The organism is Pseudoclavibacter sp. 8L (assembly GCF_902506465.1).
GTDB lineage: Bacteria > Actinomycetota > Actinomycetes > Actinomycetales > Microbacteriaceae > Pseudoclavibacter.
In genome coordinates, this window is the sequence record NZ_LR733185.1 from 57,672 (window position 1) to 115,342 (window position 57,671).

A 57,671-nucleotide genomic window follows, 5' to 3' on the forward strand; every position below is an offset into this window, starting at 1 on the left:
TCTCGGGCCTCGGCAAGAGCTACGGCGACCGGACCCTGTTCGACGACGTGACCTTCGAGGTGCACCGCGGCGACCGCATCGCCGTCATCGGACCCAACGGCAGCGGCAAGTCGACGCTCCTGCGCGTCCTCACGGGCGAGGAGTCCGGCGACGTCGGCCGGGTCGACTGGCCGAACGGCGTGAAGGTCGTCTCGTACAACCAGGTGCTCGCCGAGCTCGACGAGTCCGACACCGTGTCGCACTCGGTGAACGCAATGCCGGACAGCATCGCGCTGCGTGCGACGAAGAAGTCCGTCGCCCGATTCCTCAGCATGTTCCGCTTCAGCGAGGCCGAGCTGAAGTCCCGCATCGGCACCCTCTCGGGTGGACAGCGGGCGCGAGTCGCGATGGCGCAGTGCCTGCTGTCGGGCGCATCCGTGCTGGTGCTCGACGAGCCGACGAACCACCTCGACCTGCCGAGCACGCAGGTCATGGAGCGCGCGCTCGTGCACTTCCCCGGCGCCGTCATCGTCGTCAGCCACGATCGTTTCTTCATCGACAAGGTCGCCACTGGGACCGTCGTGTTCGGCACGAAAACGGACGCTCCGGCCGAGCTCGAGATCACCATCGCCGATTCAGGTACCGACGTCGCCTGAAGCCTGGTAGAGTTTCTGTTTGGCTTACGCGTCGCCCACTCGGCGCGGATTGGCGGCACGGCCCTCTTCCGTGCGGCACCGTTCCAGTACACCTTCCTGTAAGAAAGAAGCAACGTGGCAAATATCAAGTCGCAGATCAAGCGCATCGGCACCAACCGCAAGGCGACCGAGCGCAACCGCGCCTACAAGAGCGAACTCCGCACGGCTATCCGTCGCGTTCGCTCGGCTGTCTCCGAGGGCAACAAGGAGCAGGCTGAGCTCGCGCTCACCTTCGCTGCCAAGAAGCTCGACAAGGCCGTCTCCAAGGGCGTCATCCACAAGAACCAGGCAGCGAACCGCAAGTCGGCGATCGCCAAGACGGTCGCAGCGCTCTAAGCCTCCTGTCATGCCGACATCGACCCCCGCATCCTCTTCCGAGGTGCGGGGGTCGATTCGTCGTATCGCGCTGCTCCAGAGCATCAACCTCGGCCAGCATCGAAAGCTGCCGATGGCCGAGCTCAAGCAAGCCCTCGAGGCCGCCGGGCACACCAACCTGGCGACGGTCCTGCAGACAGGCAACGTGCTGCTCGACGCTCCGACAGCGGTCACGAACGCCGAGCTCGAGACGCGGCTCCGCACCGAGATCGCGGCCGCCTTCGACCTCGACGTGCCCACGCTCGTCCGCGACGCCGACGAGTGGCGGGCGGTCGTCGAACACGATCCGTTCCGCCAGTTCGATCCCCACCCGAGCCGCTTCGTCGTCGTGTTCTGCGCTGAGCCGCCGCTGGAACGTGTCGAGGCGCTGCTCGACGGCGTCGACCTCAAGGATGATCGGTGGGTCGCGCGCGGACGCGAGCTGTACGTGTCCTGTCCGAACGGGCAGATCGAGAGCCCGGTGCTGCAGCGCCTCGGCCGACCGAAGAGCTCGGACACGTCGAGCGGGCCGGCCACAGTGCGCACCTGGGGCACAGTGCTGCGGGTCGCGGCCAAGCTCTAGAGTCAGTGCATCTGAGGCCCGCTTCCCAGCGACGGTCCGACCCCGTGCGACCAACTTGCGTGATCAGACGGACTTCAGGTGACGCTGCTCGCCGACGGGTGCCGATCCATCACGGAAGTTGGCCAGGGTGCGCGGCGGCTGTCAGACGTCGCGGAGTGCGATGCAGCGCAGCATCCGCTCGACGGCGAACTGCGGGTCTCTCCCCGCCCCCTTGACGGCGTGGTCGGTCTCGGCAACCAGCGTGATGGCTCGGCCGAGGGATGCGTCGTCCCAGTCGCGGAGCTCGCGGCGGGCCTGGCCGACCTGCCAGGGCGACGCGCCGGCGCGGCTGGCGATCTGCGCGTCCGAGCCACTGAGTCCCTGCACCTTCGCCATGATGCGCAGCTTCGAGGCGACGGCCGAGACGATCGGCACCGGGTGCAGGCCCGTCGAGAAGCCATGGCGCACCAACGCCAGTGCGTCGCGGACCCGCCCAGCAAGTGCGGCGTCCGCGATCTTGAATCCGGTCGTCTCGACGCGGCCGCCGAAGTACTTGTCGACGTGCTCGTCGGTGATGGTGTCACTCGTGACGGTCAGCAGCTGGCGGGCAGCGCCGATGAGCTCAGCGAGGTCGGTGTTGAATGCGGCGACAAGCAGCGAGGCCGCCTGCGGCTCGATGCGTCGGCCCGCGTTGCGCACCTCGGCGACGACGACGTCGACGAGCTCGCTCGGCTTGGGCTTCTGGCAGTCGATCTCGACGGCGACATCCTTCGCGCCCCGCACGGCATCCAGGAGTTTCTTCCCACGCACTCCCCCGCCGTGCCGGAGCACGAGCGTCGCGCCTTCGACGGGCATCTTCGTGTAGGCGACCACGTCGGCGATGAGGGCGTCGGTGCACTGCTGCACGCCTCGGATGATGACCAGGCGCGGTTCGAAGAAGAGCGATGGGCTGACGAGGGTCGTGAGGTGCCCGCCCGCGTAGCCTGAGGCTTCGATCTCCGTGATCTCGAGGTCGGGTGACTCTGCCCGGAGCACGTCGCGGAGCCGTGTGATCGCGGTCTCGGCGAAGTAGTCCTCTGGGCCGCTCACGAGCACGATGCCAGCAGGCCGCACCTCCCGGTGGGTGAGGACGGGGATCGCCCTCTTAGGGGTGCTCGCCCGCTTCGCCTGTGCCATAGCTCAATGGTAACGACGCGCATCTGGCCGTGCGACCGAGACCCCGATCTGTCGAACCGCGCTAAGAGGATTCGACGCGTCGGTTGTGGGTGGCGAGGATCAGCGGATACGGCGCTACGGCCACGACCGCCGCGATCACCAGCAGGAGCAGGTCGACGCGAGGGTCCCATCCCAGTTGAGCGATGCCGGCGCACGCCACCCCGAAACCTCCGAACTGGAGCCACCAGTGCCCCTGCGGGAACGTGAGACCGGGCGCGGCCCCGACGGGCCCGAACTTCACCTTCCGGTTCCCGTTCGCGCGCGAGACCCGGGCGGCACTCCAGGCGAAGAGACCTGCAGCACCGGCGATGAGGAGCCAGCCCACGAGAACGACCATGCTTCGACGAGACCAGGTCAGCCTGACCGCGCCCTGAGTGCGCGCGGCGGCGCGGGTCGCCCGCGGGCTCGCGGGGCCGTGGCGACTCCCGCGACCGCGGGAGGGTCCGAACCTCCGTGACCTCCCTCGCCGATGACGATGGTGCCGAGCTCGTCGGTACGGAGAGGTCGCGTGCCTGCCGCGGTGAGCATCCCGAGCGCGGCGTCCGTCGGGTGGCCGTAGCCATTGTCTGCTCCCACCGAGACGAGTCCGATGGACGAGGAGAGCTCTTCGTAGAGCTGCGCGCTCTGGTCGCGCGAGCCGTGGTGCGCCATCTTGACGATGTCGGCTCGCGGGCGCGGGTGCTCGCGCAGCAGGCCGCGCTGAGCCTCCTCTCCCAGGTCTGCGAGCGCGGCGAGCGACAGGCAGACCGTCACGCAGGACGTCGTCGGTTCGAGCAGCGTCACGAGACTCCCATCGTTGCCACCGACGCTCGCCGGCTCCCCGCCGCTCCCGCGCTTGGGCCACAGGACGCTCCACGCGAGGTCGCCGAGCGTCCAGGAGTCGCCACTCGCGGCGTAGTGCACCTGGGCGCCGGCCACGCGCAGCTCATCGACGAGCGGCTCCGCTCGCGCCTCGGCAGTATCGGGGACGACAAGCGACCCGACGCCGATGCCGGATTCGAGCAACGCGGTCGCCGCTCCAGTGTGGTCCAGATCGAAGTGCGTGAGCACGAGCAGACGCAGCTCATCGACGCCGAGCGTCCTCAGGCAGGCCAGAAGCGCGTCGGGCTCCGCGCCAGTGTCGATGAGCGCCGAGCCGCTCCAGGTGGTGACGAGCAGCGCATCCCCCTGTCCGATGTCGCACGCCGCATAGCGCCAAGCACTGGGGATGCTTCTGCTGAGCTGCACCGCCTGCCCGATGACCGTGCCGACATAGGCGACCAGGGCCACGCAGAGCAGGAGCGCCAGCCACGCTCTCCAGCGGTGGAGCAGGACGATGAGCGCGACGACGACGGCGAGACAGAGCAGTGCACCCAGGAGTCCGCCAGGCCACGGCAGCAGCGCCCCGGGCCAGCCACTGACCGCCATCGCCACGAGTCCGATCCACTGCGCGGGCAGCCAAGCGACCCATAGAAGCGCCTGGCCGAGCCAGGGAGCGGCCCACAGGAGCAGGGAGCCGACGAGCCCGACGAGCGTCGCCACGGGCGCTGCTGGGGCGGCCAGCACGTTCGCGAGAATGCCGTAGACCGGCAGTTCCGGGGCCAGGAGCAGCAGCACCGGCTGGCACGCGAGCTGCGCGGAGGCCGGCACGGCGAGCATGAGCGCGATGGACCGCGGCATGACAAGTGCGAGGCGGTCGCCGATCGGGTTCGCGAGCGTCAGCAGCCCGACCGTCGCGAGCACCGAGAGCGCGAAGCCGTAGTCGCGGCTGCGCCAGGGGTCGGCGACGAGCACGACCACCGTGGCGAGGGCGACGAGCGCAAGACCTGTCGACCGACGCGGAGTGGCTTCGAGCACCAGGACGACCATGGCCATGATGCTCGCCCGGATGACGCTGCCCTCCGGGGTGACGAGCGCCACGAACACGGCGAGAACCGCGGCCGCAAGCGCGAGGCGCACTCCTCGCCGCAGCCCGCAGAGGCGAGCAAGGACCAGGGCCGCGGCGACCACGACCGCGCAGTTCGCCCCTGAGACGGCAGTGAGGTGCGTGAGGGCGGCCGTCTTCATCTGCTCGTCCAGCTCGGCCCCGACGAGGCGCGTGTCGCCGACGGACAGACCCGGGAGCAACTGCGCGCCGAGACCGGGGAGGGCGCGCGCCGCGTCGACGAACCGATCCCGTGCGCCTGCGGTGACCTCGAGCAGCCCGCCTGGCGTGGCTACGACCTGTGCAGGAGCATCGAGGAAGACCAGAGCGGCGACGCTATCGCCCGCGTTCGCGGCGCCGAGGACCCCCTCGAGCTCGACCCGTGAGCCGATAGCTGGGGGCCGCTCCCCCTCAGACGTCGGCACGCTCAGCTGCCCGAACGCGAACAGCGAGGCGCCGCCGCCTCCGCTTCTCCCATCGACCTCGAACGAATCGAGGCGCACCTCGAAATGCGACGGCTCCTGCAGCTGCGCACCGGACCAGCGCCCACCCTCGTCGCCGGGAACCGCGACGGCGTCTTCCCCCACCAGGGTCGTGAGCGTGCCCGTCGCCTGCACGCGAAGCCCGTCGACGGCGCCCGCACGGAGCACCTCGGGAGACCTCACGGGATACTGAGCGCCGGCGCTCACCGCGAGCAGCGCCATGACGGCCGCGACGACTGCGAACGTCGCGAGCACGGGCCGCAGACGCGCCGCCGCCAGGAGCACGATCGCGAGCAGTGCCAGACCGATGCCGCAGGACCAGGTGAGGTCGGGATGCGCGACGCAGATCCACGCCACCACCCAGGCACCGGCCGCCGCCGGAACGAGACGCGCGTCTCGAGCATCGAGGCGCTCGGTCAGCGCTCTCACATTCACCATCTGAACGGCACGACCTTCGCGAGTGGTCACACGGTCACCAGGTCGACGAGCCCCTCGTAGGTGGCGTCCCCGATGCCCGCGACCTCCTTCAGCTCCTCCACAGCACCGAATCCGCCGTTCTGCTCGCGGTGGTCGATGATGCGCGACGACATTGCTGGTCCGATCCTCGGCAGCTCTTCGAGCTCAGCCGCAGACGCCGTGTTGAGGTTCACGAGGCCACCGCCGCCAGCACCCCCGGCACCAGCTGGCCCCGCTCCCCCTGCGACAGGCTCGGACGCGGCCTCGCCGATCCGCGGAACCCGCAGCTGCTCGCCGTCGACGAGCGTTCGGGCCATGTTGAGGAGCGACGGGTCCGCGTCGCCGGCAAGACCGCCCGCCGCGGCGATCGCGTCGACCACCCTGGCCGTCAACGGCACCTCGTAGACTCCGGGACTCGTGACGGCCCCGACGACGTGGACCAACAGCGTCGTCGACCCTTCGGAGCTCGGCTCCCCGGCAGGCGGTTCCGTTGCGCTCAGCTGGAGGCTCTCGGTCGGCGACACCTCGCCGAGGGCACCGAGACTCGGCGTGGGACGCAGGGCCGCGAGCGTGATCGCCCCGGCGAGCACGACCAGGACCAGCACAATGGCAGCACCGACCCCAATTCGCAGACGCGGTCGGGGCGGACGCTCGAAGAGGTCAGCCAGCTCGGATTCGGACACCCCAGAACGCTACGATCGCGTGCCTATCCGCTCAGCGTCGACCTCGAGAGCTGTGGAGAACGAGCCACGAACAAGGCAGGTGTCTGCACAGTCGCTCGGCATCAGCCGTTCCCGCGCGACTCTTCGGATGGCTTCCTCGCTTCGAGATGGCAAGCACTCCATCCCGAAGCGCAAAACCCATCCCGAACCTGAACGGGGTGAGGTCAGGTGGATCGAGGACAGAACGAGGGCGGGGCGGACAGCAGGGGCGTTCAGAGCCGAAAGCAGACGGCAGACAGACGCGAGCAGCCGCGGACGCGAACGAACGCGGACGCGGACAGACGCAGACGCGCCCCGCTCTCTCGAGCGGGGCGCGTCTGCGTGGTGGGGCTGCTAGCCCTTGACCGCGATGTTCACGAGCTTCGGAGCCCGCACGATGATCTTGACGATCTCGCGGCCGTCGATGGCGGCCTGCACCTTCGGCGACGAGATCGCGAGCTGCTCGAGCGACGCCTCGTCGATCGTCGGGGGCACATCGAGGCGGTGCCGCACCTTGCCGTTGATCTGGACGACCGCCGTCACCTGGTCCTGCGTGAGCAGCGAGCGAGCCGCGGTTGGCCACTTGACGTGCGAGATGCTGCCCTCGTGGCCGAGTCGCTCCCACATGTCCTCGGCGGCGTGCGGCGCGTACATGTCGAGCACAACCGCGATGGCCTCGGCGGCCTCGCGCACGGCGGGGTCAGCCGGGCCAGCACCCGAGTCGATGGCCTTGCGCGTCGCGTTCGTGAGCTCCATGAGGCGCGCGATCACGACGTTGAACTTGAAGCCGGAAGCCAGCTGCGGGATGTCGGCGAGGAAGCGGTGCGTCTCGCGGCGCAGACCGCGGTCACCCTCGCCGAAATCGACGCCGACGGGGCTCGTGACCTCGCCGGAGATGCGCCAGGCGCGCGCCAGGAACTTGCCGGAGCCTGCGACAGAGACATCCGCCCAGTCGACGTCGTCCTCCGGCGGGCTGGCGAAGAGCATCGTCAGGCGCACGGCGTCGACACCGTACTGGTCGAGCTCGGCCGAGAGGCTCACGACGTTGCCCTTGGACTTCGACATCTTCTTGCCGTCCATGACGACCATGCCCTGGTTGAGCAGTGCAGAGAAGGGCTCCGTGAAGTCGACGTGTCCGAGGTCGTAGAGCACCTTCGTGATGAAACGCGCGTAGAGGAGGTGCAGGATGGCGTGCTCGACGCCGCCCACGTACTGGTCGACGGGCGCCCAGCTCGCGGCGGTCTTCTCGTCGAACGCGGCAAGCTCGTTGTTCGGCGAGAGGAAGCGGAGGAAGTACCAGGAGCTGTCGACGAACGTGTCCATCGTGTCGGTGTCGCGCAGCATCGGCTCACCCGTCTCCGGGTCGACCGTGTTCACCCAGTCGGTCGCGCCGCCGAGGGGCGAAGCTCCCTTCGGGCGCAGGTCGAGCCCTTCGGCCTCGGGGAGGCGCACGGGGAGCTGGTCCAGCGGCACTGGAACCTCCTTGCCGTCCTCGCCGTGGAGGATCGGGATGGGCGTTCCCCAGTAGCGCTGGCGGGAGATGAGCCAGTCGCGCAGGCGGTAGTTCTTCGCGGCGCGGCCTGTGCCGCGCTCGTCGAGGAGCTCGATGGCCGCCTGGATGCCCGAGCGCTTCGAGAGCCCGTCCAGCGGTCCCGAGTTGGTGAGGCGTCCGTCGCCGGACAGCGCCTCCCCGGTCTTGGCGGGGTGGAGGTCTTCGAACTCCGGCATCGACCCGTCTTCGGGGATGATCGGGATGACCCCCGTGACGGCCTGCGTGACGTCGACGACCACCTTCACGGGCAGGTCGAACGCGCGTGCGAAGTCGAGGTCGCGCTGGTCGTGTGCGGGCACCGCCATGATCGCGCCCGTGCCGTAGTCGGCGAGCACATAGTCGGCGGCCCAGATGGGCAGGCGCTCGCCGCTCAGCGGGTTGATGGCGAAGCGACCCAGGTCGACGCCGGTCTTGGGGCGGTCGCTCGACTGGCGGTCGATGGAGTCGAGCGCGCGGGTGTCGGCGAGGTACTTCGCGAAGCGCTCGCGAACCTCGTCGCTTGCGCCTTCGGCGAGCTCGGAGGCGAGGTCGGAGTCGGGGGCGACGACCATGAACGTCGCGCCGTAGAGCGTGTCTGGGCGCGTCGTGAAGACCGTGACGGGCTCATCCCGCCCCTCGACGACGAAGTCGACGTCGGCGCCGAGCGAGCGCCCGATCCAGTTGCGCTGCATCGTGATGACCTTCTGCGGCCAGTGCCCCTCGAGCTGGTTGAGGTCGTCGATGAGCCGGTCTGCGTAGTCGGTGATCTTGAAATACCACTGGTTGAGCTTCTTCTTCACGACGATCGCGTCGCAGCGCTCGCAGTGCCCGTCGACGACCTGCTCGTTGGCGAGCACCGTCTGGTCGTTGGGGCACCAGTTCACGTCGGAGTACTTGCGGTAGGCCAGACCTCGCTCGTACATCTGCAGGAACAGCCACTGGTTCCAGCGGTAGTACTCGGGGTCGGAGGTATGGATGACGCGGTCCCAGTCGAAGGACGCGGCGTAGCGCTTCATCGACGCGCGCTGCTGTGCGATGTTCTCGTACGTCCAGTCCTTGGGGTCGCCACCGTTCTTGATGGCGGCGTTCTCGGCCGGCAGCCCGAAGGAGTCCCAGCCGATGGGGTGCAGGACGTTGAAGCCCTGGTGGCGCCAGTAGCGAGCGACCGCGTCGCCGAGTGCGTACTGCTCGGCGTGCCCCATGTGCAGGTCGCCCGACGGGTACGGGAACATGTCGAGGACGTACTTGCGCGGGCGATCGTCGCCCTGGAGGTTCGTCGCGAAGGGCTGCAGCTTGTCCCACTCAGCCGACCACTTCGCTTCGAGAGCCTTGAAGTCGTATTCCTGGGGCTCAGCGCCTGTCGCTTCGGTCACAGATTTCTTCTTTCGCGTTGCCGGTTGCTGCACGGAGGGTGGTTCTCGTCGCGGTCGTCTGGCGTCGTCGCGAAGCGCGGGGCTCCTTGCGTCGGACACCAACGACCAAGACTACTCGCCGTCGAGCCGAAGCGCGCGTGTGACGAGGGCGGGGTCGAGCGGGGTGTGCGAGATGATCACGACGCAGCGCTGGTCACCGGATGCGGCGAGCAACTCGGCGACGAGCCTGTCGGCGAGACCCGGGTCGACGTTGGCCGTCGGCTCGTCGAGGATGAGCACCGGGAAGTCGGCCAGGAGGCCGCGCGCGAGCGCGATGCGCTGCGCCTGGCCGCCGGAGACGAGCGCGCCGTGCTCGCCGACGCGCGCCTCCAGCCCACCGCGCTCGTCGAGCCATTCGCCGAGGCCGACTCGCTCGAGGACGGCGCTGAGCTCCTCGTCGTCGGCCTCCGGCTTGGCGAAGAGCAGGTTCTGCCTGATGCTCTCGTCGAAGATGTGGGGCCGCTGCTCGATGAGGCCGACGACGGACCGCACCTGCGCGGGCGTGTACGCCCTCGCCTCCACGCCGTTGACGCGGTACGAGCCTTCGTAGTCGAGGAACCGCACGAGCACGTTGGCGAGCGTCGTCTTTCCTGCACCGGATTCGCCTTCGACCAGCAGCCGATCGCCGGGAGCCAGCTCGAGCGAGACGGAGCTGATCGCGGGCTTGGGCGCACCTGGCCACGCTGCCGAGACGTTCTCGAGGCTCAGCGTCACCGGCAGGCTCGGGGCGGCGCGAGGGGCAGGCAGCGGCTGAGCATCCGGGAGCTCCCTCGGCGCCGATGCCGGTGCCACATCGGCGACTCTGGCGGCGCTGGCCCTGACCTGGCGCCAGGCGGCGACCGCCTGCGGCACCTGCGCGAAGATCTCGAAAAGGGCCATCGGCACAAGCGCGATGAGGGTGAGCATCGGCGCGAGCAGCGTGCCGTCGACGGTGGGGTTGATGCCGACGGCAAGCGCGCCCGCCGTCGCGAGGCCGGAGAAGAGCATGACGAGTCCGGCGACGGCACCGCTGCCCCGAGCTCGGGAGACGAGCGCGTCGCGGAGTCTCGCGTCCGCGGCCTCCACCTCGGCGAGCTTCGCGTCGAGCGCCCCGTAGGCCTCGAGCGTCTCGAAGTTGGAGACGGTCTCGTAGATGCGGTCATTGAGGGCTGCGCGGAGCGGAGCGGCCTCGCGGTCGGCGCGCCCCGAGATCGCGAGGTTGGTGGTGGTCGCGACGATCCCCGCGAGCACGAGGCAGAGAGCGAGCACGAGTGCGGCCGGGGCGCTCACGAGCCAGATGCCGATGACGGCGAGCGTCGATGTGAGGCCGGCGATGATGAGCGGCTGCACGACGCGCAGGGGCAGGAACTGCAGCTCGTCGACGTCGCTCACGAGTCGTGTGAGCAGGTCTCCCCGACGATGCGTGGCGAGGCCAGCGGGAGCCAGCGGGATGAGACGTTCGAGCACGCCGACGCGCAGCTCGGCGAGCTGCCGGAAAGAGGCGTCATGGCCGAGCAGCCGCTCGACGTAGCGGAACGCCGCTCGCCCGATGGCGAAGGCGCGCACGCCGACGATCGCGATGCCCAGGAGCAGGATGTGGATGATCTCCGACGCCCGGGTCAGCAGATAGGCGCTCGTGGCGAGGAGCGCCACAGCGCAGATCGCGCTGAGCAGGCCGATGGCGATCGAGGGCCACAGACGCCGAGCGGAGGGCATCGCAAGACGGAGGATCCGCCGCTCGTCGTCGGAGACGCGCTGCTGGTTCCCGGTCATGCGTTCGCCACCGTCTCGAGTCGTTCGATGGTGTGCACCGAGTCGGCGGATGCGACGAGCGCGCGCCGGTGGCTGACGACGAGCACGGCCCGCCCTTCCTCTGCCAGGCTCCGGAAGGCGGCAGCGATGCGCTGTTCCGTGTCGGCGTCGAGCGCCGAGCTCGGCTCGTCGAAGAGCACGACGGGGCAGTCGAGTCGGCGGGCGCGCAGGAGCGTCCGCGCGAGCGCGACGCGCTGGGACTGCCCACCGGACAGACCCGCACCCGCGACCCCGAGCATCCGTTCGCCCTCGAGGAACTCGAGGCCGGCATCGGCGAGGGCCGCACGGACCTCGTCTGGTCCTGCTTCCGGCTGGCCGAGTGCCACGTTCTCGGCGACGGTCCCCTCGATCAGCGAGGCCGATTGGCCCATCCAGGCGATCGCGGCCCTGCGGCGATCGCCCGTGAGCTGCTCGCCGTCGATGGTCACGACGCCCGAGGCGCCCACGGTGCCGCGCGCGACGCCGAGCAGAGTCGACTTGCCGGCGCCCGAGGGGCCGACGATCGCCGTCACCTCGCCAGGAGGCACGACGAGGCTGTAGTCGCGGAGGACCGTGCGCCCCTCGTACCCGACGGTGACGCCGGTGAAGGCGAGGCCTCGGTGCTGGAGGCCTGCGCCGATCGGGCGGCCAGCTGCAGCAGCCGTTGCACGCGCATCGCTCGGCGCAGGCGCCCTCTCGGCTTCCTCGATGATGGAGAACACGTCGTCGGAGGCGGCGACGCCGTCCGCGGCCGCATGGAACTGGGCTCCGACCTGGCGCAGCGGCAGGTAGACCTCGGGAGCGAGCAGCAGCACGAAGAGCCCGACCTCGAGCGTCATATCTCGGTTGATGAGCTGGATGCCGATCGTGACGGCGATGAGGGCCACGGACAGGCTCGCCAGCAGCTCGAGCGCGAAACCGGACATGAAGGAGAGCCTGAGGACCTTCATGGTCGCGACCCGATAGCCGTCGGTGACTTCGCGGATGCGAGCCGGCTGGCGTTCCGCACGGCCGAAGATCTTGAGCGTCGACAGCCCTTCCACGACCTCCAGGAACCCGGTGGCGAGTGTCGACAGCGCAGTCCACTGCCGCTTCTGTACCTTCTCGGTCGCCCAGCCGATCAGGATCATGAAGACGGGGATGAGCGGCAGCGTGATGATGACCGTAATGGCGGATGGGAGGTCCCAGAGCGCCATCACGACGATCAGCACGGGAGCGGCGATCGCCGTCAGGATGAGCTGCGGGAGGTACTTGGCGAAGTAGGTGTCGAGGGCGCCGAGGCCTGGGCCGGCAAGCGTCGTGAGCCGGGAGCTGGAGGTGCCCGTGAGCCAGGCCGGGCCGAGCTTCGCGATGGACGCGAGCAGCTTGGAGCGCAGCTCGCTCTTCACCTTCGCGGCCGCGCGTGCCGAGATGGCCTCCATCCCCCAGGTCGCCGCGCTCCTGACGGCGATCACGACGAGTAGGGCGCCGAACCACGGGAGCAGCTCCACGACACGCTCGCCCGCGATCGCGGACACGATGAGGTGTGTGACGAGCCAGGCGAAGCCGACGATAGATGCGGTCTGGACTGCGCCGAGCGCCGCGCCGAGCACGAAGAAGCTTCGTGCCGACGCGGCGTGGCTCAGGAGGCGGGGGTCGAGGGGTTTCACGGGTCAGGCGGCGACGACCGCTGGCTCCTCGTGCGCGTCTCCCGTGATCGTCTTCCTGCTGATGCGCTTGCGGAAGACCCAGAAGGTCCAGGCCTGGTAGCCGAGGACGAAGGGGACGATGATGAGCGCCGCCCAGCTCATGATGCCAAGCGTGTAGTCGCTGGAGGAGCCGTTCGTGATCGTCAGCGGGTTGGAGGGGTCGAGCGTGTTGGGCAGCAGGTTCGGGAAGAGCGAGGCGAAGAGCGTCAGCACCGCTGCGGCCACGGTCAGCGCGCCGAGTGCGAAGGCGATGCCGTCGCGACCCAGAAGCGTGCTGATGTAGGAGCCGACGAACGCGAGGACGGCGACGAGCGCGAGCGCAAGACCTGCGACCGAGAAGTGCGCGACGACGGTCCAGCCGAGGAAGGCGATGGCGAGCACCGCGACGACGACGCCGACCTTCAGTGCGAGGGACCGTGCACGGTCGCGGATGTCACCTTCCGTCTTCCGAGTGATGAACACCAGCCCATGGTAGAAGAACAGCGTGAGCGTCGTGAGCCCGCCCAGCAGGGCGTACGGGTTCAGCAGGTCGAAGAACGAGCCGATGTAGTTGAAGTTCTCGTCGAGCGCGAGGCCCTGGGTGATGTTCGCGAACGCGACGCCCCAGAGGAGTGCCGGGACGGCCGATCCGACGAAGATCATCCAGTCGAACCATCTCGTCCACTCCACGCCCTTGCCCTGGTGGCGGTACTCGAACGAGACGCCACGCACGATGAGCGCGAGCAGGATGAGCAGCAGCGGCAGGTAGAAGCCGGAGAAGATCGTCGCGTACCACTCAGGGAAGGACGCGAAGAGCGCGGCTCCGGCCACGATGACCCAGGTCTCGTTGAGGTCCCAGATGGGGCCGATCGTGTTGATGAGCACTCGTCGGTCGGTGTCGTCCTTGCCGATGAACGGGAGGGCGATGCCGACGCCGAAGTCGAAGCCGTCGAGCACGAAGTAGCCGACGAAGAAGAAGGCGACGATCCAGAACCAGAGGACTTGCAGATCCATCAGTAGACGCTCGCTTTCACCTTGACGGCGGCAACGTCATCGACGGTGCCATCTTCGTTGGAATCGAAACTCGGCGGGTCTTCCTGGGCGGCCTTCAGCAGCAGCTTGACCTCGACGACGGCGAGGATCGCGTAGACGAGCGTGAAGGCGACGAGCGAGATGAGCACGCTGAGTCCGCTCACGTTGGGCGAGACGCCCGCCTCCGTCTTGAGGAGGCCGAAGACCAGCCACGGCTGGCGGCCCATCTCGGTGAAGATCCAGCCGACCGTGATGCCGAGCGTGGGGAACAGCACCGTGAGGATCGCGAGGTTCCACATCCACTTCTTCGGCGGGTTCTTGGCCTTCTTGCGCGTGACCCAGAGACCGGCGACGGCGACGGCGATGGAGGCCATGCCGAAGCCCATCATCCAGCGGAACGCCCAGTAGGTGACCCAGATGACGGGGGCGTAGTCGCCCGGGCCGTAGAGAGCCGTGTACTGGGCCTGCAGGTCGTTGATGCCCTCGACGGTGCCATCGAAGGTGTGCGTCGACAGGAAGGAGAGGAGGTAGGGGATGCGGATGGAGAACAGCTCGGACGATCCGTCAGGGGTTCCCCACGTGAAGATGGAGAAGGAGGCGTCAGCGCCGGTCGCGGTCGTGTACAGCGCCTCGGCCGCCGCCATCTTCATGGGCTGGGCCTCGACCATGGCGAGGCCGAGCTGGTCGCCACTGAGCATCGTGCCGACACCGCCGACGAGCATGAACCAGAGGCCGAACTTCAGCGCTGGCTGCATGACGTCGTGGTTCTGGTCGCGCTTCAGGTGCCAGGCGGCGGTCGCGATGATGATGGCCGCGCCCACCATGAGAGAGGCGAAGATCGTGTGCGGCAACGCCGCCATCGCGACTGGGTTGGTGAGCACCGCACCGAAGTCGACGAGCTCGGCTCGCCCGTTGGCCTCGTTCATCTCGTAGCCCACCGGGTTCTGCATGAACGCGTTGGCGGCGAGGATGAAGTAGGCGGAGGTCCACGTGCCGATCATCGTGAGCCAGATGGTCGCGAGATGCAGCTTCGGCGGCAGCTTGTCCCAGCCGAAGATCCACAGTCCGATGAACGTGGCCTCGAGGAAGAAGGCGACGAGCCCCTCGAACGCAAGTGGTGCACCGAAGACGTCGCCGACGAAGCGGGAGTAGTCGGACCAGTTCATGCCGAACTGGAACTCCTGCACGATGCCGGTCACGACGCCCATGGCGAAGTTGATGAGGAACATCTTGCCGAAGAGCTTCGTGAGGCGCAGGTAGGTGACCTTGCCCGTGCGGACCCAGGCCGTCTGCCAGATGGCGATGGCGAGGACCAGCCCGAGGGTGACGGGCACGAAGAGGAAGTGGTAGATGGTCGTGACACCGAACTGCCACCGCGCGAGTATGAGTGGATCCAGCAGGGCGTCCACAGTGCCTCCTGATGCGTCTGAGGTTGGGCATGATGCCCCGGGATCGCAGCGCGACTCCTGGCCCAATGCTACGCCGGTCTCACTACTACATCGTGTCGAATAGGACACCCTAAGTTGAGACGTTTTCGAGCTCGGATCAGGTACTTCTACATATTGTAGTGGATGTAACGAAATGATAACGGAGGGGAATCTCCAGGGATGCCAAAGTTCGGGCCCTAGAGTCTGCGACATGGATGCGGGGAGCAGAGCATGAACGAGCTGATCGAGACCGCCCTCCAGTACATCGAGTCCGTGCCTCCGGTGTGGCGGATCGTGCTGGTCGGCGTCGCGATCCTGCTCGAGACGAGCGTGCTCATCGGCCTCATCGTGCCCGGCGAGACGGTCCTGCTCGCCCTGAGCACCGGCATCGACGCGCCGCTCCCCTGGGTCCTGACGATCGCGGCCTCCATCGTGGGCGCGCTGCTCGGCGAGTCCTTCGGGTTCTGGCTCGGTCGCACCTTCGGTCCGAGGATCCGCGCGTCACGCGTCGGCAGGTGGCTCGGAGACGAACGATGGCAGCGCGCGGAACTCCTCATCCAGCGCCGCGGCGGCCCCGCGGTCCTCATCTCCCGCTTCCTCCCCGTGCTCCACTCCCTCGTGCCGCTGACGGCAGGGATGGGCGGCATGCGCTACCGGCGCTTCCTCGCCTGGACCATCCCCGCCTGCATCATCTGGTCGACGGCCTACGTGAGCGCTGCAGCCGGAGCGTCCGCCAGCTTCCGCGAGCTCTCGTCGTCGCTGCACTGGGCTGGCTACCTCTTCGTCGGCGTCATCGTCGTGTTCCTCCTGATCATGTGGCTCGTCAAGCGCGCCGTCGGGAAGGTCATGAACCGCGATCTCGACGAAGCGAACGCGCAGGCTGCCGCCGCATCAGCCGCCCAGTCCACCTCCGACGCTCCGACGGGCCACGACGGCTCAGACACCGAGACCGCGGGCGTGCGAGGATGAGCGGGTGACGCCGACCTCCGACGCCCAGTCCCCGCTCGAGCGCTGGCTTCTGAGCCTCAAGCCCGTCAGGGCCGTGATCGACAATGCCTTCCGCATCGAAGACCGAGTGCGCCTCGTGCGCGTGAAGCTCGTTCGCAAGCGCGGCTACCTCACGGTCCTCGAGCCCTACACCGGGTACGGAACCACGTCCTGGGTTCGCGCGCTCGCGCGGGTCCACATGGCCCCTCCGGGCAACAGACGCCGCTTCAGCCTCTCCAGGCTGCTGAGGCGCAAGCGCCGGGAATCGGTCGTACGAGGATGGCGGAGCTTCGCGCGCGTCTCCGCAGGCAACGTCCCCGCGACCGTCATCATCGACGGCGTTCGACACCCGGTCAAAGCCGACCGAGGCGGCATCGTGGACATCAACCTGCCCGCGAACCTCAAGCCCGGCTGGAACACCATCACGTTCGAGAGCTTCGATCGCCAGACGAGCAGCGCGCCTGTCTTCATCGTCGCCGACGAGCAGCGCGTCGGCCTGCTCTCCGACATCGACGACACCGTCATGGTGACGGCCCTGCCTCGCCCGATGCTCGCAGCCTGGAACACCTTCGTCCTCGACGTGCACGCGCGCACACCGACCCCGGGCATGAGCGTGCTCTCCGAGCGCATCCTGACCTCATTCGGGCGCAGCGAGACCCCGGTCGTGTACCTGTCGACTGGCCCTTGGAACGTCGCCCCGACCCTCGCGCGCTTCCTCGGACGAAACCTCTACCCCGCCGGCCCGCTCCTGCTCACCGACTGGGGACCCACCCCAGATCGCATCTTCCGCTCCGGGCTCGAGCACAAGGTCTCCAACCTCGACCGCCTCGCGCGGGAGTTTCCTGACATCAAGTGGATCCTCGTCGGCGACGACGGACAGCATGACGAGCAGATCTACGGCGAGTTCACGAGCCGCCACCCCGATCGCGTGCTCGCGATCGCCATCCGCCAGCTGTCCACCAGCGAGGCAGTTCTGGCGGGTGGACGCGCGGCGAGTGCGCACTGGCGCAAGAACGCACCCATCCCGTGGGTCTACTCTCCGGACGGCGCGGGACTCGCCAAGCAGCTGACCGAAGCGGGCATCCTGCCCGACCTCACGCAGGCACCAGCACAGGCACCCGACGCCACCAGCTAGGCGGGCTCCTCCCGCGGGGACTGAGCCCTGCCCAAGGCGAGCGTGAAGTTGAGCGAGTCCATCTCCGAGTACGGGCGGTACATGCCGTTGAAGACCCTCGAGCCCTCCGGAGTCAGGATCACCCGCACCCCGAGCCATTCGGCGACGTCATCGCGCACGAGCGGAGTTCCGATCTCGCAGCTGGCGAAGTCGATGAGCTCGCCGCCTTCACCCTGTACGACGAGCCTCGCGTCCTCGCCCTCGAAGACGAGCTGCGGGTTACGGAAGCTCACGTCGAGCATGCCGCCGTGCCCGGTGAGGCGAACGGCTCCGGTGAAGGACGCACTGCCCATGGGTGTGTCGCCGGCCAGCCACGCCGAGTCGGTGGCTCCGCGCGGGTAGGCGAACTCCTCGTCGTCGACGAACGCGCCACCCTCGAGCAGCACCTTGCCGCCGGAGCGGCGCACGTACTCGACGAAGGACGACTTGATCGGCCATCGCAGTTCCCCGCGCCAGAGCTCCATGCCTCCACGCTAGCCCGCCACGAATTCGAAGCGCCAGCGGCAATCTGCTCTCGTCACTTCGAGAGCAGCAGCGAGACCACGAAGATGACCGGAACGGACAGGAACGTCGACGCCAGGATGGCTTCGCGAGCAACCCTCATCCCAACACCGTAGTTGCTGGCGTAGGTGAAGACGTTCTGCGCGGAGGGCAGCGCCGCAGTGACGACCACGATGAGCAGAGCCGCACCATCCAGGCCGAAGAGCCAGGCCCCGATCAGCCAGGCGAGGGCCGGATGCACGAACACCTTGAGCACGGTGGCCACGATCGCAGGCGCCCGCTCAGGTTCCCGGAAGGGGATCGCGTTCCCCCACAGGGACATGCCGAACGCGAGCAGCATGGCGGGAACGCTCATGCCTCCCAGCAGCTCGAGCGGATCGAGCAGGAAGGGCGGGATGGTGATGCCGGATGCGCTCACGGCGATGCCGCCGAGAGCACCGATCACGATGGGGTTCCTGAACGGACGCAGGACGATCTGCCACCAGCGGAGCCTGGGCGCATCCTCGGCGCGCGAGGCGATATCGAGCAGGGTCATGAAGATGGGCCCCATGATGAGCTGCTGTCCGAGCATCACCGGAGCGACCAGCGTCGCGTCGCCGAGGACATAGACGGCGATGGGGATGCCCAGGTTTCCGGCGTTGACGTAGCTTGCCGCCATCGCACCGGAGGTCGTCGTGCCGAGCCCCCACTTTCGCAGTGCGCCGATGGCGCAGTACACGAGCGCCACCGCGGTCATCGCGATCGCGGTCACGACGAACTGGCTCGAGTAGAGGACCTCGAGGTGCGCGTCGGCCATGAGCGTGAAGAGCAGCGCCGGCGTCGCGACGTTGAACGCCAGCTTCGAGAGGCCAGTCTGCCCGGTCTGACCGAGCACTCCGCTGCGTGCCAGGAACACGCCCACCGTGACGATGACGGCGATGACCGCGAATCCCTGAAGAACATTCATAGCTGTCGAAATCGTATCCTGCCCACACCTGCCGCCGGCCCACCCGGAGGGATCGGCAATCTCGCTGGAGAGCCCGAGTGTCATTCCGTCGGACTGCGCGATCAGCAACCGAAATGACTTCGGTAGTGCGTGAACTCATCGTGTCGACACCTAGTGTTCGGGGAATTCAGGACCGACTTCGGTCTTCTGGACGAACCTGGATTCAAATCACCGGATAATCATCTAGCATGTATTCGCTCTGCAATAACCGAAGGGGATCCACATGGCTCGGAAAGTCATCTATCAGCTCGTCGACGACATCGACTCGAGTTCACTCGCCGAAGGCGAAGGCGAGACCGTTCAATTCGCCCTCGACGGAACCGACTACGAAATCGATCTCTCGGACGCGAACGCCAAGAAGCTGCGCGACGCGCTCGCCGACTACGTGTCGGCGGCTCGCACAGTAGCAAAGACCCGCAAGAACAAGTCGACGGGTTCCAACTCCAGCCGCCCGAAGCGCGACCTCGCCGCAATTCGCGCCTGGGCGCGCGCTGAAGGACACAAGATCTCCGACCGAGGCCGCATTCCCGGCTCGATCATCGAGGACTTCGAAGCGGCGAACTCCTAAGCTGCGGGACTGAGCGGCCGCACGGGCAGCGCAGAACAGGCCGCACGCAGAGAAGAGGGCCAGACGGCGAATGCCGTCCGGCCCTCCTTTCGTCACTCAGCCACCGCATTCCCGACTTCTCCCCCGATGAAGACGCTCGGGAAAGGCGGAAGCGGGACGCCCTACTTGGCGACGATCGTCGGCGTCTCGAGGTGCGCGAGGACTCCGTGGCTCACGGAACCGAGCAGGAGACGGGCGAAGGTGCCGCGTCCACGACTGCCGACGACGACGAGCGATGCCGAATGAGCGGCATCGATGATCGCCATGTCCGGGATACCCTCCACGACCACCGGTGTGATCTCGAGATCCGGGTATCGCCCCCGCAGCCCGGCGAGGGCCAGCGAGAGCGTCTCCTCCGCCGAGAGGCGGAGCTCATCGAAGAAGTCACCGGTCACGATGACGCCGCCGCCGTACACGTTCGGGGCATGCCAGGCGTGCACCGGGATGAGCGGCTCTCCGCTCAGGCTCGCCTCCTCAGCCGCCACGGCAAGAGCGTGCTCTGAGAGGTCGGAGCCGTCGACCCCGACCACCACACCGCGCCGGTCCGAGAGATCGACATCGGGGACCACTGCGACCGGCGATTCGCTCGCAGCGGCCACGCGCACGCTGTGCGTGCCGCTCGCCCGCCCCGAGGACTCCCCCCGGTTGCTGCCGACGACAAGGAGGCCAGACGTCTTGGAGAGCTCCGTGAGGGTCTCGATGATGGCTCCGGTCACGACGGCCGTCTCGACCTCGAGCGCCCCGTCCACGGCAAGCGCCGCCTCCGCAGCCTCCTGGAGGATGCGAGCAGCTGCGCTCTCCGCTTCGATGAGGAGGTCTGGGTTACCTGCCCCGGCGATCCTCGGATCCACGATGTGCACGAGCTTCAGACGTTTCCGACCGCGGGAGGCTCGCGCCGCCGCCCATCGCGTGGCGACGATTCCTGGTTGGTTTCCGGCGACTCCGACGGTGATGTTCTCGCTCATACCCGAATGCTAACGCCGCCGGCCGGTGGAATCACTGCGTAGAGGTGTACTCCCGCTTGAGGTCCGTGAATCCCGCCAAGCGGAATGGGCCCGGCGTCTCGTTGGGGAGCGTGAACTCACCAAGATCACTCGGGTCGCGTCGCTCGTGCCACACGAGGTATTCCGCGGCGTCGATGGGGACTCGAGCCTCGAGAACCGCCCGATTCTCCTCAGCACGCAAATGCTGGCGATATCCGGGCTGCACCGTCCCCGCGAAGAACTCTGCGACACTTCCCGAGCCATAGCTGAGGAACCCGATCTTCGCTCCCTCGAGGTCTTCATCGCTGTCCAAGAGGCTGAGGAGCGCCAGATAGATCGATGCGGTGTAGGTATTTCCTATGATTCTGTTGTATTTCAGCGTCGGTGCGATCTGTGCGTCGAGCACCCCGGGGTCGAGATCGCCACCGGCCGTCTTGATGAGATGACGGTGCGCTTTCGACGCCATCTTGGTGAACGGCTGGTGATAGCAGAAGCGGCTGAATTCGTTGATCGGGAATCCGCCCTGCGCTGCATAATCGCTCCAGGCGTTCTCGACGGCCTGCAGGTAGGCCCGAATCGAGTACTTCCCGTCGACGAGTGCGGTGACGCGCCCGTTCGGTCGCCAGAAGTCCATGATGTCACTCGTGAAGACGCCGGAGCCTGGCTCGATGACCACCAGGTCCGGGTTCGCAGCGACGAGCATCGCGACAGCGCCCGCGCCCTGCGTGGGCTCCCCGCTCGAGCCGAGCTCGTACCGCGCGACGTCGCTGGCGATGACCAGCACCCGCTGACGAGGATCACGGGCGACCAGTGCCGTGGCGAACTGCAGCGCGGCCGTCGCTGAGTAGCAGGCCTGCTTGAGCTCGACGACGCGGCAGGTCGCGGGAAGCTCCAGCAGCTGGTGCACGTAGACGCCGGCGGCCTTCGACTGGTCGATACCGGTCTCTGTCGCGAACAGCACCGTCCTGATGCCCTCGACGCCGTGCCGGTCGATGATCTGCTTGGCCGCGGCCGCGCCCATCGTGACGACGTCCTCGTCGGCAGCGGTGATGCTCATCCGCTCCTGACCGATGCCGATCGTGTACTTCTCGAGTTCGGTCCCGAGTCGCTCGGCGATGACCGAGAGGTCGAGCACGCGTGACCCCGTCGCGAACGCGAGGTCGTGGATGCCGATTGGTGTAGTCATAGTGTTCGATCGTCTCCGGGCGTCGCTCAGTTCGCGGCGCGTTCCAGCTTGATGTGCGAGGCCATGAGCTCGCCTTGGTTCGTCTGGGCAGCCATGAGGGAGAGCTCGCCGCAGAGAACGGTTGCCGCACACAGTACGGCCAATCTCCGAGCGTTCGCTCCGGGCTCTCGCTCCTCCTTGCAGCCGAGTCGAGCCAGGTTCGCCTCGATGAAGTCGAGGCCCTTGCCGTTTCCGACGCTGCCGACGATCAGATTGGGCAGCGTGCAGGAGAAGTACAGGTCGCCATCGCGCACCTCCGCATGGGTGATGCCCTGCGAGCCCTCGACGATGTTCGCCGCATCCTGGCCAGTCGCGAGGAAGAACCCGAGGAGCATGTTCGCGTAGTGCGCGTTGCCGGTCCGGAGCCCGCCGGCGAGCATCGTGCCGATGAGGTTCTTGCGGACGTTGAGCTGGGCAATCTTCTCAGGGGTCGATCGCAGCCACCGCTCGACGGTGCGGCGCGGGAGCACCAGCTCGGTGACGACGTTCTTGCCCCGGCCCAGGATGCCGTTGACGGCCGTTGCCTTCTTGTCTGAGCAGAAGTTGCCCGAGATGGACTCGTAGCGAAGCTCGGGCCAGCGACGCAGGATGAAGTCCATGAGCCGCTCGGAGGCGAGCGTCACCATGTTGTGGCCGGACGCATCACCGGTCGTGAGCTCGAAGCGCAGGAAGAGCAGGTTCCCGGCGATCTGCGCGTGCAGGTCGATGAGGCGGGCGAATCGGCTGCTGGTCGCGACCACCTCCTGCAGCAGGTGCATGTGCGCCTGGATCTCGCGGAGCGCCTTGAGCGCGACGCCGGCGTCGTCTGCCTCGAAGAGCACCGAGCGGCTCATCCGCTCGTCGATGAGCGTCGCCTTGATGCCGTCGGGCACCAGCATCGACATCTTGGCACCACGGCCGACCGACGGCCACAGGGGCTGCTCGTAGGTTGCGAGCGGCACGAGCTGCTCACCCTCCATGACGTTGCCGGTCACGCGAACCGGACCGACCCACTTGAGCGGAACTGGTGCGTGGTCGAGGAGCTCGGTGCTCATCGCTGTCCTTTCGATGGGAGGGTGCCCCGCCCGCGTGCACGCGAGACGGTGGCCGGGTCGATGCCGCGGGAGGTGCAGAAGTCGAGGAGGGCGCCGTGGAGGACCAGCTCCTGCTGGCTGAGCGCGCCAGGGGTGACGGCGCCGAGCATCGTCTGGAGCGATGTGAGCTGTTCCTGCCAGGAGCGGATGTGCTCGATGAGCGTCTCGACCCCGTGCTCGACGAGCACCTCGAGGAAGTGCCCGGAGACCCCAACTGCCCGCGCGCCCAGCGCGAGAGCGCGGAGCACGTCAAGGGGTGTGCGCACTCCCCCCGACGCCAGGAGGACCGGCAGAGCGGCGGTGCTCGCGTCAGCCTCGATGAGCGCCTCCGGCGTGGACTGGCCCCAGCCCACGAGGGAGGCGTAGTCGCCGAGGCGGCGCCTCGAGTTCTCGATCTTGGCGAAGTCGGTGCCGCCGCGCCCGCTCACATCGGCGTACTGCACGCCGAGCTGGGCCAGTCGCTCCAGGGTGCTCGCACTGAGTCCGAAGCCGACCTCCTTCACGATCACCGGCACGCTCACGCGCTGCACGATCGACTCGATCGCGGCGGGCCACGCGGCGAAGTCCCGGTCGCCTTCCGGCATGACCGTCTCCTGCACCGAGTTGATGTGGATCTGCAGGGCGTTCGCCTCCAGCAGGTCGACGGCACGCTGAGCGTCATCCGGCGATACGGTCGCGTTGACGTTCGCCATGACGAAGCCTGTGGGGTTCTCGTCACGGATGACGCGGAAGCTGGAGGCCGTCGACGCGTCCTTGAGGTAGGCGGAGAGCGAGCCAGCGGCCATCGCGATCCCGGTTTCGCGAGCTGCGCGTGCCAGGTCGCCGTTGATGATGCCCGTGCGCTCGCTGCCGCCCGTCATCCCGTTGAGGTAGAACGGCACGGGCCAGCTCGCGCCAGCCACCTGCACGGCCGTCGAGACGGTCGCCCGGTCGACCCCGCCGAGCGCGTGATGGATGAAGCGGACATCGTCGAAGTCGTTCCGGACGATCCCGGGACGTTGCGCGAGAGCCAGGTCGACGTGCTCGTCCTTGCGGTTACCCATGTTCTCGAACTCCAACTCGACGATGCGGTACGACGTGCAGATCCAGGACCTCGATGCCGGCGGCGCGCCACGCGGCGTCGAGCTCCTCGTTGTGGGCGGGTGCCAGGGCGATGCCGCAGTCTCCACCGCCGGCCCCGGAGGTCTTCGCGGGGATCCCGACCGAGCGTGCTGCCGCGATGAGCGCCGAGAGCGCCTCGGTGCGGATGCCGATGCCGCTCAGCTCGTCCAGCGCCTCGAGGTTGGCCTCGGCGTCGCGGATGGCCGCGAGGGCCAGCTCGCCGCGCTCGGCACGCACGGCGGCGACGAGCGCGGCCGTGATCCGGTCGCTCTCCGTCAGGAAGGCCGCGTACTGCTCGGTCGATCGCCAGTCTCCGGCGTGCAGGGTGCCGACGAGTTCGGCGGTCGAAGCCGGCGCCGAGGTCCACCCCACATGCAGGACGACGGAGCTCGGGGATGGGAGCGCCTCGAGGACAAGTCCGGGCCAGGCCTCGGCCAGGCTCGCCTCGACCCCGCTGCGACGTCGGAGCTCGCGAGCGGCGAGACGATCGGGTGAGGCATAGTGCACCCATCCCCCGAGCGTGCTCGTCGCGATGTCGGCGCACGATGCGGCGGGGCGCAGCTCGATCGTGGCGAGGCTCGCGAGGCGGTACACCGCGTCGTCGTCGACGTGGATGCCGAAGTGCTCCGCCAGGGCGCGGACGGTGACGACGGCGACGGCGCCGCTCGAGCCGAGGCCGTACTTGCGACCGTTGACGTCGTCGAGCTCGCTCTCGATGTCGAGCGCGAAGGGCTGCGGCTCGATGCCACGCTCGTGCGCCAGCTGGACCAGCACTCGGATGCACTCCCGGACGAGGTCGGCACCGGGGGCATCGATCGAGACGAGGTCGCCGTCGATGCTCACGGGTACCGGCTGCGCGCCGAACTGGTGCGAGCTGACGGTGCTGCCCTCGTCGGCCGAGGCAGCCCGCAGGCTCGCTCGGATGAGTCTCGATACGCCGACGATCACGGCGTGCCTCCCCGGTTCGACGACCGCGTACTCACCGTTGACGAAGAGCTTGCCCGGTGCCTCGGCGACGATCACCGCGCCACTCCGGGGGCAGCGTCGGCTTGCGCGTCGGCGTTCGAGACCGCCACACCCGGACCAGCCGGGGCGATCACGAACTCGGTGCCGGGGGCCGCCGATGCGAGCGCGTCACGCACAGCCGGAGCCTCTGCGGCCCTGCACAGCGTCTTCACGTTCGGTCCGGCATCCATGGTCGCGTAGGCCTCGAGGCCACCGCGTCGGAGCTCGGCGACGGCGTCGAGCAGCGCCATGCTGCCTGCCGTGAGGTAGCGGACCGGCGGCACGGCCCCGAGCATGGCCGCGTGCATGCGGAGGGCGTTTCGCTCGGAGATCTCGCCGACCTCCGTGAAGTCGCCACGGCGGAGCGCGTCACGCATGAGCGCCAGCTCGCCTGGGTTCGTCTCGACCCATGGCGCGTTGTACGGGGAGGTCTCGACGGTCCGGCGCATGGCCTCCCTGCTCGAGATCGGCTTCGCTCCCGCGTTGACGATGCCGAGCACCATGGCGGCGTCGATGTGCGCATCGTCGACCGGCTCGGCATACGAGCTGAGGTCGTCGTTGCCCGCGTTCCAGACGGCGAAGCCGCCGAAGATCGAGCGTGAGGCCGAGCCCGAGCCGCGCCGCGCGAGCCGAGACAGCTCCCTCGGTGACAGGTCGAGGCCGTAGGCCGACGATGCTGCCGCTGCGAGCGCGGCGAAGCCGGAGGCGGAGGACGCGAGACCAGCCCCGGTTGGTCCCGCGTTGCTCGTCTCGACCCGCGCTGACCGCACGCTGCCGGCGAGTTCGCCGACGTGGTCGAGGAAGCGCGCGACCTTGGCGGCCGCTGCCTCCGGCATGGGTGTGCCGTCCTGGAGGATCTCGTGGGGGCTGCCCTCCCCCAGGAGCGAGACGGTCGTCGTCGTCGGGTAGACCGCGAGCGTCAGCGACAGGCTGGAGGTCTGCGGGATGATGAGCGCCTCATCGCGCTTCCCCCAGTACTTGATGAGAGCGATGTTCGGGTAGGCGACGGCGGTCGCGGTCACAGCGGCGTGCCAGTGCTGGTGACGCTCCAGGTCTGGATCGCACCCGCGCTCTGCAGCGCAGCCGCGACGACCGCTGCGTTTCCTCGATCGACGACGGCGACGATGCATCCGCCGAGTCCGCCTCCCGTGAGCTTCGCGCCGAACGCGCCGGCGCCGGTCGCAGCCTCGACCAGCTCGTCGAGGGCGGGGTGGCTCACACCCAGACGCGACAGCAGGACGTGCGCCTCCGACATCCGGGAGCCGAGCGAGCGCGCCTCATTGGTCTCGAGGTCGGTGATGGCCAGGTCGGAGAGCTCCCCGAGAGCATCGATGATCGACATCGTGGCGTCGTGGTCGCGTTCCAGCGAGGTGCGCACGTCGTCGACGGCCTGACGGGTGGATCCGTGCACGCCGGTGTCGGCGATCACGAAGCACGCGTCGAGGGCGACCGGCACTGGCACGGCACTGGCATTCTGGAATCGAATGGGCGACGGGATGGTCGTTGCGAGCGCATCGAGCCCGCTCGGCTTGCCGTGTGCCACCTGCTCGGCCAGCTGGACAAGCGCGAAGTGCTCACCACCGGAGAGCGTCACGTTGTGCAGGCGGGAGACGGCGTCGACGATCGCGCCAGCCGCCGCGGCACTCGACCCGAGTCCTCGTCCGAGCGGGATGTTGCCACGGACAGCGACGGTGAGGCCCGCGAGCTCGCCCCCGATCGCACGCAGCGTCTCCTCGATGGCCTTCCTCGGTGCCTCCACGATCTCCGGGGCTGCCGCGAGCGGCCCCGTGTAGTGGTCGGACTCGAAGCGCGGCTCAGTACCCTCGCGCCAGGCGGTCGCTCGCATGCGCATGGCACGCAGCGGAAGCGCGACGGCCGGCTTCCCGTAGACGACGACGTGCTCGCCGAACAGGATCAGCTTGGCGTGCGCGCTCCCGCGCCCGACAGCTCGCCCGATTCGCGGCAACGCAGAAGTGTCGAGAGAAGCAAGCGACGTCACGTCGAAACTCGATGGCACCAGGGTCACTCACCTCGCAGTAGGTCGGCGTCAAGTGTATGGCGCAGCCAGGCCGATTGCATTTCGGGCACTCGTCAGCTTCCCAGGATGTTGACCATCCATGCGACCCCGAAGCGGTCGACCAGCATTCCGAAGGTGTCTCCCCACGGCGCCTGCACGAGCGGCTGCTCGATCTCGCCGCCGTCGGCCAGCTTCTCCCAGTACCCGCGCAGCTCGTCGGCGGCGTCGCCGCTGAGGGAGATCTCGACCGTTCGTCCGGGGTTGGGCTCGATGAAGGAGGGCGTGTCGGAGGCCATGATCGTGAACCCGCTGGCAGTCGTCAGCTGGCCGTGCATGATCTTCTCCGACTCGGAGGGGTCCATCGGCATGCCGGAGCCGCCGAACGTGCTGAGCACCAGCTCGCCCCCGAACACCTCCTTGTAGTACTCGAGCGCCTCGCGCGCGGTGTCGAGGAGGTGGATGTATGGGTTGAGGATGACGGCCATGGTCGTGCCTTTCTCTCCTGTGGACGACGGGCCTCGTCACACCGTCCGATCGTGGCACAGGCCACCGACATTTCGAGGTGTTCCGGCAGGGAATACCGTGAAACAATCTCGGCATGGAATTCACGACCACCATGAGCCTCATGGGCAGGAACACCGGCATCGAGGTGCCGGCAGAGGTCATCGAGCGGTTGGGCGCAGGAAAGAAGCCGGCCGTCGTCGTGACCGTCAACGGCTACACGTACCGGAGCACTGTCGCGGTCATGGGTGGGCGCTTCCTCATCTCGTTCAGCTCCGACAGGCGCAAGGAGACCGGCATAGAGGGCGGTGATCCCATCACCGTCGTCATCGAGCTCGACACGGAGCCGCGCACCACGGAGGTGCCCGCCGACCTCGCGGAGGCGCTCGACGCCTCGGGCGCACGGGCACGTTTCGACGCCCTTTCGCCGAGCGCCGGGAAAGCCCACATCACCAGAGTCGAGTCAGCCAAGGCCGACGCGACTCGCGAACGCAGAATCGCCGCGGTCGTCGCCTCGCTCGCATAACTCCCGAGTCACATCAGCGCTCGGCCCGGCCGTCTAGCGTCGCAGCGACTCGGCGAGCGCTGGCTGGACCTGAGCACGCGTGAGGTGGCCCGCGATCACGAGATGGGACAGGCCCTGCACGGTTGCCCAGAGCGCCGTGGCACGCGCTTCGATCCTGGCGGCGCTCGCCTCTGGGTCGAGGTCGGCGGCCGCATTCCCGAGCAGCCCCTCGAGCTCCTGGATGAGTGGCGCCATCGTCGCGCTGGGCGCCCCCGGGATGCAGACCTCCGGGTCGTAGATGAGCGTGAAGGCGTGCGGATGATCGACGGCGAACTCGACGTAGGCGACAGTGAGCGCGAGGGCACGCTCCTGTGGGGCGGCTCCGGGATCATCCGCCGAGCTCACCGCGTGCACGAGTCGCTGCATGCTCACCTCGCCGAGGCGCTTGAAGAGACCGACCTTGTCTCCGAAGTGGTGGTAGGGCGCGTTGTGGCTGACACCGGCCTCGCGAGCCAGCTCACGGAGGCTCATCGTGGCGTGCGACTTCTGCGCGAGCAGCTCCATGCCTGCGGCCTCGAGGACCGGGCCGAGGTTGCCGTGGTGGTACGGCGCATCCGATCTTGACATGAGCAACATCATAGCTAAGCTGACTGTCGTCACATCTTGACACTGTCCACTTCAAGGCTCTGGAGCCCGAATGCACACCCTCGTCATCGACGGCCACCCCAACCCCGACTCGCTCTGCGCGGCGCTCGCCGCACGCTACGCTGACGCCCACGGCGACGCTCGGGTCCTCGCAGTCCGCGACCTCGTGTTCGATCAGAACCTCCGGCGCGGCTACACCAGGCGCCAGGATCTCGAGCCCGATCTGCAGGAAGCCTGGAGCGCGATCCAGGACGCCGCACGCATCGTGCTCGTCACCCCGGTCTGGTGGGGCTCCGTCCCGTCACTCCTGCAGGGGTTCTTCGACCGACTGCTCTTGCCGCGCATGGCCTACGACGCCTCCGGCAAGCTACCCAAGGGCCTTCTCAAAGGACGCAGCGCGCGCATCATCCTGACCGCGGACAGCCCCGGCCTCTACCTGCTCCTGACCGGCAACACGCCGATCAGGCAGCTCAAGACCCACGTGCTCGGCTTCGTCGGCCTCGGACCCATCGCGGTCACCCGCTACTCCCCCGTCAAGACCTCCACCGAGCAGCGTCGCGAGCTGTGGCTCGCTGACGCGGCCCGCCTCGGCGCGAAGGATGCGAGACGCTACTTGCCCGCGCCGAGACCCGCCCTGATGAGCTGACCGGTCGTCGCCGTCGGCAGGTAGGCGCGTGTCAGTCCGATGCCGATGCGCGGAAGGTCGGCCTCGTCTCGGTAGAGCAGGTACATGGGCTCGTATCGCGGATTGAACTTCGTCTTGAAGCTGTGCAGCGAGGAGAAACCGTAGAGCGGCTCCAGGAGCTCGGAGACCTGGCTCAGCACCTGGTCGAGGGCTGTCGCCTCCGCCTGTCCCGAACCTGCGAGCGGCGCTCCGGAGAGCGAGGCGAAGGCGGCCCCCTCGTCCCGGAAGGCGAGGGCCGACGAGATGATGAGGAACTCCATCACGGGCTTGAAGCCGCCGTCACGCCGACGCATGAGGTCGAGCGTCCAGCCGCGGACCGCGCCATCCTGCCCGTACACCGGCAGCCACGACGTGACGCCGTGCACGCTGCCGTCGTCGTCGATCGCGATGCCGAGGCGCACGGCAGGGTCGAGGGCCTCATCGACGCCGCCGAGCGTGAAGCCCATCTCGGGCAGCCCCTTGTCGCCGACCCAGTCCTCCGAGATCGCACGCACCTGCGCGAGCACCGCCCACGGCTCCTCGGCGAGCGTCGTCATCTTGAAGCGGATGCCCTCGCGCTCAGCACGGTTCACGGCGGAGCGCACCGGCTGCCACGGCTTGCCCTTGAGCTCGAGCCCCGGGAGGTCGATGATCGTGTCCTCCGCGACCTGCACGCGCTGCCAGCTCGCGGGGGCCGCATCCACCGTCGCGCGGGTCGCCGAGAAGAAGGCGGGCGTGTGCCCGGCCAGCTCGGCGCGGGATGCGAAGTCGTGGATGAGGTCGCTGAGCTCGCTCTTCGGCGCGACCGGGTCGCCGAGCGCGAGGGCGACGCCCGAGTACTCCTGATAGGCGACGTAGCCGTCCTTCTTCGCGCTCAGCAGGTAGTGGTTGCGCGGCCAGAGCGTCATCCAGGAGATCGTGCTGCCGCCGACTCTCGGGAGGATCTCGCGAGCGTCCTCGACCGTTCCTCGGCGCTCGCCCGAGATGGAGTTCTTCGACGGCCGCACGCGGACCGCGAACGAGCGGCGGGCGACGATGAGGAAGACCACGACGAGCACCCAGAGCAGGGAGCCGGCGAAGTTCATGGTGAGGCCCTCGTCGAGGCTGCCGGAGGTGGCGACCGCGACGACGATGAGGGCGAGCTCCAGGAGATTGAAGACGCCAAGGGCCACCGCGACGCCCCAGGCGAAGCGCTGGCCACGCCTGATCCCGTTGGCGACGAGGAGGATGATGACGACGTCGATGGCGACACCCACCCACGTCTCCGTCTCGGCGTCCGTCTTGCCGAGCGGGCCGTCGAGCGAGAAGAACGCGGCGACGACCTGGGCCGCGCCGAGCGCGATGAGGGCGGTGAACGCGATCAGCCGGTCTTCGCGGGTGCTTGTCGCGAGGCCCGTCTTGCGATGGCGCTGCACGGCGTAGATCGTGAAGATGACGGCGACCGGCAGGAAGTGCTCGATATCGGCGAGGTCGCCGACATAGAGGAGGCGCAGGGAGACGAGCGCCCCGAGCGCGAGCCCGAGTCGCAGGCGCCACGGCGGACGCAGCACCCAGACCAGCGCCGCCGTGAGGGCGGCGATGCCGCCTGACGCGCCGACGTCGAGGTCGTCGGCAAGGCGCGTCGCCCACTCCCAGCCGGTCGGAGCGAGCGCCGCGACGATCGCGAGGGTGCCGAGCACCGCAAGCGCCTGGCCGCCGAGGAACACGAGGGCGGTGCGCTTCCAGCCGAAGCGGAACTCGAAGACGCCGCCGACGACGAGGAGCTGCACGATGAGGAGGGCGTAGTGCCAGGCGCCGCCGCCGAGCAGCGATCCGGTGATGGGGGTCCACCACATGCCGGCCTCCAACGGCGGGATGCCGAAGGCGACGTCGCCGTACCAGGGCTGAGCCCGTGAGAGGTGCCACATGGCCCCCGTCGCGACGCCGATGGCGATGATGACGAGGGAGAGCGCCGTCGTGAACGGGGCCCGGCGAGCGAAGGTGACGATCGGGCGCACGGCTGCGGCGAGGGCGTCGCGAACGGCGGCGCCTCCCGGGGTGGAGTCCTGCGCGTCCTTCGCCGCAGGGATGAGGAGGTCGAGCTCCTGCTCGGTCTCGCTTGTCGCCTCCGCGCCCTCTGGACGTCGCCGGGCTCGATAGACGACGATCGCGACGATGACGATCACCAGGACCGCGGCGACCGCGAGCGCGGCCCAGCCGAACGCGTGGATGAGCGCGAGGGCGCTCTTCCCGAGCGCGACGGTGATGGCGGTGACGCCCGTCGCCCAGGCGATGCCGCCGAGCGCGTTCGCGAGCAGGAAGCGCCCGTACGGCATGGCCATGGCACCGGCGAGCGGCCCGGCGAAGACTCGGAGGAGCGCGATGAAGCGACCGAAGAAGACCGCGTACGCACCCCACTTCTGCATGAGGCCGACCGCCGCGTTGATCCGCGCGACACCGAAGTACTTCGGGTACCGCTGCGAGAGGTAGCGCAGCAGGCGAGCGCCCCACCGCTTGCCGATGTAGTAGCCGATGGAGTCGCCGACGATGGCGCCGACGGCCGCGGCGGCTGCGAGCAGCCAGGGGTCGACGCCCGTGCCCGCGACGCTCATGAGCACAGCGGCGATGAGCACGCTCTCGCCCGGGAGCGGCAGGCCGAGGCTCTCGAGCGTGACGATGACCGCCACGAGGAGAACGACGAGGAGTGGTGGGAGCGCTATGAGCCAGTCGAACACGGGTTCAGGCTAGCTGTGAAATGCCCGAGAGACGCGGGATTGTTGCCAAACCGCCGCCAGATTCGCTCCGAACGACCCACGTGACCAACCCCGGACACAGCGAATTGAGGAGCAACACATGAAGAAGACGACGACTCGGACCATCGCCAGCCTCTCCACGGCCGCAGCCCTCTCCCTCGGCGCCGTCGCCCTGACGGCCGCTCCCGCGAGCGCCGGCGAGCTCGCACCCGCTTCAGCTTCGAGCTCCGTCTCGACGCTGGCCAGCGGCGCGCTCATCAACGGCCCCCTCATCGACGGCCCGCTCATCGACCTCGGCGGGCTCCTCAACTCTCTCCAGATCGGCCAGTTCCAGTAACGGGTGCGCCTCCGTCTCAAGGAGGCACCCCAGCGGCCAGCGCCGCACGCCGAGCAGGACATCAGGTGCCGAGGGAGACCTCGGCACCTCTATGAGGAGCGCACAGTGACCGAGACCAGCCGCCGCATCGACACGAATCAGCAGACCACCGCAGGTTCCCCCGATCGCCTTCCCCTCACGGCAGCGCAGCTGGGCATCTGGTATGCCCAGCAGCTCGACCCGGAGAACCCCAGCTACCAGATCGGACAGTACCTCGATCTCCGCGGCCAGGTCGATGAGCGGCTGCTGCGGATCGCGTTCACGAAGACGGTTGCCGACCTCGACGCGATGAGCCTCGTTCTGGCCGAGGACGGCGACGGGCCGTACGCCCTGATCGAGCGCCCGTCCCCGACTGCTGACCTCCTCACGACCACCGATCTCCGCCAGCTCGGCGAGGAGGAAGCGGTCCGGGTCGCCCGCGAGCGGATGGACCTCGAGCTCGAGACGCCCCGGTCGATGACCGGAGGCGACCTCCTCGGCACGACGCTGTACCGCGTCGCCCAGGAGCGCTGGCTCCTGTTCCAGCGCGTCCACCACGTGCTCCTCGACGGCTACTCGGCCGTCGTCGGCCTGCGCTACCTCGCCGGCGCATACTCCCGGCTCGAGAAGAGCGCCCCTCGCGGCGTGCTCGGCACACTCCTGTCCGGACCCATCGCGCACCTCGCCGCGAGGACCGCGTCTCCCCTGCCCAGCCTGCGCGAGCTCCACGAGCATCTCGACGAGTACGCGGCGTCCGAGAAGCACGAGGCGGATGCTGACTACTGGCGCGCCCAGCTCGCCGACGACAGCGTCGTCACGGGCCTCGAGGGCACGACCGGACGCGCCGCCAAGCGCGTCGTGCGCGTCTCGACGAGCATCCCGGACGCCGACGCGGCTCGGCTCCGAGGGCTGGGTCGTGACATGCCGAAGACGGCCGTGGGCCTCGTGGCCCTGTACCTGTCGAAGATGACCGGACAGGCGCGGGTCTCCGTCGGCCTCCCGGTCACAGCGCGGCGCGGCAAGATCGCGAAGACGACCCCATCGATGCTCTCCAGCATCCTCCCCCTGCGCGTCGATGTCTCCGCGGGGCTCAGCCTCGCCGAGGTCATCGCGAATGCCGGTGACGCGGTCCGCGGGGCCGTCTCCCACCAGCAGTTCCGGGTCGAGGAGGTCGCGCAGACGCACGCGCTCGCGGGCCCCTCCGTCAATCTCCTCCCGGTCATCGACGAACTGGTCTTCGGCCGCGCTCGCGGCACCGTGAACATCCTGTCGACGGGACCGGTGCATGACCTGTCCGTCGTCATCTCGGGGCTCACGAGCGAGGCCGCTGCGCCGACGCTCCAGCTCGAGGGCGACGCGGAGCTGTACACGAGCGACGTCCTGCGCGAGCACGCCTGGCGGATGCTGGAGCTGCTCTCGCAGGTCCTCGACGAGCCGACGACCACCACCGTCACCGACGCCAACGTCGTGCGCGCCGATGAGATCGCGGGGCTCCTCGAGCAGGGCTCAGGCGACGAGGTTCCGATCGGCCAGGAGTCCGTGCTGCGAGCCTTCTCGAAGGTCGCGGCTGTCCGAGACGCGGAGACGGCGGTCGTCGCCGCAGACGGCACGCTCACCTTCGCCGAGCTGGATGAACTCTCGACTCGGCTCGCCCACCACCTCGTGGGCGAGGGCGTGGGTGCGGGGCGCACGGTCGCCGTGCGCATCGAGCGCAGCCGTCATCTCCCCGTGCTCGTGCTCGCGGTCCTCAAGGCGGGTGGCGTGTACGTCCCCCTCGACCCCGAGTACCCCATCGACCGAGTCGGCAACATGATCGAAGACGCGCAACCCGCGCTCCTGCTCACGAGCAAGGCGCAGGAGCAGCGCGACCTGGCGGCGGGAGCGCAGTGGCGGGTCGCAACCCTGCCCATCGATGCCGACACGTCGGTCGCCTGGCGCAGGAAGACGGCGGACCCCAGCGGCCTCCCCACGGTGGCCCCCTCCGAGCTGGCCTACGTCGTGTTCACCTCCGGCAGCACCGGCCGCCCCAAGGGCGTCGGGGTCGACCGCCTCGCCCTCCGGAACCTCTTCGAACACCACAGGGCGGAGATCTTCGACCCAGCAGCCGAGCGCCTCGGCAGGCCGGCGAGGGTCGCCCACACGGCTGGGCTCTCGTTCGACGCCGCCTGGGATCCGCTGCTCTGGCTGTTCGCCGGCCACGAGCTGCACATGATCGACGACGACGTCCGCCGTGACCCCCAGCGGCTCGCCGCGTACTTCGCCGAGCACGAGATCGACGCGATCGAGACGACCCCCTCATTCGCGGAGGCGCTGATCGCAGGCGGACTGTTCGATCAGGACCGCTACCCGACCGAGATCGCGCTCGGCGGAGAAGCCGTCGGACCCGCGCTCTGGGATGTCCTTGCGGCCCAGCACGATGTCCGCGCCCTCAACCTCTACGGGCCGACGGAGACGACCGTCGACAGCCTCATCGCGCCGATCGAGAGCGGCTCCGAGCCGCACATCGGCACCTCCGTGCGCAACACCCGCCACTACCTCCTGGATGCATCGCTCACGCCCGTTCCAGACGGAGCGATCGGCGAGCTGTACCTCGCCGGCGCGAACGTCGCCTCCGGCTACGTCGGGCAGCCAGGCCTCAGCGCCGAGCGCTTCCTCGCCGACCCCTTCGCCGGCGACGGGACACGCATGTACCGCACCGGAGACGTCGTGCGACGCCGCCGCAGCGGCTCGCTCCGATTCCTGGGCCGTATCGATGAGCAGATCAAGATCCGCGGCTACCGGGTCGAGCTCGCCGAGGTGGAGGCCGCGCTGCGTCGCCAGTCCGGCGTCTCGGCCGCTGCTGCGATCGTGGTCGGCGAAGGCGCCTCCGCGCGCCTCGTCGGCTACGTGACCGGCGACAGCGAGCTCACGGACCTGGCCGCGCGCACCAGGGCCGCCCTCGCGACCGAGCTGCCCGGCTACATGGTTCCGAGCAGCGTGCTCGCCCTCAGCGAGCTGCCGATGACGCCGAACGGGAAGCTCGACCGGCGCGCGCTTCCCGCGCCGGACCAGGCGCCGAGCGACCCCGTGCAGCAGCCCCGCACCCGTGCGGAGCGCGTCACGGCCGAAGCATTCGCCGAAGTGCTCGGCATCACCTCGATCGGCGTCGACGAGGACTTCTTCGCCGCGGGAGGACACTCGCTCCTCGCCACGAAGCTCGCCTCGAACCTCTCTGAACGCCTCGAGCGCCAGGTCACGGTGCGCGACGTGTTCGAGCGGCCAACGGTCGCAGGCCTCGCCTCCCTCGATGCCCAGGATGCCGACAACGCTCGAGCGCTCCCACTGGCTCCGATCCCCCATTCTGACGAGCTCCCCGTCTCGCTCGCCCAGCGTCGCCTCTGGTTCCTGAACAGCCTCGAGCCCGGCTCGAGCGCCTACAACATCCCCGTCGTGCTGCACCTGGACGGCGAGCTCGACGTGGCTGCCCTCCGCTGCGCGTTCCGGGACGTCGCGGAGCGCCACGAGCCGCTGCGCACCGTCTTCCCCTACATCGATGGGGAGCCGCGCCAGCGCATCCTCCCGATCGACGTGGGTGCCCCCTCCTTCACGGCCGTCGAGGTCCCCGCGGACCGCGTCGACGAGATCGTCAGGCAGGAATCGCTGCGCCCCTTCGACGTGACCGTCGAGGTTCCGCTGCGCGCGGTGCTCCTGCGCCGCTCCTCGACCTCGCACGTGCTCGTCGCGACCATGCACCACATCGCCTCGGATGGCTGGTCGCTCGCGCCGTTCGCCGCCGACCTCTCCGCGGCCTACACGGCGCGCACGGCTCCCGAGTCCGCCGGCTCGAGCGCCGCCCCGTCCCCCGCGCTACCCGTCTCCTACGCCGACTACACGCTGTGGCAGCGCGAGTCGCTCGGCTCGGAGGAGGACTCCACGAGTGCCATGAGCACCCAGCTCGACTTCTGGCGCCGCGCGCTCGCGGGCGCACCGGACGAGATCGACCTGCCGCGAGACCGCGAGCGCGGGAGCCGGCCAAGCGACATCGGGCACCTCGCCTTCGAGCTCGACGCCGAACGCCACCTCGCGCTGCGCCGCGTCGCCTCGAAGCACCGCACGAGCCTCTTCATCATCCTCCATGCTGCCGTCGCCGCCGCGCTCGGCCAGCACGGCGCAGGCACCGACATCGTCCTCGGCACGCCTGTCGCGGGCCGCGTCGACCCAAAGCTCGAGCGGCTCGTGGGATTCTTCGTCAACACGGTCGCGCTGCGCACCTCCCTGGTCGGCGACCCGACCCTGGCCGAGCTCATCGAGCGCGTCCGGGCGGGGAACACCGACGCCTATGCGCACCAGGACGTGCCGTTCGATGCTGTCGTCGACGCCGTGCGCCCCCCTCGCGTCGCCGATCGCCACCCCGTCTTCCAGGTGCTCCTGACGCTGCAGAACACCGAGCCAGCCCGGCTCGACCTCGGCGACGTCGAGGTGACCGTCCCTGGCCAGGTGACGACGGCAGGCGTGAAGACCGACCTCATGCTCGACTTCTCGACGCCCGCTGGCGACGAGGGGCCGCTCGAGGCCGCGCTCGCCTATGACCTCGCACTGTTCGACGAATCGACGATCGAGCGCATGCGCGACACGGTCGACCGGATGCTGGCCGCCATGGTCGAGACGGTCGATCATCCCCTCTCGGACATCCCCGCCGTCGACGCCGCGACGCGGCACCGCATCGACACGCAGGCCCGTGGCCGCTCACTGGCCGTCGAAGGGACCGTCCTCGACGTGCTCGCAGCCAGCATCCAGCGTGCGCCGCAGGCCTCTGCGCTCGAGGACGCGCACGACAACCTCTCGTTCGCCGAGCTCGGAGCCCGTGTCGACGCCGCGGGCCTGGGGCTCGTCGCCTCCGGCGTGCGTCCCGGCGACCGCGTCGCCATCGCGCTTCCGCGCTCGGGCGATGCGGTGACCCTCGTGCTCGCCGCGCTGCGCTGCGGAGCGATCGCAGTTCCCATCGACATCGACTACCCGGATGCGCGCGTCGCGCAGATCCTCGAGGCGAGCTCGCCCGCGCTGCTGGTCGCGAGCGACGCGGACCGGCTCGCCGCCCTCGCTGCTGACTCCGGCACACCGGCAGCCGCACCCGCCGCGCTCGTCGCACTCGGGGAGAGCGCCGAGGACACGAGCCTGCCGGAGCTCCCCCGCCCCGAGCAGCCCGCCTACCTCGTGTTCACCTCGGGCACGACCGGCACCCCCAAGGGCGTGCAGGTCCCGCACTCCGCACTCGCCAACGTCCAGGCGCAACACGAGGACGCCATGATCGCCCCGCTGCGCTCACGCCTCGACGGGCGAGCCCCGCGCGTCCTGCACGTCGCCGGCCTCGGCTTCGACGCCGCCTGGGACCCGATCCTCTGGCTCGCCGCCGGATCCACGCTCGTGATGGCAACGGACGGCACGCGACGAAGCGCCGACGAGCTCGTGCAGCGCGTCGACGACGCCGCGATCGACGTGCTCGAGACGACGCCCTCCTACGTCCGACAGCTCATCAGCACGGGACTCCTCGACCGGGCCGCGCACCGCGAGACGCCCCTGCTCATCGCACTCGGCGGCGAGGCCGTCTCGCGTGAGCTCTGGGATTCCCTCCTCGCGGCAGACGGCGTCGACGCGTGGAACCTCTACGGCCCGAGCGAGTTCGCCGTCGATTCCGTCGTCACCCGCATCAGCGAACCAGGACGTGTGAGGATCGGCCGCCCCGTCGCAAACGTGACCGCGCGAGTCCTCGACGCATACCTCAGGGATGTGCCTGACGGAGTGCCGGGGGAGCTCCACCTCGCCGGAGCCTCGGAGGCGCACGGCTACCGTGGGCGATCCGCCGAGACCGCGACCGCCTTCATCGCCGACCCTTCCGGGGACGGCACCCGCCTCTACCGGACCGGCGACATCGTCCGCCGCCACGGATCGGGTGAGCTCGAGTTCCTCCGCCGCGACGACGACCAGATCAAGCTGCGCGGCTACCGCATCGAGCTCGGGGATGTCGAGCGCAGCCTCGAGCGCACGGCTGGCGTGGATGCCGCAGTCGCGACCATCCACGCGCCCGCCGGCCAGGACAGCGCGCGGCTCGTCGCCTGGGTCGCCGGGACCGTCGACGCCCAGACTGTCACCACCCACGCCCGTGCTGCACTGCCCGATTACATGGTGCCCTCAACCGTCACCGTGCTCGAGCGTCTGCCCCTGACCCCGAACGGGAAGGTCGACCTCGCAGCGCTGCCCGCGCCCGAGTCCGCCGCCGGTTCGCGACGTCCGCAGACGGACGACGAGCGCGCCATCTGCGAGGCATTCGCCGCCGTCATCGGCCTCGACGAGGTCGGACTGGACGACGACTTCTTCCGCCTCGGCGGTCACTCCCTGCTCGCCGTCGCGCTTGCCGGCGAGCTGCGCACGCGCTTCGGCACCGCACCGGCGCTCCGTGCGATCTTCGAAGCCCCCACGCCTGCACGCCTGCTGGCGCTGCTCGGCCGCACCGGCGAGCGCACGGCGAACGCCGAGATGGCGGCCTCCAGTGCGCGCCCGCCGCTTCGGGAGTGGACGGCAGCGAACCCCCGCGTGGCCGGACAGCCGCTTCCGCTCTCCCCCGGTCAGGCCCGCCTGTGGTTCCTCAACCGACTCGCGCCGAGCTCCGGCGACTACAACGTCGTCCTGAGCGCTCGACTCGACGGCGAACTCGACCGGGAGGCGCTCACCGGCGCGCTCGACGACCTCGTCGCCCGTCACGAGGTGCTGCGCACGAGCTACCCGGAGGCCGATGGGGCACCCGCGCAGCGCATCCACCCCCCTGTCTCCGGCCTGCTCCAGAGCGAGCCGGTCGACGCCTCCGCCGGGTTCGACCTCACTCGCGATCTGCCCCTCCGCGCGGGGCTCTCCGCGCTGGGCGATGGATCCTGGCTGCTCCAGCTCGTCATCCACCACATCGCGACCGACGGAGCCTCACTGGCGCCCCTCGCCCACGACCTCGCAACCGCGTACACCGCGCGAAGGAGCGGCTCCGCAGCGCTCCGACGTCCGCTGCCTGCTCAATTCGCCGACTTCGCGCGCCTGCTCACGGCGCACGAGGACGCGGCAAGCGAAGCACGCGAGCTCACCGCCTGGACCGAGTTCCTCGACGGTGCACCGTCGGTGCTGGAGCTCAGCGCAGACGGCACCCGCGAAGCCGGAAGCGCCCAACCGGCGCGCCAGCTGGCCTTCACGGTCCCCGCGAACGTCGCCACCGGTCTCGGATCCGTGGCCGCAGGCACGTCAGCGAGCGGCTTCCACGGCTGGCTCGGCGCGCTCGCCGGCTTCCTCATGCGAACGGGCTCGGGCACAGACCTCATGATCGGGGCCCCGTCGGCGGGGCGCCAGGATGCTGACCTGAGTGACCTCATCGGGTTCTTCGTCAACACGCTGCCCCTCAGGATCCAGCTCGGAGACGAGACCACCCTGGCCGGCGCCGTCGAGGCCGCACGAGCATCAGCGCTCTTCGGCATCGACCACGAGCAGGTGCCATTCGAGCGCATCGTCGAGGCCGTCGCGCCGGAACGCGTCCTCGGACGCCACCCCCTGTTCCAGACGATGCTGGCCGTGGAAGAGCAGAGCGATCTCCCGCTTGCGCTCCCCGGTGTCGACGTCTCGCCCGTGGCCCCAGAGAGCACAGGAGGCGCGAAGTTCGACCTCTCCTTCACTCTGCGCCCGGCCGAAGCCGGCTCTGACGTGCCAGGAGTGCTCGAGTACAACTCCGCGCTCTTCAGCGAGGCAGCGGCCAACGGCCTCGTCCAGCGACTCCTCGCCTTCCTCACGGTCGCGACGGAGACCCCGGATGCGCCCCTCGCGTCGATCACCATCCCGGGCACCCCGGATCGGCTGCCTGCGTGGCGGCCTGACGACGAAGCGGCTGCGGACGCGGAACTCCGCTCCGTGCTCGAAGCCTTCGATGCCGCGGCAGAGCGCACCCCGGACGCACCGGCCGTCGTCGCCCCAGACGGTGCTGTCGATTTCCGGGCCCTCGCCGAACGAGCCGATCAGGTGGCCCTGGCACTGCGTCGCAGCGGCGTGACACAGGGCGGCGTCGTCGCCTACCGCCTGCCACGGTCGATCGACACGGTCGCCGCGCTCCTCGGAATCTGGCGGGCCGGTGCCGTCGCGATGCCCATCGACCCCGAGTACCCCAGCGAGCGGGTCAACGCGATGATCGATGCAGCCCGTCCCGCGCTGGTCATCGACGGAGGACTCGAGGAGACCCTGGCCGAAGACGCCGACTTCGCCGCCGACGAACCCAGCAGCTCCGAGGTGCGCACCGCACAGCTCGACGCCCCCGCCTACCTCATCTTCACCTCCGGAACGACTGGCGTCCCCAAGGGTGTCCAGGTCCCCCACCGTGCTCTCGCGAGCCTCCTGCGCAGCCACCGCGCGACCCTGCTGCCGGACGCCACAGAGCGCCGCATCCGCGTCGCGCACACCACCGGCGTCGGCTTCGACGCGGCCATGGACCCCATCCTGTGGCTCGCGAGCGGCCACGAGCTGCACGTCATCGCAGACGACGTGCGCCGTGACCCGGAGGCGCTTGTCCAGCTGTTCGCCGACCGGGAGATCAGGGCATGGGAGACGACGCCGAGCTACGTCGAGGCGCTCACCGCGCAGACTGGCCTCGAGCACTGGCTCGACTCGCTCTCGGCCACGGACAGCTTCACGCTCCTCCTCGGCGGCGAAGCGATCAGCGGCGAGCTGTGGACCTGGCTGCGTCGCCGGACCAGCACCCGAGCCTGGAACCTGTACGGCCCGACCGAGGTCGGCGTCGACTCGATGCTCGCCAGCATCGAGGACACGCGAGAGCCCACGCTCGGATCCACGACCCGCGACGTCATCGGCCACGTTCTCGATGCCCGCCTTCGACCGGCACCCGCGGGCAGCATCGGCGAGCTCTGGCTCTCCGGGCCCCAGCTCGCCGACGGCTACACGGGCCGCTCCGCAGCAACCGCCGAGCGCTTCGTCGCCGACCCCTTCGCCCGAGACGGCAGCCGCATGTACCGCACCGGCGATCTCGTGGTCGTGCGGGATGCGATGCCTGACGAGCCCAGCCGCGTCGTCTCGCTCGGCCGCACCGATGCGCAGCTCAAGATCCGCGGACACCGCGTGGAACCCGAGGAGCTGACCCGGGTGATCGCCGAGCAGCCCGGCGTCGCGAGTGCCATTGTCCTTCCCGTCGAGTCGGCCGGACAGACCGTGCTCGGGGCCTGGATCGTGCCGAGCGAGCTGCCCGCCGAGTCGGACGACGAGGCGCGGGAACAGCTGACCGAGCAGGTGCTCGCCGCCGTCCGCGGACGAGTGCCCGACTACATGCATCCGGTCGGCATCACGGTCATCGAGCGCATCCCGCTCACCCCGAACGGCAAGCTCGACCGAGACGCCCTCCCTGATCAGCAGGCGAGCGGAGGCACCGGGCGCGCCCCGAGCACACGGGCGGAACTGGCCGTCGCGGCGGCCTTCGCGGAGACGCTCGGTATCGACGACGTCCGCGCCGACGACTCGTTCTTCGCGCTCGGAGGCCACTCGTTCGTCGCGCAGCCGACCATCCGGGCCATCAACGACGCGCTCGGCACCGAACTGCCCGTGCAAGCCATCTTCCAGGCACCGTCGGTCGAGGGCCTCGCTGCCCTCGCAAGCGACGGTGGCGGTGACATCGCGGAGAGTCTCCGGATGATCCTGCCGCTGCGTCCAGCGCGGGATGCGGACGGCCCCACCGCCGGCCAGGAGCCGCTCTTCGCGGTCCACCCAGCCAGCGGAATCTCCTGGAAGTTCGCGGGACTCCTCGCGCACCTCGAGGGCAGCCGACCGCTCTACGGACTGCAGCTGCCCGGCATCGCCCCTGATGTCGACCACGAATTCGAGCACAGCTCGCTCGATGAGCTGCTCGACGAGTACGTGAAGGCCATGAAGAGCGTTCAGCCCGAGGGCCCGTATCGGATCGTCGGATGGTCCTTCGGCGGACGCCTCGCGCAGCACCTCGCCGCCCACCTGCAGCGCGGCGGCGACGATGTCGAGCTCCTCGCCATCATCGACGCCTACCCGACAGAGCATTCCTCCGTCGCCGGAGTCGACGGCGGTGACCGCATGTGGCGCGCGTTCCTCGACGCCAACGAGGTGGCGGCCCCGGCAGGCGAGCTCGACGCAGAAGCGGTGCGCGCAGTCCTCGCCGAGGCGGGCAACCCGCTCGCGGACATCCCAGCACGGAGCATCGACCGCATGGTGCGTGGCTTCCTGCGCGTCGGGGCGCTCCTCGACACGACCCCGATCCCCACCTTCGAGGGCGGGCTGCACGTGTTCGAGGCGCGTGTCGACGTGCCAGCTGACCGGCCAGCCCCACAGGCCTGGGCGGCGCACGCCACGGGTCGGGTCACCTCGAGCGAAGTGCAGGCTCGCCACTCCGCGCTGCTGGACGACGCCTCCCTTCGCGAGATCGCCCCGGTGCTCGACACGCTCATGTCCGATTCACATGCACAGGTTGCCAACCGATAGCGAGCCTGCTCCGAAGCACCTGGAGAACCATTCGCGCCACCTCACTCACGAACCCCCGCGTGAACAGAGAAGGGAACATCATGACCAATCCGTTCGATGACATCTCCGCAGAGTTCCGAGTCCTCGTCAACGAGCTGCAGCAGCACTCCCTCTGGCCTGACTTCGCCGACGTGCCCGCAGGCTGGGTCGTCGTCTACGGCCCAGCCCTCAAGCAGGCCTGCCTCGACTACGTAACCGAGAACTGGCGAGACATCACGCCCGTCCGCGAGCGCGACCTGGCGGTCTCGTGATCTCGATCCGCGGGCTCAGGAAGCGCTTCGGCGACTTCACTGCGCTCGACGGCGTGGACCTCGAGATCCCAGCTGGCTCCGTTCATGCGCTCCTTGGCCCGAACGGGGCTGGCAAGACCACCACCGTCCGAGTCGTCACGACCCTCCTCGATCCGGATGCCGGCGACGTGCAGGTCGCCGGCCACTCCGTCCGGCACGAGGCTCAGGATGTGCGGCGCAGCATCGGCGTCTCCGGCCAGTACGCGGCCGTCGACGAGAAGCTCACCGGAGTCGAGAACCTGACGATGGTCGGCCAGCTCTACGGCATGCGGCGCCGAGATGCGAAGGCACGCGCGAACGAACTGCTCCGCGACTTCCGCCTCGATGACCTGCACCCCAAGAAGCGCGCGGGCGACTACTCGGGCGGCATGCGTCGACGCCTCGACCTTGCCGGCGCCATCGTCGCCAGGCCGCCCGTCGTGATCCTCGACGAGCCGACGACGGGACTCGACCCGCGCGGGCGTCGCGACACCTGGGATGCGATCCAGACGCTCGCGACAGCAGGCACGACGGTGCTCCTGACGACCCAGTACCTCGAGGAGGCCGACCAGCTGGCCGATGCCATCTCGGTCATCGACTCGGGCCGGATCGTGGCAGAGGGCACCGCGTCGGCGCTCAAGGCGCGAGCCGGAGGAGCCGCGATCGATCTTGTGCTCGAGCGAGCTGAGGATGGCCACCGGGCCCTCCAGATCGTCGCCGCGATCGGACGCGAGGCCTCCCTCGACGACCGCGCCGTGCGCATCACCGCCAAGGCACCGAACGGCAGCCGTGATCTCGCGGCCGTGCTCGCGGGCCTCTCGGAGGCCGGAATCGGCACGATCGAGGCGGCGCTGCGTCAGCCGACCCTTGACGAGGTCTTCCTCCAGATCACGGGACAGCGACCCGACGACGCGTCTGCCGACGCGCACACCAATGACGAGCGAGAGGCGGTTACCGCATGAGCGCAATCACCGCAGCCTTCCGCGACGGCAGCATCGTCGCCCGCAGGAACGTGCTCAACGTGCAGCGCACGCCGGGCGCCCTCGTGACCGGCATCGCGCAGCCCATCATCTTCGTCCTCATCCTCGCCTTCGTCTTCGGCGGCGCGTTAGGTGGCGCCGACTACCGGCAGTTCCTGATCGGCGGCATCCTCGCCCAGACGCTGACCTTCAACTCCTCGTTCACCGCCGTCTACCTCGCGAAAGACCTGCAGTCGGGCCTCATCGATCGCCTCCGCACGCTCCCCATGTCGCGCGTCGGCGTCATCCTCGGGCGGACGAGCTCCGACCTCGTCACGAGCGTCATCTCCATCGCCGTGATCCTGACGTGCGGACTCGCGATCGGGTGGCGCGTCGAATCCGGCCCGCTCGAAGTCCTCGCCGCCTTCGCGCTGCTGCTGCTCTTCGCCTTCGCGACCTCCTGGATCGGCGCGACCATCGCGCTGACCGCGAAGAGCGTCGAGGTCGCACAGAGCCTCGGCCTCCTGTGGCTGTTCCCCGTCTGCTTCATCTCCGGTGCCTTCGTCTCGGCCGATATGCTCCCCGGCCCCCTGCGGGCGTTCGCGGAGTGGAACCCGGTCACGGCGGTCGCCAGCGCCGTCAGAGAGCTCTTCGGCAACGCGGCCCCGAGCGGCTTCACCGCCGCCGGTGGCTGGCCTGCCGAGAACGCCGTCCTGTACGCGTTCCTGTGCAGCGTCGCGATCATCGCGATCTTCGCGCCCATCGCCGTGTGGCAGTACCGCCGCATCAGCCGCCGATGATCGCCGTGCTCGCCGCTGGCATCGACGAGGTGCTCGACGCCGCGTCGCAGTGCGCGGGCACCGACGATCTCGCCGCCGCCAGTGCTCGGAGCACCGAGGAGCTGCGCCGCCGCACGCTGGCGGGGCGCGCCGCCCTCCGGCTGCTGGCGGCCTGGGGCCGCGGGGTCCCGCTCGAGCTGGCCGGCGAGCTCGACATCGACCGCCGCTGCGCAGACTGCGGCGGGCGCCACGGGCAGCCGACGAGCAGCGACCTCTCGCTCAGCTCCTCGACGACGAGCGGCCGGGTGCTCGTCGCGATCGCAGACCCGGCGGATGCGATCGGCGTCGACATCGAGACCGTGCCGACACAGCTGTGGTCCGAGTTCGACGCGTACGCCCTGCACCCAGCAGAGCGGCTGCGGATGCCCGCGCCGACGCAGCGGGTGGGCGTCGCCGATCGCATCGCCCTCTGGACCGCGAAGGAGGCTGCGCTGAAGGTCTCCGGCCGTGGCCTGCGAGACGAGCCGTCCTCGCTGCTCGTCGAGGAGCATCCGCTCGATGGGCACCCCTCCTGGCGCCTCGTCCGCGGCGCGCCCAGCCCAGCATCGGGTCCGTCGCCCGTGAGCGTGCGCGCGCTCGCGATCGGCGGCAGCGCGGCGGCATCGATCGCCACCAACCGCCCGCAGGAGGTGCGGCTGTGGAGCATGCCCGAGCTGCTGACCGAGCTCGGCTGTCTCCCGGACACCGGCTACGACGTGGGCGAGCTCTCGCACCTCGCCTGACCGGGGACGCTTCCCGAGCGCTCACGTGGACCGAGCCCGCCCCAGGTGGGCCGAGCCCGCCAGGTGGGCCGAGCCCGCCAGGTGGGAAAAGGCTGTGCTTCCCACCCCACACCGACCGGTGTCTTCCCCGATTTCAGGCTCGGAAAGCACAATGTCGCTATGCGGAGAGTCAACGTCATCGTGGCCGGCACCGTTCAGGGCGTCGGCTACCGCTTCACCACGGCGCAGGAAGCACAGCGTCTGGGGGTGAGCGGCTGGGTCCGCAACCTGCACGACGGCCGTGTCGAAGCGGAGCTCGAAGGAGAGGAGCACCAAGTCGATGCGCTCCTCGCGTGGATGAGCAAGGGGCCCCCGTACGCCGAAGTCACCGCATCTCGTGTCTCTGAGCGCACCCCTAAGGGAACCGAGGGCTTCCGCGTCGTCCGCTGAACCTGCCTGGGCTGGCCTCCCCCCGCTAGGTCGTGAGCCCGCCGAAGAGCACCGAGACCATCATGGCGACGATGACCGAGTTGAAGGCGAACGCCAGCACCACGTTGGTCCGGGCGATGCGCCAGCCGCGGCGAGAGGTGATCTCAGCCGACGCCGTCGCCGCCATCGTCGACATCAGCACCGCGAGCGTGAGGTAGTCGCCGAAGCGCGGCTCCTCCTCGAACGGGAACACGATCTGCGACCGGCGCGCGGTGCCCCGCTCTTCCTCATCCGCTCCCCCAAGGTCCGCCTCAGCCTCAGGGACGGCATCGAGACGCAGGTACTCCAACGCGAACGCGTAGACCATGAGCGCCCAGGAGGCCGCGACCGTGGCGAGCCCGAGCACCACGAAGATGGTCTGGTCGCGGAAGGCGGGTTCCTGCGCGATCGCAACCGTGAGAGCGACCGCGACCATGGCGCCCGCCATCGTCCAGTCCGTCGCTCCCCCGTAGCCGACGAGCCGGTGCCACCAGCGGCGTTTCGTGATGCGCTCTCGCCTCGAGGCGACACGCAGCTGCACCGCGTCCGCAGTGCGATACGCGAGGTGCGTCCAGACCAGGTACACCGTTCCGAACAGGGGCCAGAACACGATGAAGATGCTCACGAGGTAGCGAACCGTGTCGCCGATCTCGACGCCGAGGCGTCTCGCCACCAACAGGTAGAAGGCCGCTGCGAACGGCACCGCGATGAGCGCGCTCCAGTTGGCCCGTGCAGTGTCGCCCGTGATGCGTCTCGCCATGCGGCTATCCTCCCGCATCGGGCGGGAATCAAGCGGAGCCAAGACTCGCCGATCTCACCGAATCAGGCCACCCGGATATGGGCGTCGGAGGCGCGCGTCGCGAACGAGACGCGGCTCAAACGAAAAAGCCCCGGTCAGCTTCGACTGACCGGGGCTTCATGGTGGATCTGAGGGGATTCGAACCCCTGACCCCCTGCATGCCATGCAGGTGCGCTACCAGCTGCGCCACAGACCCGCACCCGTTTCCGGGAACTCGAAAATAATAGCTCAGAAGCTGGGACGCACCAAATCGAGGCGGCCAGCGCGTGTCGCTACCGAGCGGTGCGGCGTGGCCACGCATCCACGCCCATGCGCACCGCGATGACGACGAGGAAGGCCGCGAAGAGCAGATTCGCGAGCGACGGCGAGATGGCCGCGGCGCTCAAGCCCCCGAGGCTCGTCGTGAGACAGGCAGCGCCACCGACCGCGAGACCGGCGCCCACGTCCACGTTCTTGCGTCGCAGGTTGCTGATCGTGCCGGACAGCGCCGTCGGAATCATCATGAGCAGGGAGCTGCCCTTCGCGAGCAGGTCGCTCGAGCCGAAGAGCACGACCAGCATCGGCACGACCACGACTCCACCGCCGATGCCCAGCAGACCGGACAGCACACCCGTGCAGAGACCCAGGAACACCAGCAGGACACCACCGAGCAGATCGATGTGCACCGCGGCATCCCTCGACGGCACGACGAGGAAGAGCGAGACGATGACAACCCCGATGAACGCGATGAACGCCCACTGCAGCGTGCGCTTCGAGACCTTCTCCAGCAGCCACGACCCGAGCGGGGCACCCGCGATCGCGCCGACGGCCAGGAGCCCCGCCAGGAGCAGGTCGACGTTGCCGCCGACCGCATATGTCACCACACCGACGATCGCCGACGGCAGGATGGCGAGCAACGAGGTGCCAGCGGCCAGGCGGGTGTCGAGCCGCACCAGATAGACGAGTGCGGGCACGATGAGGATGCCCCCGCCGACCCCGAAGAGCCCCGAGAGGAAGCCCGCGAGCAAGCCGGTGAGAATGAGCCACGCCCATCCGCCCTTCGACCTGCGGGGCGTCACGTTGCTCAGCTCTGCTCAGCCTGGTTCGGCTCGGTGGCGACCGCGTCGCCCTCGCCGAGATCGAGCTTCACGACGGGTGCGTCGTTCCACAGGCGCTCAAGCCCGTAGAACGTGCGCTCCTCCTCGTGGAAGACGTGCACCACGATGTCGTTGAAGTCGAGGAGCACCCAGCGGCCCTCACGACGGCCCTCGCGGCGCAGCGTGCGCTGCCCGATGTCGCGCATCGCGTCCTCGATCTCATCGGCGATGGAGAGCACCATGCGCTCGTTGCGACCGGAGACGAGGAGGAAGATGTCCGTGAGCGGCATGTTGTTCGAGACATCCAGGGCGACGATATCGAAGCCGAGTCTCTTGTCGGCAGCCTTCGCTGCGATGTCTGCCAGTTCGATTGCTCGCGTACTCGCGGTCATTCGGTCCCTTTCATTGAGAGCCCAGAAGAGCTCAACGTGGTGTCCGAGAGGCGATGCGCTCGCCAGCTGATCAGAACCAACCCTGAACAATACCCAGGATCACTGCGACAACGCCAGCCACAGCGACGGCGAGGCCACTCACGACCGCCCAGATCGACAGCCGCACGCCGTGCCCGCGACGGGGTGCGAGCGGCATTCCAGGCTCGCGCACCGCGCGGCTGGCCGCGACAGGGCTGTGCTCCTCGGCGACCCTCGAGTGCAGCTGCTCGTCGCCCTCGTCAGCGTGGTCGATCTCCGGCGAGTCGAGCCCCGTCGTCAGCGTGCCGAAGTTGGAGAGCTCGCGGGAGACCTGCATCTTGCCCGTGATCATGAGATCACCCGCGCCACTGAGGGCGCCGGTGATATCGGGCGAGCTCATCTCCGGCATGACGATCATGCCGGTCGGCGTCTCGTCCGTGGAGTGGCTGGCCATAACGAGGCGTCGGAAGTAGTCGCCGCTCGTGCCGTCCTCCTGCGCCTCCTGCTCGACGGCCGCCGGGCTCCGATTGAACGAGTCGCCGGGCAGCTCAGGGGCCTCGGGCACCTCCGGGGCTTCGAGCGTCGCCGGCACCTCGATCGGGGTCGGCGAGAGGCCTTCGATCTGGAGCGGCGCCTCGAGCGCGACGCCGGATGCGAGCTGAGCCGGCTGGGCCGTTCCAGCGGGAGGGGCCGGAGCGGCTGGAACGACAGGAGCGGCTTCGTCGGATCCCGCCCCAGCCTCCACGGAGACCGTCGGCGTCATCGTCGGGAGCTCGGGCTGCTCGCCCTTCTCGCGGCGACGTTCGAGCTCGCGAAGCTCGCGGCGAGTCAGTGGGGCGTCACTCATATGGCATCAATCTCTTCTGCCGTGTACAGCCTGTGCTTGGCCATGTACTGCACGACACCATCTGGCACCAGGTACCAGACCGGCTTCTCCTCGTAGGCCCTTGCCCGGATGTCCGTCGAGGAGATCGCCAGGGCTGGGATCTTGAGCGCCGTCACCTTGTCGGCTGGGATGCCGTCGGTGCGCATCTCGTGCCCTGGCCGCGAGACCGCGACGAACTGGGCGAGCTCGAACAGCTCGAGCGAGTTCTTCCACCCGAGGATCTGCGCGATGGCATCGGCACCCGTGATGAAGTAAAGGTCTGCGTCCGGACGGAGTCGCTGAACGTCGCGCAGGGTGTCGATCGTATAGGTGGGGCCATCGCGGTCGACGTCGACGCGACTCACCTTGAACCGGGGGTTCGAGGCCGTCGCGATGACCGTCATCAGGTAGCGGTGCTCGACCGGGGTGACGTGCGACTTGTGCGACGGCTTCCCCGTCGGCACGAAGAGCACCTCATCGAGATCGAAGTGCGCCGCCGCCTCGCTCGCCGCCACGAGGTGCCCGTGGTGGATCGGATCGAAGGTTCCACCCATGACGCCGACTCTGCGGCGCTCGGGAACGGGGGAAGGCTCGACGGTGTGAGGCATAGGGGGGGCGCGGCTCCGCGCTAGTGCTTCGAGTGCTCCGAGCCGGCCTCGATGACGCCAGCGTGGTTGAACGGCTCGTACGGAACGACCTTGGAGTCGACCGGGTTGCTGTGCCACGTGTTGCGGAACGCGTACGTGACGACGATGAGGGCAACGAAGGCGACGAGCGTGACGACACCGAACATGATCGGGGGCATCACCAGCTCGTTGACGATGTGGTGCCCCTCTTCGGCCAGCACGGTTTGGGCCAGCACGGCATCAGCAAGCGCAGCGGGAATCAGCTCGATCATGCGTCCCACCCTACCAATGTTCGCGAGGTCACTCGTCGACCTTCCACACGCCACCCTCGCGCTCGCGCTCGAGTTCGGCACGCGCCGCGGCCTTGCCGTCCATTCGCTCGTAGTAGCCCTCGCGCCGCTCACGCGTGGTGGTGCGGCCGTTCTCCTCGAGGCGGCTATCGGTGCCACGCGGCGAGACCGTGAGCTCTGCCGCGCTCGTGAGCGTCGGCTCCCAGTCGAAGACGATGCCCTGCGCGCCAGGTCCGATGATGACGGCGGAGCCGGCGACTGCACCGGCCTTGAAGAGGGCTTCCTCGACACCGATCTTGTTGAGGCGGTCCGCGAGGTAGCCGATGGCCTCATCGTTCGCGAAGTCCGTCTGCGCGACCCAGCGCTGCGGCTTCTCACCGAGGATCCGGTACGTGTTGCCGTGCGTTCCGCCCTCGACGCGGATCTCGAACGGCTTCTCGTCGACGGGGCGCGGACGCAGCACGATGCGCGGCTTGATGGCCAGCTCGGCGAGCTTGGCTTCCCTATCGCGGTCGATGAGCTCGCCAAGCGCGAAGGAGAGCTCCTTGAGGCCCTCGTGGCTCACCGTCGAGATCTCGAAGACACGGTAGCCGCGCTCCTCCAGCTCGGGGCGCACGAAGTCGGCGAGCTCCCGCCCATCGTGCAGGTCGATCTTATTGAGCGCGATGAACTGCGGACGCTCCAGGAGCGGCGTCTGCCCCTCTGGCACCGGGTAGTTGCCGAGCTCCTCGAGGATGACATCGAGGTCGCTGATCGGGTCGCGGCCCGGGTCGAGTGTTCCGCAGTCGAGCACGTGCAGCAGCGCGGAGCACCGCTCGACGTGCCGCAGGAAGTCCAGGCCGAGGCCCTTGCCCTCGCTCGCACCCTCGATGAGCCCGGGAACATCTGCGACCGTATAGCGGTACTGGGCCGCCTGCACGACGCCGAGGTTCGGGTGGAGCGTGGTGAACGGGTAGTCGGCGATCTTCGGCTTGGCCGCGGACATCGCCGCGATGAGGCTCGACTTGCCAGCGGATGGGTAGCCGACGAAGGCCACATCCGCGACGATCTTGAGCTCGAGCTGAACCTGCAGCTCCTCGCCGGGCGTGCCGAGCAGAGCAAAGCCCGGCGCCTTGCGCTTCGTGTTGGAGAGTGACGCGTTGCCGAGCCCGCCCTGTCCGCCCTCGGCAGCGACGTAGCGCATACCGGGCTCGGAGAGATCAGCGAGTTCGACGCCGTCAGCGTCGCGGACGACCGTTCCGATGGGAACCGGCAGATCGAGCGGCTGACCGGTGTACCCGTTGCGCCAATCGCCCATGCCGAAGCCGCCCTTGTCGCTCGAGCGATGAGGCTTGTGGTGGTACGACAGCAGCGTCGTCTCCTGCGGGTCGGCGTAGAACGTGATGCTGCCGCCGTTGCCGCCATCACCGCCGTCGGGGCCGGCGAGTGGCTTGAACTTCTCGCGCTTGACAGAGACGCAGCCGTTGCCACCCTCTCCAGCGCGCAGATACAGCGTCACCTGGTCGACGAAGGTGGCCATGAAGAGCTCCTGTAGAACGATAAGTCGTGAAAATACGGATGAGGGGCGGACCGTGGCCCGCCCCTCATCCTGACACCGCCCTGGATTCAGGGACTGTGCTTGCTGCTATTCGCCAGCGACGATGTTGACCACCTTGCGGCGGCCCTTCGCACCGAACTCGACGATGCCTGCCGAGAGGGCGAACAGCGTGTCGTCGCCACCGCGGCCCACGAGGGCGCCGGGGTGGAAGTGCGTGCCGCGCTGACGGACGAGGATCTCGCCCGCGCTGACGGTCTGGCCCGCGAAACGCTTCACGCCGAGGCGCTGAGCGTTCGAGTCACGGCCGTTGCGAGTCGAGCTCGCTCCCTTTTTGTGTGCCATTGAAGTCTGCTCCTCGACTTACTTGATGTCGGTGATCTTGATGCGCGTGAGCTCCTGACGGTGGCCCTGACGCTTCTTGTAACCGGTCTTGTTCTTGTACTTCTGGATGACGATCTTCGGGCCGCGGAGGTCGTTGAGGACCTCTGCAGTCACCGTGACCTTAGCGAGCTTCTCTGCGTCACTCGTGATGGTCTCACCGTCGACGAGCAGCACAGCCGGAAGCGTGACGTTGCCCTTCTTGTCGGCAACAACACGGTTCGTGGTGAGCACAGTGCCCACCTCTACCTTCTCCTGCCGTCCACCGGCGCGCACAACTGCGAATACCACTTCAGTACCTTTTCTCCGAGCCCGACAAGGTCGGACGCTGTGTCTTCAAACTCTGGAAGCCCTGCTCGCTGCGGCGAGCTGACTCTGCCCTGCAACCGGGCGAGGGAATGCCAGCACGAATGCAAACGTGCAACAGCGAACCACTTTACCCGGCAGGGTCGGTGCGCGCAAGCGCACCCACCCACTCGACGCTTTCGCGTCCGGTCGCCCTACCCTGCCATCTTACTCGGCAGAGAGCGGCGGCGTCGTGATGCGGCGGCGGCGCGGACGCCCCGAAGCACCCTTGGGCGGCTCAACCGTTGCCGGTTGCGCTGCCTTCGGCGCTGACGTCGTCGGCGCATCCTGAACCTTCTCAGGGGCGGCGGCGGGCGTCGTCACCTCGACCGCGGCGGGGGCCTCGGTCGTTTCGTCTGCTGCAGGCTGCGGCTCACCCTCTGGGGTGACCAGCGCATCCAGCAGCGAGTCGAGTTCACGAAGCGCTGCCGGGTCGGCCTCGCGCTTGGTCTGTGCCGGCTCGGCGCTCTGGGCCGAGTCGAAGTCGAAGAGGTTCTCGCTGGCGCGCGCCTTCCGGTCGTCGCCATCCGACTGCTGCACCGCATTGCGGTCAACCGTCACCGGCTCGCTTGGCGCCTGCTCCGGAGCCTCAGACGATGCGGGAGCCTGAGCATCCGTCTTGGCGCGCCTGCGGCCGCGTCGCGAACGACGCGACTCGCCCTGCTGCCCGGCCTGCTCATCGCCGCCACGCTCGTCGGCGACCGGCGCCTGGCCGCTCACCTGCACGACGGGCTGCTGCTCTTCCGAGGGCTCGCCCTGCTTCTGCCCGGTGAGCGTCGAAGCCGCGATCTTCGAGAGAGCGCCCCGCGCCTCCTCGGTGATGCCGTGCGTCGACGTCGCGGCCGGAGCTGCGACGGCACGAGGAGCCTGCTGCTCACGCTGCTGACCACCGCGGCCCTTGCGGCCGCTCTTCGCGTTGGCGCTGCTGTCAGGCGCTCCCCCACGGTGCTTGAGCACTGGGTCGTGGAAGACGATGACACCCCGGCCAGCGCAGGACTCGCACGGCTCGCTGAACGTCTCGAGCAGGCCGAGACCGAGCTTCTTGCGGGTCATCTGCACGAGCCCGAGGCTCGTCACCTCTGCGACCTGGTGCTTCGTGCGGTCACGGCTCAGGCATTCGATGAGGCGACGCATGACGAGGTCGCGGTTCGATTCGAGCACCATGTCGATGAAGTCGACGACGATGATGCCGCCGATGTCGCGAAGACGCAGCTGGCGGACGACCTCTTCGGCCGCCTCCAGGTTGTTCTTGGTGACCGTCTCCTCGAGGTTGCCGCCGGAGCCGACGAACTTCCCCGTGTTGACGTCGACGACCGTCATCGCCTCGGTGCGGTCGATGACCAGCGAGCCGCCGGACGGCAGCCAGACCTTCCGGTCAAGCGCCTTCTCGATGTGCTCGGTAGCGCGGTACTCGGCGAAGACGTCGCCACCCTGGAACGCCTCGACGCGGTCGACGAGGTCCGGAGCGACCTGGTGCAGGTAGTTCGTGATGGTCTCGAGCTCTTCGCTGCCCTGGATCACGATCTTGTGGAAGTCCTCGTTGAAGACGTCGCGGATGATCTTGACGAGGAGGTCGGGCTCGGAGTGCAGGAGCGCCGGAGCGGGTCCCGCCTCGATGCGCGAGGAGATGTCGGCCCACTGCGCGGTGAGTCGGTTGACGTCGCGCTCGAGCTGATCCTGTGTCGCGCCCTCGGCAGCCGTGCGCACGATGACGCCGACGCCTGCCGGCAGGGTCTCCTTGAGGATCTTCTTGAGGCGTGCGCGCTCCGTGTCCGGCAGCTTGCGGGAGATGCCGTTCATGGAGTTCCCCGGCACGTAGACCAGGTAGCGACCAGGCAGCGACACCTGGCTCGTGAGGCGGGCGCCCTTGTGGCCGATCGGGTCCTTCGTGACCTGGACGAGCACGCGGTCGCCCGGCTTGAGGGCGTTCTCGATGCGACGCGACTTGCCGCCGACCTCAGCAGCGGCCCAGTCGACCTCACCGGAGTAGAGCACGGCGTTGCGGCCGCGCCCGATGTCGATGAAGGCCGCCTCCATGCTCGGGAGCACGTTCTGCACGCGACCGAGGTACACGTTGCCGATGAGCGACGACTCCTGCGAACGCGCGACGTAGTGCTCGACGAGCACCTTGTCCTCGAGCACGCCGATCTGGACGCGGTCGTCCTTGGCGCGGACGAGCATGACGCGGTCGACCGCCTCGCGACGAGCGAGGAACTCGGACTCGGTGATGACCTGGCGGCGACGCCCGCTCTCGCGGCCCTCGCGGCGGCGCTGACGCTTCGCCTCGAGACGCGTGGACCCCTTGATCTTCTGCGGCTCCGTGATGAGCACGGGCTCTTCGACCGGCTGCTCCTCGCGGGACTGACGACGACGCGTCGTCGACTGCTGGCGCTCTGCCGGGGCCTGGCGGCGGTCGTCACGCGACGACTCCCTGGAGCGCTCGCCGCGATCTGAGCGGTCGTTGCGATCTGAGCGGTCGTTGCGGTCGGAACGCTCGCCGCGGTCTGAGCGGTCGTTGCGGTCGGAGCGCTCGCCGCGGTCATGCCTGTCGTAGCGATCGTTCCGGTCGCCGCGCTCCTGGCGCTCGTACGGCTCGTCGTCCTGACGGCGAGCGCGGCCGCGGTCTTCGCGTGGGCTGCGCTCCAGCACCGGGGGCAGATCTGGCTGCAGGAAGAAGAGCGTCGTGGAGGAGATGACGGACGGGACCGACGACGCGGACTCCTCCGTCGACTCCTGCTCCGCTGCGCCTACCTCTGCCGCAGTCGCGGACTCCTGGCCCGTCTCTGCGTCGAACTGCTCATCGGTGGTGTTCTGGTCTGATTCGTTTGTGGTCACCATTTCTGGTGTGCTCCTACTCCGGCGTGGCGCAAAGCGTGCGCCCACCCCTCCGGGCGATGAAGATGCCATGCATCCTCATCGAAAATGGTCTCCGCCCGTTCGGCGGAAAGGTTGTACGTGGTGTGCCGCGGTTGCGGCGATCCTGCCTGCGGCCCGTGCGACGGAGCGTTGCTCTGCTCGTGGCTCGTGCCTGAAAAACTTCGGGTGCCGTGGGACTCTGCCCGGTCGACCTTTCCAGTATCGCACGGCCACCGCATCCAGACCCGATTTCGGCTGTGCGCCCACCGTCAGGGCAGGACCCGCCTATGGTGTGCGATGCCGAGGATGCGCTCGGCGGCCGCGCAGTACCCGGCGAGGAACGCGCTCGCCACGAGCCCGACCGCATCCTCCGTCGGAAGGAAGCGCGGGTGGTGGAGTGTCGGGGCGTAGGCGCCTCCTGGCCCAGGCAGACCTGCCGTCTCGACGCCCGCGAAGCACATGATCGAGGGAACCTCGTCGCAGTAGTACGAGAAGTCGTCGCCGCCGAGCGAGCGCATGGGCTCCGCCCCATCGACACCGAGGCGCGCCAGCCAGTCGTCGGCGTCGGAGGCGAGGTGGGTGTCGTTGATGAGGACGGGCATGTTCTGGTGCATGTGCACGATCGCCTCCGTGCCGTACGCCTCAGCAGTGCGCACCGCGAGGTGCTGCACGGCCGCGAACAGGAGCTCTCGGTCTTTCGGCGCCGTCGTGCGCATCGACGCGAGCAGCCGGGCACTCGAGGGCAGCACGTTCGCCGCGCCCTCACCTGCGGTGAGCGTCCCGACGCTGATCACCGCCGGGTTCATGGGCGAGATCGTGCGACGGACCACCTCGGGGAGTCCGAGCGCGATCTGGGCGACGGCCGCGACGGGGTCGGCCGCCTGGTGCGGGTACGCGCCGTGACCGCCTCGCCCCTGCAGGGAGATCTCGATCTCGTCGGCAGCCGCGTTGATGTAGCCGCCGCCGATGGCGATCGCCCCGCGAGGGACGCCCGGGTGAACGTGCGCGCCGATGACATGCTCGACCTGGAACCGCTCGAGGCCGCCCTCCTGCACGATCTGATGCGCGCCCGAGGGGTAGGTCTCCTCCCGTGGCTGCAGGATCGGCACGAGTCCGACGGGGAGGTCGAGGTGATCCGCGGCCCGGATGAAGGCGACGAGCGCCGCTTGGTGGACGTCGTGCCCGCAGGCGTGCATGGCGCCGTTCGCCGAGGCGAACGGAACCCCGGTGAGCTCGGTCAGGGGCAGCGCATCCAGCTCGGCGCGCACCCCGACGGCGCCCCCGGTTGCCGGGCCGAGGCGCCCGATGCGCCCGGAGTCGGCGATGCGGTGCATCGTGACCCGGTCGCCGAGCTCGGCCTCGAGGCGGGCGGCGGTGTCGTTCTCCTCACCGGAGAGTCGGGGGTCGGCATGGAGCTCCTGACGCAGCCGGACGGCCGCTGGCAGCTCCTCGCGCAGCGCAGCGCGCCACGCAGAGGCCAGCTCGTCGAGCCGCTCGCTGTGTGCCGTCGACGACGATCTCCCAGCCTTCATCCCGTAACTCGCCCCCGAATCGATCATGTCCGACCTGACGGTCCATCTACCGCGAAGCCTACGACTCCGCCGAAGCCCGACCGAGTCGCCCGCCCCTGGAGTCGGTCAGACCGCGAACCAGATGCCGAGCTCGCGCTCGGCGGACTCGACGGAGTCGGAACCGTGCACGATGTTGAGGAGCACGCCGGCGTCCCAGTCACGACCGAGGTCGCCTCGGATCGTGCCAGGCGCGGCAGTCGTGGGGTCGGTCGTGCCGGCAAGCGATCGGAAGCCCTCGATGACGCGGTGGCCCGCGACGCGGATCGCGACGGTTGGCCCTGACTGCATGAACTCGAGGAGGCCCTCGTAGAACGGCTTGCCCTCGTGCTCCGCGTAGTGCTCCGACAGGAGCGCACGGTCTGCGTGGACGAGGCGGATGTCGACGAGCGAGTAGCCCTTCGTCTCGATGCGGCGAAGCACTTCGCCCGTGAGGCCGCGCTGTACGCCGTCCGGCTTGACGAGGACGAGCGTCTCTTCGATGGTTGCCATGGTTCCTCCATTGGTCGTGGTGGTCGGCCCTGTCAGGGGCCAGTTCGTTCGGTGAATGCGTGCTGGTCAGCTGGTCAGCTGCTCGGTGGGTCGTTCTGCTCCGTGATAGGCATCCCGTCGGCGCCGATCTCACCCGCCGCGAGGCGACGGTTGTACTCGGCGATGATCGGAGCCCGCTGCCGGTCGATCTGGCCGCCCTTCCACATGAAGTACGTCCAGGATGCGAGGAACAGCGCCCCGACCACGAACATACCGGGGTGGAGGAAACCGGCGGCGACGAGCAGGATCTGCACGGCCCACCCGAGCCAGATGCCCCACTCGTACCTGAGCAGCCCGATGGTGACGACGATGAGCAGGGCGAAGGTGAGGCCGAGCGCAAACGCTGGAATGGGC

The 57,671-nt window shown here is 68.8% G+C and carries 49 protein-coding genes and 1 tRNA gene (2 of these 50 cut by a window edge); 15 read left to right on the forward strand and 35 right to left on the reverse strand.

Annotated features, from left to right (window positions below):
- The 3 genes from GV007_RS00270 to GV007_RS00280 all read left to right on the forward strand — a co-directional run.
- Positions 1-635: the 3' portion of an ABC-F family ATP-binding cassette domain-containing protein gene (locus GV007_RS00270; protein ID WP_160070510.1), read on the forward strand. Its footprint begins 979 nt before the window's first position; the window shows 635 of its 1,614 coding nt (coding positions 980-1,614); the start codon falls outside the window, past its left edge; the stop codon is at positions 633-635.
- A gap of 114 nt (positions 636-749) precedes the next feature.
- The gene (rpsT, locus tag GV007_RS00275) at positions 750-1,010 is read left to right on the forward strand and encodes a 30S ribosomal protein S20 (RefSeq protein WP_068493103.1); all 261 of its coding nucleotides are present in this window, start codon (positions 750-752) and stop codon (positions 1,008-1,010) included.
- A gap of 10 nt (positions 1,011-1,020) precedes the next feature.
- Positions 1,021-1,611 (forward strand): DUF1697 domain-containing protein, encoded by a 591-nt coding sequence (locus GV007_RS00280; RefSeq protein WP_160070511.1) that lies wholly within the window; start codon positions 1,021-1,023, stop codon positions 1,609-1,611.
- A 141-nt stretch (positions 1,612-1,752) separates the two neighbouring features.
- On the opposite strand, the gene holA is transcribed toward GV007_RS00280, so the two are convergent.
- The 9 genes from holA to GV007_RS00325 form a co-directional block, all read right to left on the reverse strand.
- Positions 1,753-2,766, reverse strand: coding sequence for a DNA polymerase III subunit delta (gene holA / locus GV007_RS00285; RefSeq protein ID WP_104298950.1), 1,014 nt, complete (start codon positions 2,764-2,766; stop codon positions 1,753-1,755).
- Positions 2,767-2,827: 61 nt separating this feature from the next.
- A complete protein-coding gene (locus tag GV007_RS00290; protein WP_160070512.1) occupies positions 2,828-3,142 on the reverse strand; it encodes a hypothetical protein in 315 nt (104 codons plus the stop codon).
- 17 nt (positions 3,143-3,159) lie between these two features.
- Positions 3,160-5,628 (reverse strand): ComEC/Rec2 family competence protein, encoded by a 2,469-nt coding sequence (locus GV007_RS00295; protein ID WP_160070513.1) that lies wholly within the window; start codon positions 5,626-5,628, stop codon positions 3,160-3,162.
- A gap of 26 nt (positions 5,629-5,654) precedes the next feature.
- Positions 5,655-6,329, reverse strand: a complete 675-nt coding sequence (locus GV007_RS00300) for a ComEA family DNA-binding protein (RefSeq protein WP_236558218.1) — start codon at positions 6,327-6,329, stop codon at positions 5,655-5,657.
- 372 nt (positions 6,330-6,701) lie between these two features.
- On the reverse strand, positions 6,702-9,251 hold the full coding sequence (gene leuS, locus GV007_RS00305; protein WP_160070514.1) for a leucine--tRNA ligase: 2,550 nt from the start codon (positions 9,249-9,251) through the stop codon (positions 6,702-6,704).
- A gap of 111 nt (positions 9,252-9,362) precedes the next feature.
- The gene (gene cydC / locus GV007_RS00310) at positions 9,363-11,042 is read right to left on the reverse strand and encodes a thiol reductant ABC exporter subunit CydC (protein ID WP_160070515.1); all 1,680 of its coding nucleotides are present in this window, start codon (positions 11,040-11,042) and stop codon (positions 9,363-9,365) included.
- On the reverse strand, positions 11,039-12,709 hold the full coding sequence (gene cydD / locus GV007_RS00315; protein WP_160070516.1) for a thiol reductant ABC exporter subunit CydD: 1,671 nt from the start codon (positions 12,707-12,709) through the stop codon (positions 11,039-11,041). The genes cydC and cydD overlap by 4 nt, the downstream gene beginning before the upstream one ends.
- 3 nt (positions 12,710-12,712) lie before the next feature.
- A complete protein-coding gene (gene cydB / locus GV007_RS00320; RefSeq protein WP_104240853.1) occupies positions 12,713-13,741 on the reverse strand; it encodes a cytochrome d ubiquinol oxidase subunit II in 1,029 nt (342 codons plus the stop codon).
- On the reverse strand, positions 13,741-15,168 hold the full coding sequence (locus GV007_RS00325) for a cytochrome ubiquinol oxidase subunit I (RefSeq protein ID WP_160070517.1): 1,428 nt from the start codon (positions 15,166-15,168) through the stop codon (positions 13,741-13,743). Before GV007_RS00325 ends, cydB begins: the two co-directional genes overlap by 1 nt.
- Before the next feature lie 249 nt (positions 15,169-15,417).
- On the opposite strand from GV007_RS00325, the gene GV007_RS00330 reads away from it, so the two are divergent.
- A complete protein-coding gene (locus GV007_RS00330; protein WP_160070518.1) occupies positions 15,418-16,155 on the forward strand; it encodes a DedA family protein in 738 nt (245 codons plus the stop codon).
- A gap of 4 nt (positions 16,156-16,159) precedes the next feature.
- Positions 16,160-17,308, forward strand: a complete 1,149-nt coding sequence (locus GV007_RS00335) for an App1 family protein (protein ID WP_323741457.1) — start codon at positions 16,160-16,162, stop codon at positions 17,306-17,308.
- Here GV007_RS00335 and GV007_RS00340 read toward each other — a convergent pair.
- The gene (locus GV007_RS00340; RefSeq protein WP_160070519.1) at positions 17,305-17,811 is read right to left on the reverse strand and encodes an HtaA domain-containing protein; all 507 of its coding nucleotides are present in this window, start codon (positions 17,809-17,811) and stop codon (positions 17,305-17,307) included. The genes GV007_RS00335 and GV007_RS00340 overlap by 4 nt on opposite strands.
- A gap of 53 nt (positions 17,812-17,864) precedes the next feature.
- The gene (locus tag GV007_RS00345; RefSeq protein ID WP_160070520.1) at positions 17,865-18,794 is read right to left on the reverse strand and encodes an AEC family transporter; all 930 of its coding nucleotides are present in this window, start codon (positions 18,792-18,794) and stop codon (positions 17,865-17,867) included.
- A gap of 262 nt (positions 18,795-19,056) precedes the next feature.
- Here GV007_RS00345 and GV007_RS00350 point away from each other — a divergent pair, with 262 nt between their 5' ends.
- Positions 19,057-19,401, forward strand: a complete 345-nt coding sequence (locus GV007_RS00350) for a histone-like nucleoid-structuring protein Lsr2 (RefSeq protein ID WP_104331490.1) — start codon at positions 19,057-19,059, stop codon at positions 19,399-19,401.
- Between the two features lie 161 nt (positions 19,402-19,562).
- Here GV007_RS00350 and GV007_RS00355 read toward each other — a convergent pair whose 3' ends face one another.
- The 8 genes from GV007_RS00355 to GV007_RS00390 form a co-directional block, all read right to left on the reverse strand.
- A complete protein-coding gene (locus GV007_RS00355) occupies positions 19,563-20,405 on the reverse strand; it encodes a universal stress protein (protein WP_160070521.1) in 843 nt (280 codons plus the stop codon).
- A gap of 31 nt (positions 20,406-20,436) precedes the next feature.
- Positions 20,437-21,609, reverse strand: a complete 1,173-nt coding sequence (locus GV007_RS00360; RefSeq protein ID WP_160070522.1) for a hydroxymethylglutaryl-CoA synthase — start codon at positions 21,607-21,609, stop codon at positions 20,437-20,439.
- 26 nt (positions 21,610-21,635) lie between these two features.
- On the reverse strand, positions 21,636-22,682 hold the full coding sequence (locus GV007_RS00365) for a hydroxymethylglutaryl-CoA reductase (protein ID WP_160070523.1): 1,047 nt from the start codon (positions 22,680-22,682) through the stop codon (positions 21,636-21,638).
- A complete protein-coding gene (gene fni / locus GV007_RS00370; RefSeq protein ID WP_160070524.1) occupies positions 22,679-23,764 on the reverse strand; it encodes a type 2 isopentenyl-diphosphate Delta-isomerase in 1,086 nt (361 codons plus the stop codon). The genes GV007_RS00365 and fni overlap by 4 nt, the downstream gene beginning before the upstream one ends.
- Positions 23,757-24,845 carry a phosphomevalonate kinase gene (locus tag GV007_RS00375; protein WP_160070525.1) on the reverse strand — a complete coding sequence of 363 codons (1,089 nt, stop codon included), beginning with the start codon at positions 24,843-24,845 and terminating at the stop codon, positions 23,757-23,759. Before GV007_RS00375 ends, fni begins: the two co-directional genes overlap by 8 nt.
- Positions 24,842-25,849 (reverse strand): diphosphomevalonate decarboxylase, encoded by a 1,008-nt coding sequence (gene mvaD, locus GV007_RS00380; protein ID WP_236558219.1) that lies wholly within the window; start codon positions 25,847-25,849, stop codon positions 24,842-24,844. The genes GV007_RS00375 and mvaD overlap by 4 nt, the downstream gene beginning before the upstream one ends.
- Positions 25,846-26,793, reverse strand: a complete 948-nt coding sequence (mvk, locus tag GV007_RS00385; protein WP_160070527.1) for a mevalonate kinase — start codon at positions 26,791-26,793, stop codon at positions 25,846-25,848. The genes mvaD and mvk overlap by 4 nt, the downstream gene beginning before the upstream one ends.
- 125 nt (positions 26,794-26,918) lie before the next feature.
- Positions 26,919-27,329, reverse strand: coding sequence for a VOC family protein (locus GV007_RS00390; protein ID WP_160070528.1), 411 nt, complete (start codon positions 27,327-27,329; stop codon positions 26,919-26,921).
- Between the two features lie 113 nt (positions 27,330-27,442).
- Here GV007_RS00390 and GV007_RS00395 point away from each other — a divergent pair, with 113 nt between their 5' ends.
- Positions 27,443-27,871 carry a YdeI/OmpD-associated family protein gene (locus GV007_RS00395; protein WP_160070529.1) on the forward strand — a complete coding sequence of 143 codons (429 nt, stop codon included), beginning with the start codon at positions 27,443-27,445 and terminating at the stop codon, positions 27,869-27,871.
- Between the two features lie 33 nt (positions 27,872-27,904).
- On the opposite strand, the gene GV007_RS00400 is transcribed toward GV007_RS00395, so the two are convergent.
- Positions 27,905-28,477 carry a TetR/AcrR family transcriptional regulator gene (locus GV007_RS00400; RefSeq protein ID WP_160070530.1) on the reverse strand — a complete coding sequence of 191 codons (573 nt, stop codon included), beginning with the start codon at positions 28,475-28,477 and terminating at the stop codon, positions 27,905-27,907.
- Between the two features lie 70 nt (positions 28,478-28,547).
- Here GV007_RS00400 and GV007_RS00405 point away from each other — a divergent pair, with 70 nt between their 5' ends.
- On the forward strand, positions 28,548-29,141 hold the full coding sequence (locus tag GV007_RS00405) for an NAD(P)H-dependent oxidoreductase (protein WP_160070531.1): 594 nt from the start codon (positions 28,548-28,550) through the stop codon (positions 29,139-29,141).
- Here GV007_RS00405 and GV007_RS00410 read toward each other — a convergent pair.
- Positions 29,105-31,873, reverse strand: coding sequence for a rhomboid family intramembrane serine protease (locus GV007_RS00410; RefSeq protein ID WP_160070532.1), 2,769 nt, complete (start codon positions 31,871-31,873; stop codon positions 29,105-29,107). The genes GV007_RS00405 and GV007_RS00410 overlap by 37 nt on opposite strands.
- Before the next feature lie 118 nt (positions 31,874-31,991).
- Between GV007_RS00410 and GV007_RS00415 the strand changes: the two genes are divergently transcribed.
- The 7 genes from GV007_RS00415 (at position 31,992) to GV007_RS00445 (ending at position 46,018) form a co-directional block, all read left to right on the forward strand.
- Positions 31,992-32,228 (forward strand): hypothetical protein, encoded by a 237-nt coding sequence (locus GV007_RS00415; protein WP_160070533.1) that lies wholly within the window; start codon positions 31,992-31,994, stop codon positions 32,226-32,228.
- A gap of 105 nt (positions 32,229-32,333) precedes the next feature.
- Positions 32,334-42,761, forward strand: coding sequence for a non-ribosomal peptide synthetase (locus GV007_RS00420; RefSeq protein WP_160070534.1), 10,428 nt, complete (start codon positions 32,334-32,336; stop codon positions 42,759-42,761).
- A gap of 80 nt (positions 42,762-42,841) precedes the next feature.
- Complete coding sequence (locus GV007_RS00425) at positions 42,842-43,051, forward strand: MbtH family protein (protein ID WP_160070535.1); 210 nt, start codon at positions 42,842-42,844, stop codon at positions 43,049-43,051.
- The gene (locus GV007_RS00430) at positions 43,048-44,031 is read left to right on the forward strand and encodes an ATP-binding cassette domain-containing protein (RefSeq protein ID WP_160070536.1); all 984 of its coding nucleotides are present in this window, start codon (positions 43,048-43,050) and stop codon (positions 44,029-44,031) included. Before GV007_RS00425 ends, GV007_RS00430 begins: the two co-directional genes overlap by 4 nt.
- Positions 44,028-44,828, forward strand: a complete 801-nt coding sequence (locus GV007_RS00435; RefSeq protein WP_160070537.1) for an ABC transporter permease — start codon at positions 44,028-44,030, stop codon at positions 44,826-44,828. The genes GV007_RS00430 and GV007_RS00435 overlap by 4 nt, the downstream gene beginning before the upstream one ends.
- On the forward strand, positions 44,825-45,589 hold the full coding sequence (locus GV007_RS00440) for a 4'-phosphopantetheinyl transferase family protein (protein ID WP_160070538.1): 765 nt from the start codon (positions 44,825-44,827) through the stop codon (positions 45,587-45,589). The genes GV007_RS00435 and GV007_RS00440 overlap by 4 nt, the downstream gene beginning before the upstream one ends.
- 159 nt (positions 45,590-45,748) lie before the next feature.
- A complete protein-coding gene (locus tag GV007_RS00445; protein WP_160070539.1) occupies positions 45,749-46,018 on the forward strand; it encodes an acylphosphatase in 270 nt (89 codons plus the stop codon).
- A 25-nt stretch (positions 46,019-46,043) separates the two neighbouring features.
- Here the strand turns inward: GV007_RS00445 and GV007_RS00450 are convergent, their stop codons facing one another.
- The 14 genes from GV007_RS00450 to GV007_RS00515 all read right to left on the reverse strand — a co-directional run.
- Entirely contained in the window at positions 46,044-46,796 is a 753-nt protein-coding gene (locus tag GV007_RS00450; protein ID WP_160070540.1) for a DUF1345 domain-containing protein, read from the reverse strand.
- Between the two features lie 159 nt (positions 46,797-46,955).
- A tRNA-Ala gene (locus GV007_RS00455) sits at positions 46,956-47,031 on the reverse strand.
- 76 nt (positions 47,032-47,107) lie between these two features.
- Entirely contained in the window at positions 47,108-47,893 is a 786-nt protein-coding gene (locus GV007_RS00460; RefSeq protein WP_236558220.1) for a sulfite exporter TauE/SafE family protein, read from the reverse strand.
- 5 nt (positions 47,894-47,898) lie between these two features.
- Complete coding sequence (gene rsfS / locus GV007_RS00465; RefSeq protein WP_160070541.1) at positions 47,899-48,303, reverse strand: ribosome silencing factor; 405 nt, start codon at positions 48,301-48,303, stop codon at positions 47,899-47,901.
- Positions 48,304-48,373: 70 nt separating this feature from the next.
- Positions 48,374-49,168 carry a hypothetical protein gene (locus GV007_RS00470; RefSeq protein ID WP_160070542.1) on the reverse strand — a complete coding sequence of 265 codons (795 nt, stop codon included), beginning with the start codon at positions 49,166-49,168 and terminating at the stop codon, positions 48,374-48,376.
- The gene (nadD, locus tag GV007_RS00475) at positions 49,165-49,794 is read right to left on the reverse strand and encodes a nicotinate-nucleotide adenylyltransferase (protein WP_104240830.1); all 630 of its coding nucleotides are present in this window, start codon (positions 49,792-49,794) and stop codon (positions 49,165-49,167) included. The genes GV007_RS00470 and nadD overlap by 4 nt, the downstream gene beginning before the upstream one ends.
- Positions 49,795-49,814: 20 nt before the next feature.
- Entirely contained in the window at positions 49,815-50,084 is a 270-nt protein-coding gene (locus tag GV007_RS00480) for a hypothetical protein (protein ID WP_104331507.1), read from the reverse strand.
- Positions 50,085-50,112: 28 nt separating this feature from the next.
- Entirely contained in the window at positions 50,113-51,621 is a 1,509-nt protein-coding gene (obgE, locus tag GV007_RS00485) for a GTPase ObgE (RefSeq protein WP_160070543.1), read from the reverse strand.
- A 105-nt stretch (positions 51,622-51,726) separates the two neighbouring features.
- A complete protein-coding gene (gene rpmA, locus GV007_RS00490; RefSeq protein WP_068481308.1) occupies positions 51,727-51,981 on the reverse strand; it encodes a 50S ribosomal protein L27 in 255 nt (84 codons plus the stop codon).
- A gap of 18 nt (positions 51,982-51,999) precedes the next feature.
- Positions 52,000-52,308 carry a 50S ribosomal protein L21 gene (rplU, locus tag GV007_RS00495; protein ID WP_068481311.1) on the reverse strand — a complete coding sequence of 103 codons (309 nt, stop codon included), beginning with the start codon at positions 52,306-52,308 and terminating at the stop codon, positions 52,000-52,002.
- A gap of 222 nt (positions 52,309-52,530) precedes the next feature.
- Entirely contained in the window at positions 52,531-55,200 is a 2,670-nt protein-coding gene (locus tag GV007_RS00500; RefSeq protein WP_160070544.1) for an Rne/Rng family ribonuclease, read from the reverse strand.
- A 287-nt stretch (positions 55,201-55,487) separates the two neighbouring features.
- A complete protein-coding gene (locus GV007_RS00505; RefSeq protein ID WP_236558221.1) occupies positions 55,488-56,777 on the reverse strand; it encodes a M20 metallopeptidase family protein in 1,290 nt (429 codons plus the stop codon).
- 78 nt (positions 56,778-56,855) lie between these two features.
- Positions 56,856-57,278 carry a nucleoside-diphosphate kinase gene (gene ndk / locus GV007_RS00510; RefSeq protein ID WP_160070545.1) on the reverse strand — a complete coding sequence of 141 codons (423 nt, stop codon included), beginning with the start codon at positions 57,276-57,278 and terminating at the stop codon, positions 56,856-56,858.
- Positions 57,279-57,352: 74 nt separating this feature from the next.
- On the reverse strand, positions 57,353-57,671 hold the 3' portion of the coding sequence (locus GV007_RS00515; RefSeq protein ID WP_236558222.1) for a DUF4233 domain-containing protein. Its footprint extends 134 nt past the window's final position; 319 of the gene's 453 nt are visible here — the last part of the coding sequence; its start codon lies beyond the right edge, outside the window — the gene reads right to left on this strand; its stop codon occupies positions 57,353-57,355.

Coding starts and splice junctions, on each gene's coding strand:
- GV007_RS00280 (WP_160070511.1), top strand. CDS start 1,021: ATGCCGACATCGACCCCCGCATCCTCTTCCGAGGTGCGGGGGTCGATT.
- holA (WP_104298950.1), bottom strand. CDS start 2,766: ATGGCACAGGCGAAGCGGGCGAGCACCCCTAAGAGGGCGATCCCCGTC.
- GV007_RS00290 (WP_160070512.1), bottom strand. CDS start 3,142: ATGGTCGTTCTCGTGGGCTGGCTCCTCATCGCCGGTGCTGCAGGTCTC.
- GV007_RS00295 (WP_160070513.1), bottom strand. CDS start 5,628: ATGGTGAATGTGAGAGCGCTGACCGAGCGCCTCGATGCTCGAGACGCG.
- cydC (WP_160070515.1), bottom strand. CDS start 11,042: ATGACCGGGAACCAGCAGCGCGTCTCCGACGACGAGCGGCGGATCCTC.
- cydB (WP_104240853.1), bottom strand. CDS start 13,741: ATGGATCTGCAAGTCCTCTGGTTCTGGATCGTCGCCTTCTTCTTCGTC.
- GV007_RS00330 (WP_160070518.1), top strand. CDS start 15,418: ATGAACGAGCTGATCGAGACCGCCCTCCAGTACATCGAGTCCGTGCCT.
- GV007_RS00340 (WP_160070519.1), bottom strand. CDS start 17,811: ATGGAGCTCTGGCGCGGGGAACTGCGATGGCCGATCAAGTCGTCCTTC.
- GV007_RS00345 (WP_160070520.1), bottom strand. CDS start 18,794: ATGAATGTTCTTCAGGGATTCGCGGTCATCGCCGTCATCGTCACGGTG.
- GV007_RS00350 (WP_104331490.1), top strand. CDS start 19,057: ATGGCTCGGAAAGTCATCTATCAGCTCGTCGACGACATCGACTCGAGT.
- GV007_RS00355 (WP_160070521.1), bottom strand. CDS start 20,405: ATGAGCGAGAACATCACCGTCGGAGTCGCCGGAAACCAACCAGGAATC.
- GV007_RS00360 (WP_160070522.1), bottom strand. CDS start 21,609: ATGACTACACCAATCGGCATCCACGACCTCGCGTTCGCGACGGGGTCA.
- GV007_RS00365 (WP_160070523.1), bottom strand. CDS start 22,682: ATGAGCACCGAGCTCCTCGACCACGCACCAGTTCCGCTCAAGTGGGTC.
- fni (WP_160070524.1), bottom strand. CDS start 23,764: ATGGGTAACCGCAAGGACGAGCACGTCGACCTGGCTCTCGCGCAACGT.
- GV007_RS00390 (WP_160070528.1), bottom strand. CDS start 27,329: ATGGCCGTCATCCTCAACCCATACATCCACCTCCTCGACACCGCGCGC.
- GV007_RS00395 (WP_160070529.1), top strand. CDS start 27,443: ATGGAATTCACGACCACCATGAGCCTCATGGGCAGGAACACCGGCATC.
- GV007_RS00400 (WP_160070530.1), bottom strand. CDS start 28,477: ATGTCAAGATCGGATGCGCCGTACCACCACGGCAACCTCGGCCCGGTC.
- GV007_RS00405 (WP_160070531.1), top strand. CDS start 28,548: ATGCACACCCTCGTCATCGACGGCCACCCCAACCCCGACTCGCTCTGC.
- GV007_RS00415 (WP_160070533.1), top strand. CDS start 31,992: ATGAAGAAGACGACGACTCGGACCATCGCCAGCCTCTCCACGGCCGCA.
- GV007_RS00425 (WP_160070535.1), top strand. CDS start 42,842: ATGACCAATCCGTTCGATGACATCTCCGCAGAGTTCCGAGTCCTCGTC.
- GV007_RS00435 (WP_160070537.1), top strand. CDS start 44,028: ATGAGCGCAATCACCGCAGCCTTCCGCGACGGCAGCATCGTCGCCCGC.
- GV007_RS00440 (WP_160070538.1), top strand. CDS start 44,825: ATGATCGCCGTGCTCGCCGCTGGCATCGACGAGGTGCTCGACGCCGCG.
- GV007_RS00445 (WP_160070539.1), top strand. CDS start 45,749: ATGCGGAGAGTCAACGTCATCGTGGCCGGCACCGTTCAGGGCGTCGGC.
- GV007_RS00450 (WP_160070540.1), bottom strand. CDS start 46,796: ATGGCGAGACGCATCACGGGCGACACTGCACGGGCCAACTGGAGCGCG.
- rsfS (WP_160070541.1), bottom strand. CDS start 48,303: ATGACCGCGAGTACGCGAGCAATCGAACTGGCAGACATCGCAGCGAAG.
- GV007_RS00470 (WP_160070542.1), bottom strand. CDS start 49,168: ATGAGTGACGCCCCACTGACTCGCCGCGAGCTTCGCGAGCTCGAACGT.
- nadD (WP_104240830.1), bottom strand. CDS start 49,794: ATGCCTCACACCGTCGAGCCTTCCCCCGTTCCCGAGCGCCGCAGAGTC.
- GV007_RS00480 (WP_104331507.1), bottom strand. CDS start 50,084: ATGATCGAGCTGATTCCCGCTGCGCTTGCTGATGCCGTGCTGGCCCAA.
- obgE (WP_160070543.1), bottom strand. CDS start 51,621: ATGGCCACCTTCGTCGACCAGGTGACGCTGTATCTGCGCGCTGGAGAG.
- rpmA (WP_068481308.1), bottom strand. CDS start 51,981: ATGGCACACAAAAAGGGAGCGAGCTCGACTCGCAACGGCCGTGACTCG.
- GV007_RS00500 (WP_160070544.1), bottom strand. CDS start 55,200: ATGGTGACCACAAACGAATCAGACCAGAACACCACCGATGAGCAGTTC.
- GV007_RS00505 (WP_236558221.1), bottom strand. CDS start 56,777: ATGATCGATTCGGGGGCGAGTTACGGGATGAAGGCTGGGAGATCGTCG.
- ndk (WP_160070545.1), bottom strand. CDS start 57,278: ATGGCAACCATCGAAGAGACGCTCGTCCTCGTCAAGCCGGACGGCGTA.